We start from the raw sequence: 57,671 nt of genomic DNA, 5'->3' as shown, positions 1-57,671 counted from the left end.
CGCAGCCACCAAGCACATCAATGTTCAACTGGCGCACGACCGTAATTTTATCGGCAACGGCTACCGCTCGCTTATTCTTTCGGATTACAGCAGCCCGTACTTCTTTCTGAAGATTAACACCCGGGTCTGGAAGTTCAACTACCAAAACCTGTTTGCCGAGCTTACGGCGGCGCGGAGGAATGAAGACCAGGTGTACCCTAAGAAGTACCTGGCGATGCACCATCTTAGCTTCGATGTGACGCCCAATTTCAACATCGGCTTGTTTGAGAGCACGGTACTGGGGGGCCGCTACGAAGTTGATAGTCTTGGACAGCGGGTGGCGGGCAGCACCCGCCGGAGCTTCGAGCTGCAATACCTAAACCCGGTTATTTTCTACCGGGCTATTGAGCAACAGGTAGGCTCGGCCGATAACGCCATTTTGGGCTTGGATTTCAAGTGGAACCTGAAACACACGGCCCAAATCTACGGGCAAGTGGTGCTGGACGAGCTTAAGATCAGCGAGGTACGAGGACGCAATGGCTGGTGGGGCAACAAGCAGTCGGCACAGCTCGGCGCCAAGTACGTGGATGTGGCAGGCCTGCGCAACCTCGATTTGCAGATGGAGTTCAACTACATTCGCCCCTTTACTTACCAGCACGAGGATAGTTACACCAATTACCAGCACTACCAGCAGCCCCTCGCCCACCCCATGGGCGCCAACCTCACGGAGGTGCTCGGCGTGCTCAGCTACCAGCCCCTGCCCCGCCTGATGCTGGTGGGCAAAGCTATATATACGGACCAGGGCCTCGACCTGAACAACACGGATGTAAACCTGCAGAACTACGGTAGCAACGTGCTCAAATCATATAACACCCGCGTGAGTGAATATGGCAACCGCACGGGTCAGGGCAATAAAAGCCGTCTGCTTCACACCGATTTCACGGCCACTTACCAGCCACGCCTCAACCTGTTTTTGGATGCCAAGCTGATTGCCCGACGTCAGACCTATTCGCTCACACCAGCTGCTAATGTGAATGAAATATATGCCTCACTGGCTCTGCGCTGGAATATTGCTCAACGCCTGCATGAGTTTTAAGCCTGATGCTGAACAAGTCTTTCCTATCCTGTAAAACCTCTTAGTCAACACTGAATAAGCCTTGGCTAACGCTAGATATGGCTTGGCTAGCGCCAGATAAGTCTTAGCTAACACCAAACAGGCCTTAGCCAAGGCTGAATAAGCCTTAGCTATCTTTAGAAAAGCCTTAGCCAACACTGAATAGGCTTTAGCTAGCGCTGAGAAAGGCTGTTTAGGCCAACCTCTTCTTTTCCTGGTAGCTTCGTGCTTTGATTCATGCCCACCACCCTTCTATACCGCCCCGTCAACCAGCAGGAGTTGGACCTGGTTGCGGCCACCAACTGGCGCAGCTTTCCGCCGCGCTTGCCCGAGCAGCCCTTTTTTTATCCGGTGCTGAACGAAGAATATGCTGCCCAAATCAGCCGCGACTGGAATGTGCCCTATTACGGAGCAGGTTATGTAGTGCGCTTTGCGGTTGATACCGCTTACTTGGGGCAATTTGCGGTGCAGAATGTGGGCGACGCCTTGCACAATGAGCTTTGGGTCCCTGCCGAGCAGTTGGCCGAATTTAACCAGCACATCGACGGGCTGATTGAAGTAATCGCCGAGTTCCGGCGTTCTTAGTTCAGCTTGTTCCCTTCGCCCATGAAAGTTTATTTAAGAATCCTGCAATACGCCCGGCCGTGGGCGTTGTTTCTGCCGCAATACCTGCTCTACACCGTGCTGACCATCGTTTTCAGCATTGCCAACTTCACGCTCATTATTCCGCTGCTGAAGGTATTGTTCGACAAAACCAACACCGTGAAGCTGGACGCCCCGAGTCAGTTGCCGTCGTTCACGCCCACCATTCAGTGGGTTACGGACACGTTCAATTACTTTTTCGCAGATGTGCTGGCGGGCCGGGGCAAGCTGGGCGCGCTGGCTTTTGTGTGCGTAGTAGTAGTGGTGTCGGTACTGTTGAGCAACGTGTTCCGTTACCTGAGCCTGCGGCTGCTGGCCAAGGTGCGGGCGCGCGTCATCCGCAACCTGCGGCGCGATTTGTACCACCGCATCGTGGGCTTGCCGTTGGGTTTTTTCTCGGGCGAGCGGAAGGGTGATTTAATGTCGCGCTTCACCGCCGACGTGCAGGAAGTAGAAACTTCGGTCGTCAATACCATGACGGCGGTTATCAAGGAGCCGCTCACCATTGTGGCCTACTTCGTGGTGCTGTTTCATATTTCGGCGCCTCTCACGCTTTTCACTCTCATTCTGCTGCCGATTTCGGGTGGCATTATTGCGGGTGTAGCCAAGCGCCTGCGCACCCAGGCCAAGCAAAGCCAGAAGACGCTGGGCACCATGCTTTCGGTAATTGATGAAACGCTGGGCGGCATCCGCGTGATTAAGGCATTTAACGCGCAGGAATACATCAAGGGCAAGTTTGAAGAACAGAACGACCAGTATGCCCGTACCTCGCGCACCATTGATAATACCCGTGACCTGGCTTCGCCATTCTCCGAATTTGCCGGGGTTTCGGTGGTGGCAGGCCTACTGTATTTCGGGGGTACACTCATTTTGGGCGGGCAGTCGGACCTGACCGGCGAGACATTCATTGGCTATGTGATTCTGTTTTCGCAGGTACTCACGCCGGCCAAAGCGCTGTCGTCATCGTTTGGCAACATCCAGCGCGGGCTGGTGGCCGGCGAGCGGGTTCTGACCATTATCGACACCGAACCCGCCATTCGCAACCGGCCGGATGCTCAGGTGCTGCCACCCTTCGAGCGCGAAATCGAGTTCCACGACCTGACCTTCAGCTACGGCGAGACGCCCGTGCTCTACGACATTAACTTAACCATCAAAAAAGGCCAGACGGTGGCGCTGGTCGGGAGTAGCGGCGGCGGCAAAAGCACCCTGGCCGACCTACTGCCCCGCTTTTACGACCCTAGCGGCGGCCAGATTCTCATTGATGGCCACGATCTGCGCGCCTGCACCTTACACTCAGTGCGCGACCAAATGGGCATCGTGACGCAGGAAAGCATTCTGTTCAACGACACCATTTTCAATAACATCCGCTTCAACACCGAAGCCAGCGAGGCTGAAGTCATCGAAGCGGCCAAAATTGCCAACGCCCACGACTTCATCCTGGCTAGCCCCGACGGTTACCAGACGGTGATTGGGGACCGGGGCGGGCGCCTTTCGGGCGGGCAGCGGCAGCGGCTGAGCATCGCACGGGCCATTTTGCGCAACCCGCCCATTCTCATTCTCGACGAAGCTACTTCGGCTCTCGATACCGAGAGCGAGAAGCTGGTGCAGGAAGCCTTGCAGCGCCTGATGCAAAATCGCACTTCGCTCGTCATTGCTCACCGTTTGAGCACGGTGCAGCACGCCGATGAAATAGTAGTATTGCAGCACGGCCGTATCGTGGAGCGCGGCACGCACGAGGCGCTGGTGCAGCGCCAGGGCGGCGTGTACCAGCGCCTCAGTTCGATGCAAACCAACGCCGCGCTAGTGTAATCAAATGTCTTAAGCTCTTTCTTCCCACTCCCTGAATCTTATGCTCAGCAGAAAGGCCTCCCTCCTATTCGCAGCGTTCTTCTTGTTGATGCTCGGGCTACGCATTGGCTACAAATATTACCGCAGTCAGCAGAAGCCCACTTCTCAGGCCATGATGGAAAGTGCCGATGCCCGGCGACAAGCCCTTATCAAAGCCATTCAGGCCAACCAGGAGGCCCAGCGGGCCAACGGGGCAGTGGTGGTGCTTGCGGACTCGGCAGGCGCCACGATGGCCACGGCCGACACAGCAGGCCGGACAAATTAGCTAATTTAATAAGCGCTATTTTGCACCCTCTTTCCCGGCAGTCCCGTTTCTAATAGCTGCTTTTTTCACTTTATCCCCGTTTGCCATGCTCGCCCTCAAACGCATTGTTACCGTCGCAGTAATGGTTTACCTGTTGCTGGCATTGCTGTTCATTCTTGTCCCGGCCGTGCGCACCTCCGTTATGGGCATGGGCACCGGCCTATCGGCGCTGGAGCAGGAACGGCAGTTTTATTATACCATGTTCGTAATAGGCGCCGGACTGTTGGCCTTGCACCTCATCACCGAAAATCTCGACAGCGTGATACTGCGCCGTGCCGTCAGCCAGCAAGAAGGCAAAATCAATGAGCTGAAAGCCAAGCTTTACGACCAGCAGCAGCGGGCCGGCACGCCAGTAGCCGTGCCTGGCAGCCGAACCATCGACGGCCGCATTATCCAGACCCCGCCCTCCGAAGGCCGGGCCGCTGGCACCGTGAGTACCACCGAGCACCGCACGGCCGACCATCTGCCCCAGCCCATCTTCCCCCAGAGCGACCCCAGCCTGTCGAATACGCCGCCAGCCCAGCGGCCATCGCTGTAGCCTCTGTTGGGGAGCCCGGCAAGCAATTAATTCATCGGTCTGACTACTAACAACGTAATACTGACAACTTATTTAGTGCCTGATTCTGCTCTGCTCCCCGACCTCATTCGTGCCGAACTGACCGAGGCCCGCACCGTGCTCGACCGATTTTTGGCCGAGCCCGCCAACCTGGCCCGCATTGCCGAAGCCGCCGAGCTAATGGCCCAAAGCCTGCGCAACGGCGGCAAAATCCTTACCTGTGGCAACGGCGGCAGCCTCTGCGACGCCCAGCATTTTGCCGAGGAGCTTAGTGGCCGCTACCGGCAAGACCGCCGCGCCCTGGCCGCCATCGCCCTCACCGAAGCCTCACACATGACCTGCGTGGCCAACGACTACGGCTTCGAGTTCGTGTTCAGCCGCTTTGTCGAAGCCCTGGGCCGGCCCGGCGATGTGCTGCTGGCCATCAGTACCAGCGGCAATTCGCCCAACGTACTCCGCGCCGCTGAGGCTGCCAAAGCCGCTGGCATGCTGGTGGTTTCGCTCACGGGGAAGGATGGCGGGCAGCTGACAGGCCTGAGTGATGTTGAAATCAGGGCTCCACACTCGGGCTATGCCGACCGGATCCAGGAAATCCACATCAAGGTGATTCATATTGTAATTATGCTGATTGAGAAGCTGGCGCTGTAGCTCCAATCCTGCGTTAGAAAGCAATTCGGCGCGAATGAATTAAATTGCTCAGCTTATTCTCAACTCGATTCAATGACCCTTCAACTAAACGTTGGAGTTACTACTATGCTCACCAAAACCTTCGGCTCGGCCGTGCAGGGCGTCAATGCCTACACTATCATCATCGAAGTGGTGGTTTCGGCCGGAACGGGTTTTAACGTGGTGGGCCTGCCCGACAATGCTATCAAGGAGAGCCAGCAGCGCATTGAGGCGGCGCTGAAGTTTCGGGGCTACCGCATGCCCCGCACCAAAACCGTGGTCAACATGGCCCCGGCGGATATCCGCAAGGAAGGCGCGGCCTACGATTTACCCATCGCGCTAGGCATTTTGCATGCCTCTCAGCAGCTCATTACCGAGCGGCTGCCAGAGTATATCATCATGGGTGAAATGTCGCTGGATGGGGAGCTGCGGCCAATAAAAGGCGTGCTGCCCATTGCCATTCAGGCCCGTAAGGAAGGCTTCAAAGGCATCATCCTACCCAGGCAAAACGCAGAGGAAGCCGCCATCGTCAACAACCTCGACGTGATTCCCGTGGGCAGCATGCAAGAGGCCATCGACTTCTTCGAAGGCCGGCTGGAAATCAAGCCGACGGTGGTTGATACCCGCGACTTATTCCAGCACTCGGTAAACAAATACACCGCCGATTTTGCTGATGTACAAGGCCAGGAGAACATCAAGCGCGCTTTGGAAATAGCCGCAGCCGGCGGTCACAATGTCATCATGATTGGGCCGCCTGGCGCGGGCAAAACCATGCTCGCCAAGCGCTTGCCTAGTATCTTGCCCCCACTGAGCATGCAGGAGGCGTTGGAAACCACCAAAATTCACTCCGTGGCGGGCAAGCTAGGCAGGGGTGGATTGCTCAGTACCAGACCCTTTCAGGCACCTCACCACACTATTTCGGACGTGGCGCTCGTAGGTGGGGGCACTAATCCGCAGCCCGGTGAGATTTCCCTGGCGCACAATGGCGTGCTGTTTCTGGATGAGCTGCCCGAATTTAAACGTACGGTGCTGGAAGTAATGCGCCAGCCGCTGGAAGAGCGCCGCGTTACGATTTCGAGGGCCAAAATCAGCATTGAGTTTCCGGCTAATTTCATGCTGATTGCCAGTATGAATCCCTGCCCTTGTGGCTATTACAACCACCCGGAGAAGGAATGCGTGTGTGGCCCCGGCGTAGTGCAAAAATACCTGAACAAGGTATCCGGCCCGCTGCTCGACCGCATTGATTTGCACGTCGAAGTTACGCCCGTGACGTTCGACCAGATGACGGAAACCCGCAAGGCTGAAACCAGCGCGGACATTCAACCGCGCGTGGACAAGGCCCGCCAGATTCAGGAAACGCGGTTTAAGGACTACAGCGACATTCACTCCAACGCCATGATGCCGCCGCAAATGGTAAAAGACCTTTGCCAAATCAGCCAAGCCGGCCGCATGCTGCTGAAAACGGCCATGGAGCGCCTCGGCCTCTCGGCCCGCGCCTACGACCGGATTTTGAAGGTGGCCCGCACCATCGCCGACCTGGCTGGCACCGACGACATCCAGATTCAGCATCTGGCCGAAGCTATTCAATACCGCAGTCTTGACCGTGAGGGCTGGGCCGGATAACTTGTTATGTACAAATCCCTTGTTAAACCTCTTCTCTTTAACCTCGACGCCGAGCGCGCCCACCATCTCGTATTCGATAACCTGCGCCGCGCTGCACGCCTACCCGGCACCAAAGCCCTGCTGCGCGGGCTGTACAATTATCAGCATCCCAGCTTAGAGCGGGAAGTTTTTGGATTAAAATTCCCTAATCCCGTAGGCCTAGCGGCGGGCTTCGATAAAAATGCGGCCCTCACCGATGAGCTGGCGACACTGGGCTTCGGCTTCGTAGAAATTGGAACGGTAACCCCCCGGCCGCAGTCCGGCAATCCGCAGCCCCGTTTGTTCCGGCTGCCGCAAGATGAGGCACTGGTCAACCGCATGGGATTCAACAACGACGGGGCGGCGACTGTGGCGGCGCGGCTGGTGCGGCGACGCAACCGGCAGCTTATTATCGGCGGCAACATCGGCAAGAACAAGGATACGCCCAATGAGCAAGCCGCCGATGACTACGTGGCCTGCTTCGAGGCGCTAGCCGACGTAGTGGACTATTTTGTGGTCAATGTTTCGTCGCCCAACACGCCCAACCTGCGCCAGCTTCAGGAAAAGAAGCCGCTTATTGACCTGCTGCAAAAGGTGCAACAGCGCAACCTCAGCCGTTCCACGCCCCGGCCGCTGCTCCTGAAAATCGCCCCCGACCTGACCGATTCGCAGCTCGATGACATTATTGAAATAGCGCGCGAAACCCAGCTGAGCGGCTTGGTAGCCACCAATACCACGATTAGCCGCGCTAACCTGAGTACCGAATCGGGCTACATAGCCTCCCTCGGCGCGGGCGGCCTGAGTGGGCGGCCGCTGCGGGCGCGGGCCACCGAAGTTATCCGCTACCTGTACCAACGCAGTGGTGGCACCCTACCCATCATTGGCGCGGGCGGCATTCACTCGGCCGCCGATGCGCTGGAAAAGCTGGCCGCTGGGGCGACGCTGGTGCAGCTCTACACCGGCTTTATTTACGAAGGCCCAGCGTTGGTGAGGCGGATAAACCAGCACTTGGTACCTACGCCACCCGCTGCCCCCGCACCTAGCGGTGCTACTACATACTGACCGATAGGCCGAGGGCAGTAGACCATAGAAAGCTGAATCAAAAGAAGCCTAAACAGCAGAAGCACAGGGTGACCCAGCGCCGCAAACAGAGGCGGCGTTTTGCCAGCCTTAGAGCTTTGCTCCTACCTTAAACTCAATTACGTCGGCAGATCCGCGATGAACTTTTAAATCCACGGCCCCGAAAAGCAGGCTGGTGAAATGATATTTCAGGCCCAGCCGCTCGTAGTAAAACGTGCTCGACTTGTAGGGTTCGTACACGTAAAAGCCTAGGTGCGAGACGAAAGCTAGTCGGCCAAACAGCAGCTCGTGGCCCACAAATACTCCTACTTTTTTCACGTCGGGCTGCTTTATACCCGCGCGAGTGGTGTCTTTCAGTTGCGCTTTCAGGCTGCGGTCATAAAAGCCCTCTATGCCCGCCAGCAGGTTGGATTTGTGGCTGACGCGGCGACCCACGGCAAACGTGAGTGAATTGACAAGATACTTCTCAACGTCGCTCTGACTGCGCTGCTTGTAGCCGATGCTCGTGCTCACGTTGAAGAAATTCTGGCCCACTTCGGCCGGTGCGGGGGCGTTGGCGTTGATTTGCGGGGCCGGTCGCTGCTCGTGGTAGTTGAGGCCCAGCACCACGGAGGGCAGATTTATGCCAAAGTTGGGCTTAGTAGTAGCTCCGTTGGAGTAGTGGTTTAGGCCGAGGCCAACCAGCAGGCCCAGGTGCGGCGTGATGGCGTAGTCGTAGTCGAACCGCATCTGCAGCGTGGCATTGATGGCCGAGCTAGCGATGGTGTTTTTATGGTTGGTTTCCAGGTCATAGGGATTGGTGAGGTAGGCCAAGCCCGCCCCCAGGCGAAAGCTAAAATCGTGCTTCGGCCCCCGCGAAAATGACTTGCTGAGGTAGGGACTAACCGCCACCAAGTGCCCCAGAGTGGGGTTGTGGAAGTCGTAATAGGTAAATGCCACCCCCACTTTGGGGTATTTGTACCAACCGTGCCAGGGCGCTGCGCCGGTAGTCTGCCGCTGGAAGTTCAGTTCGAAGCCAGTGGGATGGGAAACAGCCAGGTGCCGGATGGCTTCCGTGTGCGCCATAATGATGCTACCCTGAATATAGGCCCCCACCACCAAGGGCGCCCGCAGGGCCGCTGAGGAAATTTTCAGGGAATCCGTCTGCGCCCGTGCGGTGCCGGGAGCCAGCGTCAACAGCAAAAAAGGTAAGCCACTTATAAACAGCCGCGGTAGCACAGATTGCCCCATAATCAAAGCTCAAGAATAGCATCAAATTTACGACTCAGCAGTTGCCATTACCGTGCTTTATCTGAGATTTATTTTTCGTTTTTCGGTAACCCCACTCCTCAAAAAGCCGCTATAACGCAGGTTTCCAACTACAGCATCCTTCCCACCCACCATTGTGAATCCATTAGATTTTTCGCTCATCATCAATGCTAAAACGGCTACTGCTCCGCTGCTTATTGACGAGTGCCTGCTTTGAACAAAGCTAATCGGATTCTCTCTGCTACCACCTCGATGGTGACCATTCTTACACCGACTCTTTTCCATTTATTTTAAGCATTTCCCCTCTCATGAAAAAGGTTATAGCACTAGCACTAGCTACTCTGAGCATTTCGGCTGCCAAAGCACAAAGCACTGGCGGATTCCGCATTGGCGTAAAAGCGGGTGCCACCTACTCTAATATTTCCGGTGACAACGTCTCGCAAATCACCGGACCCAACTACAATACCGACCTGGGGTCCTACAAGCTGGGCTACAACGCGGGCATCAGCTTTAGCGTGCCCCTGAGCAGCGACGGATTCTTTTCCATTGCCCCCGAGCTGCTTTACAACCGCAAAGGCTACGAGATTGAGTCTACTCAAACCAACAACCTTGCCGCTGGCGTCTCGAAGGTTGAGTTTGAGCAACAACGCGTGCTCCATTACCTTGATGTGCCCATTCTGGCTAGAATCAATGCTGGCGGGCTGTTTTTTGAACTTGGCCCGCAGGTGAGCTACTTATTCGGCTCCAAAAACAAGCAGCAGACCACTACCAAATTTACTAATGGTGATAAGGATAAGGTGGAAACCAGCGGTGGCTTTGTCGACTACACGGGTATATCCCGCGGTTCGTCCAATAAGTCTGACCTAGCCCAGTTCGATATTTCCGGGGTAGCGGGCGTCGGCTTCATGACTGAGAGCGGCTTGAGCCTAGGCTTACGCTACGCTCGTGGATTCAATTCCCTCATTGATACGAAGGGCGTTAACAATGATAACGAGCCAAAGGCCTTTAACAACGCCTTCACCCTGCAGGTGGGTTATCTGCTACCAATTGGTCAATAGACCACATCATTTCCGAGTTGAAACGCTGGCTGCTTCTGAGCGGCCAGCGTTTTTTTATGGGTGAATAAAGCACAGCCTTTGCTCTATCATTTCCACTAATTATGAAAGACGGCAATCAGGCGATAAGCACACAAGAGTATCGCTTCACAGTAGTCCATAGGCTAACGGTTTAGAAATTGAATCACTGTGCACGGGTACATACTAAACCACTCATAAAAAGGCTGCTACAGTACCTGATTAAGGGATTATGAACAAATAATACGGGAGAAATACTTCGCTATTTTTCGCAACCCTGACACTACGCCCATCAGTATAAGGACTATCTGTGGTAATAACTACACGGAATTCCTTCAGAATTTATCTTATCCTTTCCAACCATGAAAAAAACAATTCTATCTCTGGCTATGCTCCTTGGCTTGGCCAGTGCGGCCAGTGCTCAAACCGGTGTTAAATACGGCCTGAAAGGCGGCTTCAATGGTGCTACTTTTTCCGGCACCGACTCCGATGGCTCGGAGTATAAGGCCGGCTTCGCCGCGGGGGGCTTTCTAAATTTTGGCATCTCGGACCTGATTTCTATCCAACCCGAACTGCTCTACTCCCAAAAGGGAGCTTCCGTCGATAACTTTCAAGGCGCCAATGGCAGTACTTTCAAAAGCACGCTGGGCTACCTCGATGTACCCATCATGCTGCGCCTAACTGCTGGCGATGATGGCAAAGGGCCTTTCTTTGAGCTAGGGCCCCAAGGTAGCTTCGTCCTGCACAACCGCGACTTCACCCAGACCGGTGATGACGACACGAGAAGCACCAAAAATACCAGCACCGATGACCTCAACAAGGTTGTGGTCGGTTACGTGGCGGGCATTGGCTACCAAATTACCAGTGGCTTGAGTTTGGGCATTCGCTACACCGGCGACATTTCGCAGGTGTATAAAGATGGGGCTTCCCGCACTTATCCTGTGAAGGCCGGTAGTAACCCGCTCAGTGGTAACAACCCCAACGTACGCAACTCGGTATTCCAGTTCCAGGTAGGCTACGCCTTCGGAGGCAAGTAAATTCCTCATTATCTAAAAAGCACCAAAAGGCCCAGCTTGTGAAGCTGGGCCTTTTTGCTTGTATTACTCAGCCATTCATCGATGTGAAGCAACTTCTTTTAAAGTTCACCGTTAGCTTTGTAGCACATTTAACCTCCTCAATCTCTTTTCAAATGATGAAAAAATTTACTCTATTTCTAGGCTTATTTGTTGGCGCAACTGGTGTATCCAATGCGCAAGAAGCCCGTTTTGGTATCAAGGCGGGCGTTAATCTGGCCAATGTGTCAGGCGATGGCACAGATGACTTCAAGAACTTGATCGGTGCTAATGCCGGTGTAATGGCTGACTTCAGCTTTAGCGACCTTATTTCGTTTCATCCCGAACTACTATATTCACAAAAAGGCCTTAAAGCCGAATCTGGCAGCATTAAGGGTCAAAATCGCTCCACTTATATTGATCTGCCACTGCTATTACGCGTGAAAGCTGATGGGCTATTCTTTGAGGCAGGTCCTCAAGCTGGTTACTTAGTCGCACGGAAAAGCGAATTGAATGGTACCACTATCAGCACCAGTACTGACGGTTCGCGCAAGCTTGACCTTGGGTATATTGCTGGTGTGGGCTACCAACTTGAGCAGGGTCTGGAGTTTGGCGTACGCTATAATGGCGGCATCACTGACCTGAGCGACCCATCGGGAGACTCTAAAACCCGCAACTCAGTGTTCCAATTTCAAGTAGGCTACCTCTTCGGCGGTAAATAAGCTTCCTAAACTGTACATAAAAGCCCGGCTTTGTTCACAAAGCCGGGCTTTTTGCTGTGTGAAAACCCTCAACGCTTGCTAAGCGCTCCACAACTTCAGGACTCTATTGTGTCCGTCACTCGAGTAGGCACGGTAGCTTTGCGGGAAATTTTATTTCAACCTTCTTTTTTTCTCGTGAAAAAACTTCTCCTATCTTTCATTCTGCTTAGCGGTAGTGCTAGCGCAGCTTATGCTCAAGATTCACACTTTGGCATTAAAGCTGGTGGCTCACTCACCTCTTTTGTTGGTAAAGACGTGAACAGCAGTAGCAGCAGTAAACTTGGTTTCCACGGCGGGATACTAGTTAGCTTAGGTGTTACGGACCGACTTTCTATCCAGCCTGAACTACTTTATTCCATGAAGGGAATCCAAGACGAGGCCACGGTCAGCGGCAACACCTTCACAGGCTATCAGACGCTGCATTACGTGGATTTCCCTATTCTAGCGAAAATAAAATTTGACCAACTGTTTTTAGAGGCCGGACCACAATTGGGCGTGTTGCTCAGTGCCAAGGAAACCGTTGAGAGCGGCCCAGCTAGCAACAGTGTCTCCAATAAATCTCAGTTCAAAGACACAGACTTCGGTTACGCCTTTGGGTTGGGCTTTCAGGCTCCGCACAGCCTCATGGTGGGTCTGCGCTACAACGGCGGCTTTACCAATATATCTAAGGCAACGAACTATGGGAACCAGACATTGCAGCCGCAGGGTCGCAATAGTGCATTTCAGTTTTACGTAGGATACTTATTTAGCAGCAAATAACCGAACGACGTTACTGGGCATACTAAGACCGCATAGAAAAGCCTGGCATCCATTTGGGTACCGGGCTTTTCTATGCGCTGGAATTCTACCTTTCTAGCTCATACCTCCCACCCCCAGCTTCATTTGCACAGCGATTCTTAGGAAGGATAAAAGCAGGTGGTTTGGCAGCTACCTTTATTAATACCAAAGCGAAAAACCTGTGGTTCGTATATGAATTCAACGCTGACGTATTTGTTAACCTAGCCCTCGGCCGGTCATTCTCCGTGCAGACAAAGCTGCTTTATTTCATGACAAGCGAATGCACTGCTCTCAGCTACGGATATTAGCAAGCGATACATCAACACCACATGACCTGAATCAAAAAGCTGCGCTTCCGGGCAAAAAGCGCAGCTTTTTCATGGGTAACGCTTGGCGCAGTGGTAAAGTGACGGAACGGGCCTCGTAACTTCGCGGCTGTACTTAATCCGTATTCCATGAAAAAAGCTCTTCTCTCTCTTTTACTATTTGCGGGCCTGCACAGAGCCGCTCACGCCCAACGCAGCGATGTTTCGCTTGGGCTCAAGGCGGGGGCTTCCCTCACCAATTTTGTGGGCAAGGATGCGCCAAACTCCGACTACCGCTTCGGTTTCCACGCCGGTGTATTTGCCAACGTGGGCCTCACCAAACTGGTGGCGTTTCAGCCCGAACTGCTATATTCGCAAAAAGGCGACGTGAGTGAGTTGAACGAGGAATTCAAAACGCGGCTGCACTACATCGATGTACCACTGGCGTTTCACCTGAACAGAGACGGCTTGTTTTTCGAAGCAGGCCCACAGGTTGGGTTTTTGATAGCAGCCCGGTACGAGGCCGGCAGCCTGTCGGCCGATACCAAAGACCTGTACAAAACCGTGGATTTTGGCTATTTGGCGGGCTTGGGCTACCAACTCAAGCAGGGCATCGGCCTTGGCTTGCGCTATAACGGGGAGTTCACCGAATTTCCTAAATCCATCAATATAACGGGCAATTTGAAGCAACAGACGCGGGCTCGCAACAGCGCTTTTCAACTTTACGCTACCTATTCGTTCAACTAGCACCTTATAGCCAACGAAAAGCCCAGCTTTCTACAAAGGAAGGCTGGGCTTTTCGTTGGCTATAAGGCAGTCCCGCTCTTACTGCGCCGCCGCATAGTTGCGGTAGAAATGCGGGATGGTCTCAATTCCCTTCAGAAAGTTGAAAACCCCAAAATGCTCGTTGGGCGAATGGATAGCATCAGAATCGAGCCCAAAGCCGAGCAGGACGGTATCCAGGCCCAGTTCGGACTTGAACATGGCTACAATGGGGATGGAGCCACCGCCGCGGGTGGGCACCGGCCGCTTGCCGAAGGTGGTTTCCATGGCGTCGGCGGCAGCTTTGTAGGCGACGGAGTTGGTAGGAGTCACGACGGGCTCGCCGCCGTGGTGGGGGCGTACTTCCACTGTCACGCCGGCTGGGGCAATGCTGCTGAAATGCTTCTGGAACAGCTCGGTGATTTCGGCCGAGGTCTGGTGGGGCACCAGGCGCATGGAGATTTTGGCATGGGCCTGCGAGGCGATGACGGTTTTGGCGCCCTCACCAGTGTAGCCGCCCCAGATGCCGTTTACGTCGAGCGTGGGGCGGATGCTGGTGCGCTCCATGGTGGAGTAGCCTTTTTCACCGGCCGTGGCGGGCAGCCCAATGCTCTGCTTGAATTCCTCTTCCGAGAACGGAGCTTTGGCCATTTCGGCGCGCTCCTCGGCGCTTAGCTCGTCCACATTGTCATAAAAGCCGGGAATGGTGATGTGGCCATTTTCGTCGTGCAGGCTGGCAATCATTTGGCAGAGCGCGTTGATGGGGTTCATCACGGCGCCACCGTAGAGGCCGGAGTGCAGGTCGCGGTTGGGGCCGGTCACGGTCACTTCGTGGTAGCTGAGGCCGCGCAGACCCACCTCAATGCTGGGCACGTCGTTGGCCAGGATACCGGTGTCGGAGATGAGGATGACGTCGGCCTTCAGTTTCTCCTTGTTGGCTTTCACGAAGATTTCGAGGTTGTTGGAGCCGATTTCCTCCTCGCCCTCGAACATGAACTTGATGTTGCAGGGTACGCCGCCCTGACCGTCGCGCATCATCATTTCGAAGGCTTTGACGTGCATGTAGACCTGGCCTTTATCGTCGCAGGCACCGCGGGCGTAGATGTTGCCGTCCTTAATTACGGGCTCGAACGGCGGCGAAGTCCATAGCTCGTAAGGGTCGGCGGGCTGCACGTCGTAGTGGCCGTACACGAGCACGGTGGGCTTGCTCGGGTCGGTGAGATAGTCGCCGTAAACAATCGGATTGCCGGCCGTGGGACAGATTTCGACGTTCTGCACGCCAGCTTCCTCGAGGCGGGTTTTGAGGTAATCGGCGGCCCGCAGCACATCATCGTGGAACTTGGGGTCGGCCGATACGGAAGGGATGCGAAGCCAGTCAAGCAGCTCTGTGAGAAAGCGGGTTTGGTTATCGGCGAGGTAATTGGCCATGCGGAGCAAATTTGGAGATTGGGAATGCGGAGGTAAAAGTAGCGGGCCAACCCGAAACGATGGCGCGGACCTGTAGCCGGTGCCGATTATTCACTGGCTTCCGGCCGGTCACTGTAGAACAATACAGCTTCCTAATGGTGTGGGCGATGGTGAGCCAGAGACTTACTACCAACTGGCATGGGCCGCCGGCCGCGCCATCGTACCCACAGAGCTAATCAACCGGAGCTTTTACCCCTTTCCAGGTACCTGTTCAGCCTCTTTCACCCGGTACTGTGCCAGCCCCAAAGGATTCCAGAGCAGGCAAACGAGGGTAGGCAAAAATTTATGCTGCACAAAAGCAGCCTTTGCACGTATTCTCCTGTCTCGCGAATGCGGACAATCCATCCACTACCGGCTGCTGCTTGGTTTTGATGTCCGTTAAGCCACACCTCTTCCTTCCCTTCGTTACTACTATGTCAACAATGCGCCCAACTTGGTCACAAGCCTCTCTCCTTTCTATTCATCACTCTTGGGTACTAGCCCCATTGCTGGCCGTGCTGCTGCCCATACTGGTTGAACCGACGGCCTATACGCAAGCTTGGCAAAGGGCCATAATCGAAGTAGTCAGCAGCTCCAGCGTAAAGGTTACGGCCACCGACGCCACCGGCAACGTGTATTAGCCGGTAAATTCCTGAGCAACAGCATCTCGATAACGCGGTGGCTCATGCCGCTAAGGCAAAGCAGGCCCTGAACAGGGCTTGCCAAGTGTAAGCCAGGTCCTGATGGGATTGGTAACGGTATAGCTACGCCTGTGGCAGAAACGGACTACGCGTCTGCTTAGCAAATAATTTTCCCGATAGGACGTTCTCAGGCCGCATGTATTGCCAGTGCCGGGCTGGCTAATGGGCCGGGCACCGGCAATACACCCGTGGTCGGCCATGCAGAAGACAGCACCAGCTAAACATTCATAAATGCCCGAGCAGCCTTGACAGGTCTAGACTTGCCATGCGAACTGCGGATGCTCACTTCCCCTGTCAGACTCAACTAGTAGATTCCATCACTCACACAATCAACACCGCTTTCTTTTTTAACTAGCCCCTTGTTTGCTATGCGCTCAACCTTGTCCCAATTCCTCTTTTCTTCCGGCTACCGGCGAGCACTTGCTCCGCTACTGGCCTTACCCCTGGCTATAGTAGCGGAGCCAGCGGCTCACGCCCAAGCTCCGGCCTGGCAAACGGCCGTGATCAGTGCAGATGGTGCCCCCAACTCCACCGTGAAGGCTACAGCTACCGATGCCGATGGCAACGTTTATATCACTGGCCGGTTCTTGGGTAGTGCCACTTTCGGCAGCACCGTGCTGACCAGTGCGGGTGACTTCGATGCCTTTATAGCTAAGTGGAATTCTGCTACCAATAGCTTCGTGTGGGCCCAGCGCGTTGGCGGAACGGGCAGAGATGAAGCCACCGCTATAGTCGTGAGCGGCACAAACGTCTACCTGGCCGGTAATTCTCCCGCCAGTACATCTTTGGGCTATGCCGTTGACTTTGGTGGCGCCCCCTTGGCCGGTACCAGCACTGGCGACACCTTCGTGGCTCGGCTCACCGATGCGGGCACCTTTAGCTGGGCCCTACGCGGGGCGGGCGAAGCTACTATCAATGCTCTGGCCGTTAATGGAGCTAACCTGTACGTAGCGGGCGAGTTTGGAAGACCGACCACCTTTGGTAGTACTGCTCTGACTAGCGCCGGTGGAAGCGATGTCTTTGTAGCCAAGCTTACCGACACGGGCACGAGCGCCAGCTACACTTGGGCGCAGCGCGCCGGCAGCAGCATCGTCGATCAGGCCTTGGCTTTAGCGGTAAACGGTACGGATGTGTACGTGGGGGGCTTTTTTCAATTGCAGCCCACTTTTGGCGGTAGCGCCCTGACTGGTGCACCCGGCGGGTTTGTGGCTAAGCTCACCGATGCGGGTGCCAGCGGGGCGTTCACTTGGGTGCAAAGCAGTGGTGGCACAGTTTCGGCACTAGCTGTAAATGGGCCAAACATTTATGTAACAGGTTCTTTTTCAGCAAGCAATGGTGTATTTGGCACCATTACGCTGAGCACCGGCGGCGGATTTGTGGCCAAGCTCACCGACGCGGGCGCTGGTTCCAGCTACAACTGGGCCCTAGGCCTCGGTGGGGCAAGCAGCATCGTATCTGCCCAGGCGCTAGCTGTGCGCGGCACCGCCTTGTACATAGCAGGAAGATTCTTCGGCAGGGCCACGCCTTTCGGGACTACCATCCTAGCGACGGCCGGCCGGATAGACATCTTCGTGGCCAAGCTTACGGACACGGGCGCCAGCGCCGACTTTACCTGGGCCCAGCGGGCCGGTGGGGTAAACGACGACCAGGCCACAGCGCTGGCCGTGACAAGCACAAGGGTGTTCGTGGCCGGCGACTTCCAAGCCCCTTCGGCTGACTTCAGTGGCACGTCGCTCACCTCGGCGGCGGCGGTCAACGGCTTCCTGGCCGCGCTGCCCGAGGCCAGCGGTCCGCTGGCCACCTACACGGCTCGGCAAGCTTCCGAGCCCATCACGCTCGCGCCCAACCCAGCCCATGCCGGCACCACGCTGAACCTGCGCGCGGCGACTGAAAACCGCGCGCTGGTCCTGCTCGACGCCACCGGCCGCCAGGTGCGCGCCCAGACTCTGCCAGCGGGCGCGGCCGAGGCGCCGCTCAACGTGGCTGGGCTCGCGCCCGGCCTGTACCACGTCCGTTGCGGCGCGGCCAGCACCCGCCTTGTGGTCGAATAGGCACTAAATAGGAGAGACGGACGCGGGTGATTACCGAGCACTCACGTCCGTCTCATCCTTACCAAATAAGTACAACGCGGGCTCTTGTTTACTGGGAGAAATACGTGCGCGGCGCCCTCTTGCGAACGTGGGTGCCTCTCCGTGCCCTGTGCGGCGCCAACGAAACAGGGGCGTGTGGAAGGTGAGGCTAGCTAACATTTATGGCGCCCGAGCAGCCTTTAAGCGGAGTGGCCTGTCATGCGAACCGTGGATGCTCATTTCCACTACCAGACTCAGCTAGCGAGTTTCACTGCCCGCACAACCAACACCTCTTTCATTTTTAACTGACCCGTACTTGTAATGCGCTCAACCTTGTCCCAATCCCTCTTTTCTTCCGGTCACCGGCGGGCACTAGCCACACTACTGGCCGTACCCCTGGCACTATTAGCAAAACCAGCGGCTCACGCCCAGGCCCCGGCCTGGCAAACGGCTGTGGTTAGCGCAAATGGGGCCCTCAGCTCCACCGTGAATGCCACGGCCACCGACACCGATGGCAACGTGTACATCGCGGGGCGGTTTCTGGGCAGCGCCACCTTCGGCGGCACCGTGCTCACGAGTGCGGGTGACTTCGACGCCTTCGTGGCCAAGTGGAGCCCCGTGACCAACAGCTTCGTGTGGGCCCAGCGGGCCGGCGGCACCGGGGGCGACCTCGCGACGGCCGTGGCTGTGAGCGGCACGAATGTGTACGTAGCTGGTAATTTCCGGGCTAGTACATTCTCCGGCACCGCAATTGACTTTGGCGGCGTGCCTCTGGCCGGCCCCGGCGACGGCTTCGTGGCCCGCCTCACCGACGCGGGCACCCTTACCTGGGCCTCGCGCGGGGCGGGTGAAGCCAGCATCAATGCGCTGGCCGTTAATGGAACCAGCCTCTACGTGGCGGGCGAGTTTCGAGGTACGACCACCTTCGGCACCACTGCTCTAACCAGTGCCGGCGAAATCGATGTCTTCGTGGCTAAGCTTACGGACACGGGTACGAGTGCCAGCTACACTTGGGCGCAACGCGCGGGCGGCAACTTTATCGACCAGACCTCGGCTTTAGCGGTAAATGGTACGGATGTGTACGTGGGCGGCTTTTTCCAATTGCCGGCTACTTTCGGGGGCGGCGCTCTGACCGGTACCCCCGGTGGGTTTATGGCCAAGCTTACCGATGCGGGTGCCAGCGGCACGTTCGTCTGGACCCAGCCCAGCGGGCGTAGGGTAGCAGCAGTGGCCGTGAGCGGAACCAGCGTGTACGCGGTAGGGGATTTCGATCCGGGTACAGCCGTATTCGGCGCCACTACGCTGAGTGCCAGCGGTTCGTTCCTGACCAAGCTCACCGACGCGGGCGCTGGTTCCAGCTACAACTGGGCTCTAAGCACCGGCGGGGCAGGCGGCGGCGTAATCCCCCAGGCACTGGCTGTGCGCGGCACTACTTTGTACATGGCGGGACGGTTCTTCGGTGGCGCCGCTGCTTTTGGGACTACTTCCCTAAGTACTGCTGGCAAGTCAGACATCTTCGTAGCCAAGCTTACGGACACAGGCGCCGGCGCTAATTTCACCTGGGCGCAGCGTGCCGGCGGGGTAAACGATGACCAAGCCATCGCGCTGGCCCTGACGAACACGAACGTATTTGTGGCTGGCGAATTCCAAGGACCCTCGGCTGACTTTAGTGGCACGTCGCTCACTTCAGCGGCAGCGGTCAACAGCTTCCTGGCCGCGCTGCCTGAGGCCAGCGGCCCGCTGGCCACCTACACGGCTCGGCAGCCTTCCGAGTCAATTACGCTCGCGCCCAACCCTGCTCACACCGGGACTACGCTGAACCTGCGCGCCACAGCCACGGCCCGCGCGCTGGTTCTGCTCGACGCTACTGGCCGCCAGGTGCGCGTCCAAATCCTGCCGGCAGGCGCTGCCGTGGCGCCGCTCAATGTGACCGGATTGACTCCCGGCCTGTACCACATCCTTTGCGGCGCGGCTAGCACCCGCTTGGTGGTCGAATAAGGCAAGAGTAGGTGAGACGAAGAGGGATAATTACCTAGCCCCTTCTCTCCTGTTAAGCACAACATGGGCTCTTACTACTGGCATTTTGCTAGTAGATAAGAGCCCATGTTTTTTGGCCATTCCATGTCGCAACAGGCTTTTGCCGTTGCTCATCTTCAGGAAAAAAACTTATCTCCTTCGTGAAGCAGCCACCGCTAGCATGCTAGGCTATCAGGGGTTTAACGGCAAGAATTTCCGGCTGGTCAATGACGGGTGGCTGAGCCAGCAGGTCGTCGGCGTGGGCGAATAGGGCTTTGGCTATTTCGCCGGCAATGTGGGCCTGCCGCCCGGTTTCGTCGGCAAACGTGTCGAAAATGCCAAACTTATTCGGCCCCATCTTGATGGCGTACCAGCTCAGGGTGCCGGCTTCGGCCTGGGCCAGCGGCAACGCCGACTTTAGAAAGTCTTCTACTGCTTGTTCCTTGCCGGGCTTGGCTTCGAGCTGAACGAGGATTGCGACCTTTTCCATGTTTGTGCTTTGTGTAAAGAGGTTGAGATTAGTACCCCACAAAGGTCTTCCGGTCCCGAACCAGGGGCTAGAACAGCAACTACTTTATCCGGTACTATTCGGACATGGTCCCTTCGTAAGCCCAGCCGGTGCTGTGGCGGCTTGCGTGTTTTCTCGTTCAGTGCTGGCGTTCGCGCCCGGGCCCAAACATCTGGCGGTACGTATCCTTGGCTGGGTAAACGAGCTGGATCATGGTGCCATAGTTCGTTTCCAGTAGCATCGGCTGAATCAAGAAGCCCATGGCTTGAATCAGAAAGCCGGCTTTCAGCTTGGGGACGAGCACTGCGTTGTTGTCGCTATTGTGCACGCTGGTGATGTACTGAAATCCTTCCTCAATAATCTGCTCGATGGCGTACTTCAGGAAGGCTGAGTAGATTTTTCGGTTCTGGTACTCGGGCAGAATGCCAGTATTGGCCATGAAATACTCCAGGTCCCCGCGCTGAAAACCAAAATGCCAGCCAATGGGCCGCTCGTTTTCATATATCAGGAAGTAAAAGCTCAGGATACCGGTCAGATTTTGCCGCAGCTTGGTCAGCTTATCTTTTTCAGTGGGGCTGAGCGCGGCATCGAGCGGCAGGGAGACTTCGTTGGGGAAAACCCGGGCTTCGTGCTCACTGAAGAATTCTTCCCACTCTTCGGGGCTGACTTTAGCGACGTAATAGTCGCCGAACAATATTGTTTTGCTCATGGGTGCGCTGCGGCTGGCAGTAAAATTTGGGCGGGCAGACGGCCGACTTTAGCAGACCTTACAACGACGCCCCCATGAGCCGCAACCTTTAGGAACGATACTTCTCGGCCATTGCCCGCTGGTAGGCAGCCGGGCTCAGGCCGGTTTCGGCGCGAAAAACCCGAGCGAAGTACGACGGGTCTAGGAACTGCAGGTGTGCCGCTACCTCGGCCACCGGCAGGTCGGTGAAGGCCAGTAGGCGCTTGGCTTCGAGCACCAGCCGCGAGCGGATAAGCCCGCTGGCGGTGCGGCCCGTGACGGCTTTGCACACCACATTGAGGTGGTGCGGGGTGATGTGCAAGCGGGCGGCGTAGTCGGCGGCCGATAGGTTGTCGGCGTAGTGCTGATCGAGCAGGGCCTTGAGCTGCTTGTAGCGCACCACGTAACGCCGGGCGGGCACCGCCCCTGGCCCGGCCCGCTGGTCGATGCAGCGCTGAATCTGGGCCAGCAGCACGTGCAGCAGCCCTTGGCACACCTCGGCCGAACGGTCGGGACGGGTGGCTTCGCGCTCCAGGGTGGCTATTGTCTGGCGTAGCTCGGCAAAGTCGGCCGGGCCCAGCGGCAATAGCGGATTGCCGTGGCAATTGTCCAGGAAGCTGAGCTCAAACAGCCGGTTGCGGTCGGTGCGGCCGAGCAGAAAAAAGGCTTCGGTGAATAACACGCTGCCGCCGCGCAAGTGGGCATATTCTTCAAACAAGTGCAGCTGGCCGGGCGAGATAAAAAACAGCGACCCGGCTTGCAGCTCGTATTCCGTTCCATCAATGGCCTGGCGGCTGTGGCCGGCATCAATCCAGAGTACCTCGTAGAAAGCGTGGCGGTGCGGGTCCTCAATTTCCGGTTCAAGCATGTGCTCGAACCGGGTAACCTCAAACTCCGTCGGGTTAGTAGGCTCGTTGAGGAAGTGACCGATGCGGTAGGCTGGGAACAGGTCTTTCATAGCAAACCCAAAGTACGTACGGCCGCCGGTGGTACTTCTGACCAGCCCAATCACGACGCTACAGCAATGGTATGTCCCGCAAGCGGGTTGCGGCAGTGGCTGTTCGATTCCCCCTGCTACTGCCGCGAATCCAGCACCAGCTCTTTCACCATCACCTGGCATAGCTTCCAGGCTTCGGCCCATTCTTGCTCGGGGCTTTCGAAGGTGAGCAGGTAGAGCGTATCAGTCTTGGCGTTGGCCAGGGCCAGTTGGTATACAATGCGCGGCTCAGCATCGGGCGGGGCGTCGCGGTAGCGCACCATCCGCTTGTGAAGCTGGCCATCCACGGTAGCCGCCTTCTCCAGTTGCCGCTGGCCGGGGCCGAAGCCGGTACGTAGCATCAGAAACTCGGCGTATTCGGGGGCGCGGCGCTTGGTTTTGGCAGCCACCTTGCGCACCACTTGCAGCGAAAGCCCCGTCTGAAACTCACCGCTTTCGCCAATGGCTTCCTGCGTGAGGTAGTAGGTGGGGGCGCCTTTCGGCCCTTCGGCCCGGTAGTACCAGCCTTCCGGCAGAGGCATGGCCGCCTTGCTCCCGGGTAGGGCCTGCCAAGTGAAGCCGGCCGGCGCGGCGCCGAGGGAAATATCAACTTTCTGGGCTCCTACCTTCGGAGTGAGCAGTAGGCAGACGAACAGGACGAGCAGAAACCGCGACATAGGCGAAAGATAGCATGGCGCTCCAGCATCAGGGCTGGGCCGGCAGGTTGGCCACTGCCGCGGCCAGCAGGCCCGTCTCGTGCTCCAGGCCAGCAATGCGTGCTTCGAGCAACAGCTGCTGGCCGGCACCGCAGTCGTCGCGCAAGCCGTCCACGGCTTCTTCCTCGAACAGGGCTAGCCAGCCGGCTTCGCGGGCGGGGTTCCTGACTGGGCCAGTCCAGGCCCGCAGCGCCGGCACGGCCCGCAAGCGCGCTTCGAACTGCGCCGCCCGCTTGCGCATGCTCTTTAGCTCCCGTTGCAGGCGCAATATCTGGTAGCGGGTTTCGACCAGGCGGTGGTCCAGCGGCAACCGTTGCACCGGCGGAGTAGGCACCGGCGGCGGGGCGGGCATCGTCTCCCCACCAGGATTGAAGACCAACTCCAGCGCCGCCAGCTCGATGCGGGCATCCAGCAGCCACCGACTCGTGGGCTGATTGCGCCGGCCGCTTTCGGCCATCGCGACGGTGGTCCGGTTCACGCCCAGCCAGGAAGCCAGGCGTTCTTGGGTCAGCCCAAATTGGTCACGCAGCGAAGACGGCATCGTTAAGAGAGGAATAGAAGATGTGACAAAAACGAAGCTACAACAAATTGTGTCACCTAGTGTATGTTACAATTTGTGTACAATGCTAAATTTTGTCACACAATGAGCTGGCCGGCGCTGGTGGACATTTTTTCTCAACGCTTAAATAGCTCGAACATCTGAGCCACACTATACAAGGCTCTCCTATTTGTTTAGCAATACATTCAACACAAGCAAGCTAGGGCTTGAAGAGCCGATTACTGAAGCACTTTATATCGTTCGAAATCAGAAGGGATTTTCAGGATAAAGCTACTTACCTTCGCTCCCACCCTGCTTTCGCGACACGCGCCCGGAAACTTCAGGGCTCAGGAAATTCGGGAGCTAAAAACAAGACGGTTCTGGCCATTTGTCGTTTCCGCTGCCGCCCAGGTGCTTCACTTTAATCCCTAACACCAAGTAAAACACTTTCTACTAAGGCTTATGAATACAACGACGCACCGATTACTCTTCTGTTGTTTGCTGGCTGGTCTGACCTCTTCGAGGTGTGCGGTTGCTCAAACGGCCAACGCATTATCTCCCAAAGAGTCGAAAAACGGCTGGGTACTGCTATTCGATGGAAAGAGCACGACCGGCTGGACGACGCCCGATGGCCAACCGGTACCCGCCGGCTGGGTGGTGAAAGATGGCACGCTTACCACGGAGAAGGGGGCTAAAGGCGGCGACATCGTCAGCACAAATCAGTACGCCAACTTCGAGTTGCAGCTGGACTACAACCTTGAAGCGGGCGGCAATAGCGGGGTCAAATATTTCTACACGAAGTACGAAACGGGCGGCAGGCTGGGCATGGAATATCAACTGCTCGACGACAAGCTGGCGGAGGACAACAAGAAGGAAAACCATCTGACCGGCTCCTTCTACGATGTGATGCCGCCAAACACCACCCTGAAAAAGGCTGGGGAGGCGGGGCAATGGAACACGATACGCATCGTAGCCAAAGGCCAGCAGGTGGAGCATTGGCTCAACGGGGTTAAAATTCTGGAATTTACCCGTGGTAGCGCGCCCTTCACGGCGGCAGTCGCGCAGAGTAAATTCAGTCAGGCCGTACCTGCCTTCGGCACGGTCGAGAAGGGCCATATTCTCTTGCAGGAGCACGGCAGCACCATTTCGTTTCGGAACATCAAAATCAAAACTCTCTAAAATAGCCCCATGCAGAAAAGACGCGATTTTATCAAAACTGCCGCTCTTGCTTCGGTTGGGGTGGCACTAGGCGGGTCTGCTTACGGATTCGGCACCTCCCGATTCAGTGCCAAGAGCTACAACCGAATCATCGGGGCTAATGAGCTGATTCGGGTGGCTACGATTGGCGTCAACAACCGGGGCGACACGATGGGCGGCACGTTTGCCGGTCAGAAAAATGCCGAGGTGGGGACCATCTGCGACGTGGATGAGCGGGCCATTCCGAAGGCCATTCAGACGGTCCTTAAAACTAAGCAAACTCTCACGCCCAAGTCTGAAAAAGATTGTCGCCGGGTGCTGGAGGATAAGTCAATCGATGCCATCTACATCGCCACGCCCGACCACTGGCACGCCCCACTCACGATTATGGGGTGCCAGGCCGGCAAGCACGTCTACGTCGAAAAACCCTTGAGCCATAATCCCAGGGAAGGCGAACTGGCCATTGCCGCCGCCCGCAAGTACAACCGAGTGGTTCAGATGGGCGCCCAGCGGCGCTCGGCCCCCGTTCTGACGCAGGGCATCGAGCAGCTGCACAGCGGTATTATCGGGCGGGTGTACCTGGCCAAAACCTGGTACACCAACAAGCGCAAAGCGACTACCCTGAAGCCGGGGACGGTGCCGGCGTGGCTGGATTACGAGCTGTGGCAGGGGCCGGCGCCCCGGATGGCCTACAAGGAGGGCCTGATTCACTACGACTGGCATTGGTTCTGGCACTGGGGCACCGGCGAGGCCCTGAACAACGGCACCCACGAGGTCGACGTGGCCCGGTGGGGCCTGGGCGTCGACTTTCCGACGCGGGTTAGCTCCGTGGGCGGGCGCTATGAGTTTAAAGACGACTGGGAAACCCCGGATACGCAGCTGATTACGATGGACTATCCGGGCCGAGTGTCGCTGCTGTGGGAGTGCCGAAGTTCCAACGGGCGGAAAATCGAGGGCCTGGACCGGGGCGTCATTTTCTACGGCGAGAACGGCAGCCTGGACACCGGCGGCGACAGTTACCGGGTGTATGACCTGGACGGCAAGCTGATAAAAGAGGTATCCTCCACCGTCGCAACCGACGCGACCGTGCAAGGCACTAACACCGCAAGCCCCAGCCTGGGCATGGACAACCTGCACGTAATGGACTTTCTGGACGCAGTCAAAAACAACCGCCGCCCCAATTGCGATGTCGAGTTGGGCTACAAGAGCGTGGTGGCCATGCAGCTGGGAAATATTGCCTGGCGGGTGGGCCGCGACCTGAGAATTGACCCCAAGAACGGCCATATTCTGGACGACAGAAACGCCCAAAAGCTGTGGGGCCGCGACTACGAAAAAGGGTGGGAGCCTAAAGTTTAAGATGAGCAGTGGAGCCATCTCCTCAGGAGCGGAGCACCGGACAACCTCGACAGGAATTTTGAATCCGCTCCAGAACCGTTTCAGGTTCTGGGTACCGCCACGCTATAGCGCGGACTTTTAGTCCGCGAGTCCGCCGGACCATCTCACGCGCGGACTCGCGGACTAAAAGTCCGCGCTACGCTACAACGACTCCGAGACCATTCTAAGCCAACCGAAGACAAGCTGTGCTGACTGGATTTGAGGACCAGCACAGAGACAAAAAGAACGGCAGCGCGCCGATGACGCGCTGCCGTTCTTTTTGCACTCAGAAGCACACTATTAAATTACCCGGCGTATTCGTGGCGGGTGAGCCGGTATTGAATCAGGTCGTGGTAGTGGCCGTCGCGCTTCACGTGCTGCACCAGCTCGGCCTCCTTTACCATGCCGTTCTTCTGCATTACGGCCACCGAGCCCAGGTTGTGGCGGAAGTGGGTGGCGAGGATTTTGTTCAGCCCAAGCTCAGCGAAGCCGAAGCGGAGCACGGCCGCCAGTGCCTCGCTCATCAAGCCCTGGTTCCAGTAGGGCACGCCCAGCCAGTAGCCGGCCTCGGCGCGGTCGAAACGGCGCTGTACTGTCAGGCTGATGGCCCCGATAAAATCCCCAGTGCTCTTCAGTTCAATAGCAAACGTGACGCCTTCGCCGGCCTGGTACGCAGCGGCGGAGAGCTCCACCCACCAGCGGGCATCGGCGGGGTGATAGGGGTGCGGAATGTTGGAAGTGTTGGAGGCTACGGCCCTATCGCCGGCCAGCGTCACAATATGGGGAGCGTCGGCGGCGGTCAACTGGCGCAATACCAAGCGGGTAATTTCTAAACGCGGGTGTTCTACCTGGGTCATGTTGAATCAAGGTTGTTGAAAGGCCGTAGCGCGACCTGGCTCTAAGATAGTTAGTAGGCTGATGTTGCTTGCTCTCGAGGACCTATGAGATAAAAAAGCGGGCCGCGTGTCTGTGACGCAAGGCCCGCTTTTCATGTAGCAGTGGAGATGAGTAGCAAGGATTTTATTCAACCCGAACTTAGCGCTTGGAGGTTGTGTGCCGACAACAGCCCCGTCCCAGGCACAAGCAAAGCGGGAGCTGCTGCCGGGCTACGCTAGACTAACTCGCCCCACACTTCGAGTAGATTTTCTTTGGCGCTGAGTATACCCTCCAGCCGGGCGTGCAGGCTCGTGCGAGTGCCAGGGGACTCCTTGCCCGATTCGCCGCCCATCTGGAACTCTCCTTTCACTACTTTTTCTGCACCGATCGTGCCGCCCACCGTCGTGCTCTCTTTCACTACGACGCCCTCACCAAAGAGCGCGTCCATACTCAACCAAAACCTGCAGACTGAGAATTTAGGCTCGAATCGCAAGGTGTGATGGCGAAAGTTGAGTTGCGCGTCACTAGGGCCGTCAGGCTGAAAAATAAGCTTTGGTTCAGGCGGGGAAATGATGTATTTCTTCGCGTCCAGCCGAAATTGCATCGTGAGCAATATATCTGGTATGCGACAGCCGTAACGCTGGCCCAGACTTGACATCTTGGTTTGCAGCAAATGGGTGAAAGGGTTCTCTCTGCGAGTGGCGTCCTCGTAGTGGTGCAGGAGTTCAAGTCCCATGGATAGAGGGTGTTAGTGAGGTGTTAGTGGAATGTGTTCAAGAACTTTAAGCGAGTCAATTTTTCGATGGATGTCGGCCAATAGTTCCGCACGGTTGGCGAAGCCACGGACGGGGTTGCCCTCTCCCATCTGCTCATAAATCGAATCATTTGGCATTTTAATTTTAGGCATTGGTACGATTTTACCATTCCTGCGAACAGGATTAGTCTCATTTTCCAAACGGGTTAACTGCTGGGAAATAGCTAGTTGCCGTTTCGTGCGCTCGCTCTGAGGATACATTTCGATCGAGTCATAGTAGCGCATATCGAAATGCAGCTCATTGTCTTTAGCCTGCGGGGGCGGCGGAGGTGGGGTAGGCTCCTGAGTAGGGCAACCCGTGAGCAGCAACAAGCTGAGTAAGCCCATACCCCAACCGTAGTGAGGCATGCGCAGGAGACGAGAAACCTGATGGAAGAGAGACATGGGCAAGAGGAAAAATATCGTTGTCTGGATTTACGCGGACGGAACTGATAGGAAGCTAGTGAGGAGTAAGAGGAATGTGTTCAAGAACCTTGAGCGAGTCAATTTTGCGGTGAATGTCGGCCAACAGTTCCGCTTTGTTGGCAAAGCCACGCACGGGGCCGCCGGCTGCGTGCTCATAAATGGAATCGGTTGGGTCAGGCATTTTTATCCGCACATGCTTAGGAGGAGGTTTAGTCATGTCCAAACGTGCTAATTGATCGAAAATAGCCCGCTCCCGTTTGGTGCGCTCGCTCTGAAGAGTCATTTCGATGGAGTCGTAGTAGCGCATATCAAAATGCAACTCATTGCCTTTAGCCTGCGGAGGTGGTGGGGGCGAGGCAGGCTCGTGAGTAGGGCAGCCCGTGAGCAGTAACAGGCCGAGCAAGCCCATACCCCACCTGTAGTGAGGCGTGCGCGCGAGACGAGGAACCTGGAGGCAGAAAGGCATGGCAAGCGGTAGAAAGGGTATTTTCTGGGCTGCGCGGGCGGACCCTATGGAAAGATAGCGGGTATTGCCGGCGCCAAAGGCACTCAAATAAGGCGCTTTGAGTACCTTCTGAATATATTCCTTCTATTAAACATTCTATTAGTGCAAGAGAGCAGCCGTTTTACCACCTACCCATCTACTTCCGCCCAAATAGCGGCACGCGGCTCTCGGTCCCGGCCCGCAGCCGGCCAATATTAGCCCGGTGGGTATAGATGAGCAGGCCGGCCAGCACGAAACCAACGTACACCATGAAGGGTTGCGCCGGCCTAAACTGCGGCAGCAGTTGCAATAGCGCGAAGACGACACCACCCGTCATGGAAGCCAGGGAAACATAGCGGAACACGAGCAGCATCACAACGAATACCAGCAGGCAGACGCCTACCGTGGCCGGAGCCACGCCCAGCATCATGCCCAACACGGTGGCCACGCCCTTGCCACCCCGAAATTGGGCAAAGACGGGATAGATGTGGCCCACAATAGCCAGCACCCCGCAAGCCAGCTTGTAGTACAGTTCGTGCTCGGGAGAAATGGCCCCCTGCGCCACTAACCAGGCGGGCAGGAAATAGGCCGCCACGAAACCCTTCAGCGCGTCGATGAGCAGCACCATGGAGCCGGCCTTGGGACCCAGCACCCGGAAAGTATTGGTGGCGCCAGCATTGCCGGAGCCGTGCTCGCGAATGTCAGTCAGGCCGAAAAAGCGGCGGCCCACCCAAAGCGCCGTGGGAATTGAGCCAAGCACATAGGCCCCGAGTAGGGCCAGCAAAATCAGTATCATAAAGCGATAAGAAGGGTAAACAAAACTCCCCTCCTTGCAAAGGAGGGGATATTTTGCTGAAAGCAAAATTGGGGTGGTAAACTCATTGAACGATGAGTGCACGATTTCTGCACTGCTGGTGCGGATGTCGTGCGGGTATCGTTCAACGAGTTTACCACCCCAATTTCAGCGTTGCTGAAATGTCCCCTCCTTGGTAAGGAGGGGAGTTTTGTTCAGTTTTCGCGTGATTTTAGCTTTCGCCGAATGGGTCATCGGCGGCCTTCTTTTTCTTCTTTTCTTCTTCCTTCTTCTTTTTCTCCTCCTCCTTTTTCAGCTTTTCAGCTTCCTTGGCCTGGCGCTCGGCTTCCTTCTTGGCTTGGGCGGGGTCGGGCGCAGGTTCGGTGGCGGGGACATCTGCGGCTGGGGCGGGGTCAGCCGCTTTGGCTTTCTCCTTTTTGGGCGCGGGCACGGCGGGGGGAGCAGTACCGTCGGCTGGCGCATCGGCCGCTTTGTCTTTCGCCTTTTCCTTCTTTTTGGCAGGTTCGGGGGCGGGCGCCGCGGGGTCATCCATCACGCCATCACTGAAGGGGTCGTTGGCCTTGAGCTTTTTCTTCTTCTTGGGGGGCTCGGGCGCTGCATCAGCCGTCGGGTCGGCGCTGGGGTCGGCCTCGTTGTCCTTGCCCTTTTTCTTCTTGCCCTTCTTATCCGTTGACTCCGTATCGTCGGTGGACGTAACCAAGGCAGCGGGGCGAGCGGCCAGCGGGCCTTTTTTACCCAAGTATTCCTTCCGGAAGCGGGAGCGGAAGCCATCGACTTCATCAATGCCACCCAGGAAGGTGCCGTAGGTGGTGGCCGTCTCGTAGTCGTACTTGGCCTTGCTGCTGATTTCGTAGTCGAAATTCTCACTGCTGGACTTCACCAGCAGTAAGTTGTTGGCATACTTGAAGTAGTACCAGGTCGAGGCATCGACTTCGAGGTACATCTCCACGGCGTCGGTGGCGTTTTCACGCTTGATTTCCACGTAGCCGTCTATCAGGGCGTTGAGGGGCTGCTTGCCCGCGCCGCTCAGGCCAATGGGGCCAACCGAGTACCAGGCGTGCTTTTGCTCGTTCCAGCGCAGGTTCACCTTGCCCAGCAGCAGCGTGTGGGCCAGCTTGGGCGAGAGCTTCATCAACGATTCGGCGGCCCCCTTACGGGCGGCGTACGACTCCACGCCCTTGTCGCCGATGAACTGGGCCAGCTTATACAGCTCGTTCGCGGAGCCATCTTGGGCTTCGGGCGAGTGCTTGGTGGCGCGGGCCAGCTCGGTACCCAGCACCTCGATGGACTTGGGCGGCATGTTGATGTCGAAGCCCAGCAGGGCATCCACGGCGTAGCGGGCACTGTCGGGAGTAGCAGTACCCACGCCGCTACCCGTCATCTTGAAGTCCTTGGTCGAGGTGATGAACGTCATTGGCCCCCGAAAGGTGAGCCGGTTGGTCGAGTCGGCATACGTGAGCGCCGAGCCCTCGTAGGCGTTGGCATTGGTCGGGTCACTGCGCATGATGCTGTACACGCGCTTCTTGTCGTTATAGCGCAGCTTGCCATCCACGCTAAAAATGGGGACGTCGGTGGCTTCAGGCGCGGGGGAAGCATAGAGCGGGTATATAGTATTGCGCTGGTCCGACAGGAACAAGCCCGTAACGAGCGGGGTGCCGTCGGCGGCCTTCACGCCCTCCAGGTTCACGCTGATATTTTTGGGGTCGATGGAGTCCTTGATGGCAATCCAAGAAGTAGATGGCTCCTTGCCGAACAGCAGCTGTACTTCGCCGCTGTAGGCGAAGTCGCGGCGGCGCGAGTGCAGCTGCACCTTACCACGGTAGCGGATGCGAGGTGCGAGCTGAAACTTGTTGTTGGGCTCGACGGTAGCCGTGGCGATGGTGGGCGGACCAGTGGCATCGCTGAAGTCGAACCCTTCTTTAGAAGGCTCTTTATCATCCTTGTTGCGCCGCAGCAGGCTCTTCGAGCCACGGCCCTTGCCCGCCAACACGCCAGCCGGGTCGGGCTCGAAGTTGGTGAAGTGCAGGGCTACCGAGTCCTTCCCGGTTTTGAAGACGTAGTCGGCAGTGCCAGCAAAAGCTATTCTCGATAGTACCTCCACGCTGCCGTGGTTGAGGTTGTGGAACTTGGCCAGCGAGTCGAGCACAACGTGCGCGTTGCGGAAGCGTTGAATCCGGCCGTTGGCCAGAATGCTGACTTTGCCCGAATCGGGGAGAATCCAGGCATCGGCAGAGGCGATATAGGGAACGCCACCCACCTGCATGCGGTATTTGGCCAAGTCATACACACCGGAAGAGGCTTTGAACCGCAGGCCATACTGTTCGGGGTTGCTGGAGTAGAAGTACGATTTGGTAGAGTCGGCGCTAGCCGCTACGCGCAGCTTCACCTGCTTCTTCTTGAAGTCCCAGTGCCCACCACTGAGTGTAGTCCGGAACTTCGAGTACGGCAAGTCGATGCTGGCTTTGCTGCCTTCCTCACGGCGGAAGTCGGCGTAGCCCTTCGCTAAATCATAAGTAAATGCCACTTCGTTGGCCGTGAGCGCGGGCTTATTCGCCTCGCCCGACTTGATGCTGAGGGTGGCGCGCTTGCCCGAGTAGCTGTCCGACTTGAATGTAAACTCCGGCGACTTAATGAAAGACTGCGGCCCGTCGAGGCGGCCGTCGCCGCCCGTACCCTTGGGCGTGAGCAGCGCCGTGCCCGTAAAGCCGTAGGCCGTGACCGATTTAGCTTTCTTATCGGCTCCCGCTTTCTTGTCAGCCGTGGCGTACAGTCGGATGGCTTCGCCGGAGCGCGGCGTGCTCAGGAACATCGAGTCCTGTCGCACTTTCCAGTTCATGACGTAGTTGGTGGGCAGGCTCATGCGGGGCACGTCCACGCCATCGGCCTTCTTCGCGGCGATGATACCGGTTCGGCCCACGGCCACCACCGAGTCGCGGTAGAATACGAAACCATCGGATGTGAACGTACCCGACTGGTAGGTGATGGTGCCATCGGCCTGCAAACCTTTACCACTCATTTTCACCTTATTATACACCCGGCCCCGGCCCTTGTAGAGCGGGAAGCCGTCCTTCGGCACGTCGTAGATGAAGCCCAGCGAGCCATCTTCCTGCACAGTGAGCTTAGTTTTGATGTCGGGAATGATGCCGCCGCTGCGGAACGTACCATCGAAACCCGATGTGGACTTACTGATGCCGTTGAGGGAGTCGAGCTTAAACGGCGGGATGTCGAATACCAGCGTGGAATCGTAGGCGCCGCCCAGCACGTCCTGTTTGCGGAAGTACACGTTGGCCCCGCTCTTAGAATCGAAGGACGGGTACTGGCCCTTCTTCTTGCGGCCCGACTTGTTTTTGGGGTCGTTCAGAAAGAGGCGGCCGGTCGAGACATTGCCCTTGTTGGTAAGGGCGAAATCGGCGGTTTTGCCGGTGGGCTTGCCTTTCGAATCTCGGGCTTCGCTGCGAATAACGATGGAGTCGATTTTGGCCATGTCGACGTAAAAGCCATCGTAGTCAAACTTAAACTGCCGCCCCCGGAAGCGCATGGCCGAGGCCACCACCGTACCGCTGAAATCAATGTTTCGGTTTTTCTGGATGCGGATAATGGCGCTGTCCGGCTTCACGAATACCGCTGCCGAGTCGTCGGTAAAATCGAACCGTTGCACGCCACGAACCACTAGTTCATTGGTGTTCAGGTTGAGCGTAGCATTACGCCCCGAGCCCGACAAGGACTTGATGGCTAAGTGGTCATAGTCTTTTCTATCGCGGGCCGAGGCCACATAGTGCGTGCCCTTGGGCAAAATGGTTACCTCCCCGGTCAGGGGGTTCCAGGCCACGTAGCCATCACGGGCCAGGCCGGCCATGTCGCTGCGCATGTTGGCCACGGAAGTATGCAAGTCGGTGGCCAGAGTGTTCACGTTCAGCACTTTGACATTGCCGTGGCTCTGGCTGTAGCCCACTAGCATCTGCAGCGGGTGCAGCCGGTTGATGCTCTTGAGCTGCTGGTAGCGGTTGTTGGTGAAGAACTCCTTGCTCTCAAAATCAGCCGTCTGCTGGTTTTTCGACGAAAGCACCGCGAAGTCGATGGTCGGCTGGGTCAGATTCCAGGTCAGTGCCTCGGTGCGGATGTCCATCTGGTGGTAGGAGTCGCTGTAGGGCGTGGTTTTGTACAGGCCTTCCTCACGGGCCAGCTTGAGCTGCTGCTTGGCTTTGGAGTACTTGAGCTGCGCGCCGGGGTGCGTCACAGAATCCTTGGTGCCCTCGTAGATGGTCACGCCGGCCCGGCTGGCCGTGATGAGCGAATCGCTGAGCACGTATGCCCGCGACAGGGCTTTGAACTTGGGCTTGCTGTCGAGGCTCACCGTGAGGGTGGACTGAGAGCCATCGAGGGCGGCGCTGAGCACCTTGCTACCCGACATCGAGATGCCCCCCCGGTACTGAATATTGTCGCCAAGGTTCTTGATGCGGGCATCGTTGGTGAGCGAGATAAAGCGCGGATAGCCAGTCTCGGTTGCACCGGGCTTGCGCCGTACGCTCTTGTAGCTGATGGCACCTTTCACGGGGGCTTCCAGGACAGCCGGGTAGCTCAGCGTCACGGGTTGGGCCGTGAACTCCGGCTTGCTCAGGTCAAAGTCGAACCCCGCCAGGTCGGCCGTTACCGGGTTGGTTTTGACGGTCCAGGCCAGCTGACCACTCGTAGCGATGAAGCGGCTGGACGAGGGCACGGCCGTTCCGCTCACCTTTTTCAGCACCACCGAGTCGCCCACGGTAGCCATCAGCAGGTCGGCGTCTTTCACTACCAGCACCGGACCGCGCGCGGGCGGCGGCGTGTATTCGTCATAGGGCAGGGCTGAGGGCGTGAATGCCGCCGGCGTATCGAAGTCCGACGACTTAACTACCGGTGCGGCTTCCTTAGCCGGAGCTGCAGCTGGTGTAGCTTTGGTGGAGCTGGTCTTGGCTACGGGCTTTTTAGCGGGCGATTTCTTCTTTACCGGGGCTCCCCAGCCGTCGTCGGTGTCGCCCCAGCCACCCCCGGAGGGCGACGACCACAGGTCGGCAGTATCCCAGCCGTCGTTGCTGGCTTTCTTCTTTTTGGGTGCAGGCTTAGGCGCAGCTTTCACCGGCGTCTTGGTTGCCACGGGCTTCTTCGCCACAGGCTGGGCCGCCGGCAGTTCCTCTTCTTTCGGCGCGGGCGCGGGCGCCCCAAACTCCAGGTTGGAAACCGGCGCCGCGATGGGCGAATAAGCAAACGAAACCGTGCCGCCGATGGCTCGCAGGGAGTTGAAGCCCGAGCGGTAGAGGTAGCCCCCATTCAGGAAGCGGTTGGTGCTAGAAAGAAATTTTTCGGTTTCGGCGGGGGCCTCCTTCTCCAGAGTCTGGCCCACTACGTCGAGGTATTGGTCCATCTGCTGGTCGGTGAGCTTGGCGATGGTAGCACCACCCACTATCGCTCCAAAAAACGACTCAAACTGCGGCCGGGGCCGAAACCGCTTGCTCAGCATCGTTTGCGACAGGGCAATGATGCGCGCCTGCTGCGAGGCAGTCAGCCGATTGGAGCCCCACAATTCCTTCAGGCGGGCAGCCACAACGCGGGCGCCGGCGTTGTTGGTGGTAGCCATCATGCTTTGCACGTCAGTCATGTACTGAACCGGGTCCGTCGACAGCTTGCCCACTTGGTAACGGGGCGCGGCGGGAGGCGCCGCCGGGTTGGTACCCGGGGCCTTCGCCGGGGCTTGAGCCGACGCATAGCTGCCTATGAGTAGACTCAGCCAGGTAGTAAGAATAAGTAATTGCTTCATAAATGCTAGTTGAACTGGAACTGTCACTCGCTTAGCAAGCCGCCCCGGTTTTGTAAATATCTCCTTCACCCACCCCTGCCCCATCCGCACGTTGAGGCAACGACGCGGCCACGACCTGGCGGGCTGCTTTTCCAACGCAAACGCCTGACACGAAGTATAGTGCCAAATGTTGTGCTAAAATTGCGCTAAAAACCCGCTACAAGTTAGGCACAATCAAAAAAGCAATTCCCTAACCGTATGAGTTATGGGATAATACCTGGCGATTATCAACAATTTTCCCGCTTACATCCTTTTTATGGGTTGCTGGTAGTTCAGCTATTCGTCGCAGCAAGTGGCTGCAATTTTTACCAGGCCGACCTTGGCCACGTATTGGCTCCAAAGCGCTTTACTTTGAGCCATGACTATTGCTCCCATTCGCACCGCGCTGCTGGCTTACGGCATGTCGGGCAAGCTTTTTCAGGCCCCATTTCTGGCCGCGCACTCTGGGTTTGACTTGCACGGCGTAGTTGAGCGCACCGAGCAGCGCATGCACCACGATTATCCCGGCATTCGCAGCTACCCGAGCATAGCCGAACTCCTGGCCGACCCCACCATTGAGCTGGTGGTGGTGAACACGCCCAGCACCACCCACTTTGAGCTGGCCAGCCAGGCGCTGCGCACTGGCAAGCATGTGCTGCTGGAAAAGCCCGTGGCCACGTCCGTCGCCCAACTACAGGAGCTATTCACCCTTGCCCGGCAAGCCGACCGCCACCTACTGGCCTACCACAACCGGCGCTGGGACAGCGACTTCGGCGCTGTGCGCCGCGTGGTGGCCGACGGACAGCTGGGCCAGCTCATCGAAGTGCACATCCGCTACGACCGGTATAAGCCGGTGCTGAGCCCCAAGAAGTTTAAAGAAGAACCCCTGCCCGGCAGCGGCCTGCTCTACGACCTGGGCCCGCACATCATCGACCAGGCCATCAGCCTGTTTGGTCAGCCGCTGAGCAGCCACAAAACCGTGGGCCACTACCGCCCCGGCACCCAGGTCGACGACTTTTTCTCGCTGCACCTGCGCTATCCGGCGGGCCTCAACGTGTGGCTCACCTCGGGCCTGCTGGTGGCCGCCCCCGGCCCGGCGTACGTGCTGCACGGCACCCTCGGCAGCTACCAAAAAGGCCGCACCGATGTGCAGGAAGCCCAACTACTGCAAGGCGTACGGCCCCTGGCACCCGAGTACGGCCACGAACAGCCCGGCCAGGAGGGCTGCCTCACCCTGGCCGCACCCGAGGGCACCCTGACCACCACACCTGACCACGCTGCGCCCGGCAATTATATGGCTCTATTTGAAGCAGCCTTCCAAACGATTCGCCAGGGCGTCCCCTACCCCATCCGCGAGGAGCAGCTGCTTTGGCAAAATGAGCTGCTGGCTGCGGAAGCGGTGTAGACTGTCTTGCTGTGAGCACCTTTTTCTAGCTGAGCAGGGCCCCAATTGATTATAAACTCGGCTAACGGGACCTCACCTCGGGCATACAACGGCTGAGAGGGCCTGCTATTGATAATACAGCCGAGAACTTGTTTGACCTTGGCCAGACCCAAACCGGTCAATTTTTCGTACTTGCCTCCAGCACGGGCAAACCGCGCCCTTTTGTCTATAACCTACTGACTAATTGTACCCGTGTTTCGCTCCTACGCTGTCTTGCTGTTGCTGCTCAACTACCTGCTGGTAGTTGGGGCTGGCCTGGTGGAGCGGCCCGCGCGGGTAATTGACCGGCCTTTTGCCTACGTGCACAGCCACCATTGCCAACAGCTCAACGCCCTGCGCATTGGCTGCTTTGATGACTGCAACGGCGTGCAATATACCGTGCAGAAGAACGGCGGCCGCCCCCCGATAACTCAGCTGCTGACCAGCCTCAAAGGCCTGGATACGCATTACCTGCCCGATGTGCGGGTGGTATTCACCACGCCGATATTCTGGCAGGCGGGGCCCCGGTTGGCGGCGCGGGAGTTAGCCGTGCCCCCAGGTTTTGGGGAGTTAATTGAGCTACCGCCCCAGCGGGGATGAGTCGTGCGCGGTCCAATCCGGGCCGTTTCGTCTTATTTATTTTGACGCCACTGGCGGAGCCGTAGGGTTTGGCCGCGCGTCTCTTTCCCCATATCCATGAATTTTCTGGCATCTCCTCTCCAACCCGCAGCGGGCGCTGTGGGCATTTCTTCCCGTGTGCAGCTACCGGCGACTGGCCGCGTAGCGTTGCTATTTCCCGAGCTGGGCGGCAAAACCCTTCCGGCTCCATCGGCGGGAAACTCGCCGGCCCACCAGCCCGGCGGCATGACTCGGCACCGCTCGCAGCACCGCGCCCAATGCCGGGCCGCCTGCATGAGCAAGGCTAATTTCTAATTCCAGGGCATTCTAAACCCTTGCTTTTGCACATTAGGCAGCCCCGCCGCAGTTGGTGGGGCTGCCTTTCATTTTATACCATCCACAAAACCAGCCCTTCACCATTCAGCCCGTTATTATGGGAGCATGTGGTGCTGGACAGGGTTACGCCGCGGCCACCGCTTGCAGCTCTTTCACCAAGTCGGCGGAGCCGACGAAGAGAGGCGCCCGCTGATGCAAATCGGTTGTGGGGGGCACGTCGAGCACCACATCGGCCCCGGTTACGGCCAGGCCGCCGGCCTGCTCGATAAGGAAAGCCAGCGGATAGCACTCGTAGAGCAGGCGCAGCTTGCCGCCGGGCTTATCCGCGGTGGGTGGGTAGAGGTAGATGCCGCCCGTGAACAGGTTGCGGTGATAATCAGCAACCAATGAGCCGACGTAGCGGGCCGAAAGGCGGCGCTCCTTGCAGGTGGTGAGGAAGGTGCGCACGAACTCCGGGTAGTCGAACCAGTGGCCTTCGTTGCAGGAAAATACCGGCCCGTTGAGCGGAATTTTAATATCGGGGTGCGAGAGGAAGAATTCACCCAACGAGTTTTCGTAGGTGAAGCCCGTCACACCGTGCCCGGTGGTGTACACCAGCATGGTGCTGGAGCCGTAGAGCACATAGCCGGCGGCCACCTGGGCCCGGCCACCTTGCAGGAAATCCTCGTTTCGGGCTGGCCCACCAATGCGCGACACGCGGCGGTAGATGCCGAAAATGGTACCGATGCTCACATTCACATCGATATTTGAGGAGCCGTCGAGCGGGTCGATGGCCACCACGTACTTACCGTTTTGGTTGCCGGTCTGAATGATTTGCTCGTTCTCCTCCGACAGCACGGCACAGGCCTCGCCCCCATTGGTGAGGGCCCGGATGAAGCGAATATTCGCTTCTACGTCGAGCTTTTGCTGCGCTTCTCCCTGCACGTTTTGCTCGCCCATGGCCCCCGTGATGCGTGAGAGGCCGGCCCGGTTCACCTCCCGGTTCACGATTTTACCCGCCAATGCAATGTCACGCAGCAACTGCGACAGCTCGCCGGTGGCGTACGGAAACTCGGCCTGCTTCCGCATGATGTAGCGCTCCAGAGTAGTGCCAACGGGCGTGGCCAGGGCGTTTTCATTTACCATTATAGGAAGGAGCGTTTAACAGTGAGCGGTTGGTAGAGAGAGGTATCCATAGTGGGCGAGTGGAGTGATGCTACGCACCACTACGCGGAGTCCAATGGCCCCAGCCCGGAGGAGTCCAGCACAAAGAAAGACATCGGCTTCAACTTTTAATCGTTTCCTCGCTAGGATTTATCGGACTCGTCGAACCGCACCATTTTCATGTGGGGAGCGAAGAACTGCATCAGCAGCCAGGCCAGCAGGTAGGCACTGCCGCAAATGAGGAACATAATGAAATAGGCCTTGTTGAGCTGCCCAATGCTTTCGTAGTACTTGAACATGCCCTTCTGCACCAGGGCCGTGAGCAGAATGCCGCCCAGCCCGCCGGCCATGCCGCCCAAGCCCGTGACGGAAGCCACCGCCCGCTTGGGAAACATGTCGGAGGCGGTGGTGAAGATGTTGGCGCTCCAGGCCTGGTGCGCCGCCGCCGCGAGGCCGATGACCAGCACCGCCAGCCACATATTAATCTGCCCGAGGTACTGCACGAACACGATGGGCAGCACGCACAAAGCAATGAGCAACATGGCGAGCTTGCGGGCCCGGAATGCCGGCATGCCACCCTTCATAAAGCGCAGCGGAATCCAGCCGCCGCTCACGCTGCCTATGCTCGATAGGATGTAGACGAGGGCTACCGGCAGGGAAATCTGGGTGCCTTTCAGCCCGTATTGCTTGTTGAGAAAATCAGGCAGCCAGAACAGGTAAAACCACCAGATCGGGTCGGTGAGGAACTTGCCGAACACGAAGGCGTAGGTCTGGCGCACCTTCAGCAGCTGAAACCAGGAAATTTTGGGCTGCGTCTCGATGGCCACGGCGGCCATGTCGTCCACGTCGCTGTGGATGTAGTCGAACTCAGCTTTGGTGAGCTTGGCATGCCGGGCGGGCACTTCGTAGAATGCAAACCACAAAACCAGCCACACGAAACCCAGCGCGCCGGTGATGATGAAGGCCCATTTCCACCCGATGGTTTCGGCGATGAGCGGCACGGTTATCGGCGCGAGGATGGCACCCACGTTCGAACCCGAGTTGAAGATGCCGGTGGCCAGCGCCCGCTCCCGCTGCGGAAACCACTCAGCTGTGGTTTTGATGGCCGCCGGGAAGTTGCCCGCTTCCGACACCCCCAGGAAAGCCCGCGCCACGCTAAAGCCCACCGTGCTGCTGACCAGCGCGTGGCCCATGGCCGCCAGGCTCCACAGAAACGTGGACAGCGCGTAGCCCGTTTTGGTCCCCAGCTTGTCGATGATGCGGCCGACTCCCATCATCCCCAAGGCGTAGGCCACTTTGAAAGCCAGCTCAATGTTGGCGTAGTCGCCGGAATTCCACTTGAACTCGGTTTCCAGGTAGGGCTTCAGCAGCGAGATAACTGCCCGGTCGAGGTAGTTAATCGTGGTGGCGAAGAATACCAGGCTGCAGATGGTCCAGCGGTATTTGCCAACGGCAGCATTGGCGGTATCCAGCGGCGAGGCGGGGCGGCTTTGGGTGGGAGAAGGCGTCATCGGGTTGGGAAATTAGGACCAGGGGCAACACTCAGGGCGGAAGCCATCGGTGCGCGGCGCACCGGTGGGCTACTACTTTTTCAACGTCTCGACAAACTGCATCAGCTCGCCGATGCGGGCGGCCAGGGCGGTGGTATCATCGGCATTTTTGAAGAGCTGCGAACCCATGCCCACCGCATTCACGCCCGCGCCAAACCAAGCGCTGACGCTTTCTTGAGTAGGCTCCACGCCGCCCGTCACCATGAGCTTGATGTGGGGCATGGGCCCTCGCAGGGTCTTCACATAATCGGGCCCCACGGCATTGCCGGGGAATATTTTGACTACTGCCGCGCCCAGCTGGCTGGCCTGGTAAATCTCGGTGGGCGTGAGGGCGCCGGGCAGCCACGGAATGTCGTGGGTGCGGCACACGGCCGCTACTTCGGCCGTGGCGCAGGGCTGCACCACGAAGGCGGCACCAGCGGCAATAAATTGCTCGGCCTGCTCCGCCGTGAACAGCGTGCCGATGCCCAGCACCATATCCGGGCAGCTGGCTTGCGCAAAGGCACGCAGCTCGGTGAATACCGCCAAGGCGTTTTCGCCCCGGTTGGTGAACTCAAACACCCGGATGCCGCCCGCGTAGCAGGCCTGTAGCATGCGCTGGGCATAAGCCGCATCGGCGTGGTAGAACACCGGCACTACCGGGTAGCGCAGCAAGGTGGCAAGCGTGTCAGAAGCAATGTACTGGGGCATCTTTTGTTATGTAGGAACTGGAAATTTCTAGAAGAACGTCATGCTGAGCGGAGCCGAAGCATCTCGCCCGGGGTCATCCTCGCGATTGAGCTTAGTGGTGGCACGCGAGATGCTTCGGCTTCGCTCAGCATGACCGCCTGTTTAATGCTCTTCCGCACTATTTAATGTGCTTGACAGGTTAATGTGCTTGGCAGGATGTTCTCTTGGAAATTGGTTGATTTATCGCTGTAGGCGGCCGCTGGTGTTGCCGCGCATGATTTCTTCCACCTCGGGCACGGTTACGAGGTTGATGTCGCCGTGAATGGTGTGCTTGAGGGCCGAGGCCGCTACTCCGAACGTGAGGGCCTGCTGCGGATTATTGTAAGCGAGCGAACCGTAGATGAAGCCGGCCATGAAGGCATCGCCCCCGCCAATGCGGTCTACAATGGGGTTGATGTCGTAGGTGATGGTTTCGAGGAACTGCTGGCCGTCGTAGTACAAGCCTTTCAGGCCGTTGTGTGAGGCGCTGTGGGTTTTGCGGCGGGTGGTGATGACTTGCTTGATTTGCGGAAACCGCGCCATCACCTGCTGGGCCACGGAGACGAACTTGCTGTCGGTGCCGGGCAGCGGCCGGATGCCGAACAGGTCGTCGGCGTCGTTTTCGGAGCAAACCACCACGTCGCAGCCAGCCACCAGCTCGGGCATTACGGCTTGGGCCGTCTGGCCGTACTGCCACAGGTTGCGGCGGTAGTTCACATCGGCCGAAACGGTGATGCCGAGGCGGCGCGCGGCGGCAATGGCCTGGCGCGTTGCCTCGGCCGATGCGGCCGAGACGGCGGGCGTGATGCCGGTCCAGTGCAGCCAACCGGCATCTTTCAGAATTTCATCCCAGTTGAAAGCGGCCGGGTCGAGGTAGGAAAAGGCCGAGTTGGCGCGGTCGTAGACCACCTTGCTGGGGCGCATCCCCGCCCCTACTTCCAGAAAATAAAGCCCGAGCCGGTCGCCTCGATATACGGTGGCGTCCATGTTCACGCCCAGAGCGCGGAAGTGGTGGGTGGCCGCGTGGCCCAAATCGTTGGCGGGAAAGCAGGTGACGTGCGCGGTGGGTACGCCCAACCCGGCCAGGGAGGCGCCCACATTGGCTTCGCCACCGCCGTAGACAATTTCCAGGCTCGCGGTTTGGGCGAACCGGTAGTTCAACGGCGGCGAGAGCCGCATCATGATTTCGCCGAACGTGACAACTTGCTTCATCTATGTAGGGAACTTGGAATCTTAATAAACAGGGACGCTTCTTACAACGCAGCGCACAATACGCTATCGGCAAAACTACTTACTGGGCCGCGACGGCCGCCGGGGCGGCTACTCCTTTTTCGAAACCAAAGTATTGCCTGGCGTTGCCGTAGCAGATGTCTTGCACCATGCCGCCCAGCAGTTGCATATCGGCGGGCAGGTCGCCGTTTTCCACATCGGTGCCGAGCAAGTTGCAGAGCACGCGGCGGAAATACTCGTGGCGCGGGTAGGAAAGGAAGCTGCGCGAATCGGTGAGCATGCCCACGAAACGGCTCAGCAGGCCCATGTTGGAGAGGGCGTTGAGCTGCTTCTCCATGCCGTCTTTCTGGTCGAGGAACCACCAGCCGGCGCCGAACTGCATTTTGCCCACCACCGAGCCGTCGTTGAAGTTGCCAATCATTGTTCCGATCAGCTCATTATCGGCGGGGTTGAGGTTGTAGATAATGGTTTTGGCCAGCTTGTCCTGCCCATCGAGGCGGTCGAGGAAGGCGGACAGGGCGCGGGCTTGCGCAAAGTCGCCGATGGAATCCCAGCCCGTATCGGGGCCGAGCCGGCGGAGCATGCGCGAGTTGTTGTTGCGCAGCGCGCCGAGGTGGAATTGCTGGGTCCAACCCTTTGCCCAGTCCAGCTCGGCCAGCAACACCAGCAGGGCCGATTTGAGCTGGCCGCTCTCGGCCCCGGTCAGCTCGTGGCCGCCCCTGATTTTGCGGAAGCTGGCCGCGATTTCCGCCTCGGTATACTCGGCCACGTACAGGTGCTCGAGGCCGTGGTCCGACAAGCGGCAGCCCACGCTGGCGAAGAAGTCGTGGCGGCGACGCAGGGCCGTTTCCAGGTCGGCAAACGTGCGGATTTCCACTTCCGCCACCGCGCCCAGCCGGTCGAGGTAGGCGTTGTAGCTGGCCACATCGTCCACCGCCATGGCCTTGTCGGCGCGGAAAGTGGGCAGCACGCGCACCTCGAAGCCGGAGGCGGCAATGGCCTGGTGATGCGCCAGCGAATCGGCGGGGTCGTCGGTGGTGCAGAGGGTTTCGACGTTCATTTTGCGCAGCAGGCCGCGCACGCTGTAGGCGGGCGTTTGCAGCCTGGCGTTGCACTCGTCGTAGATACGGCGGGCGCTGTCCTTATTCAGCAGCGCGCTGATGCCGAAGTAGCGCTGCAATTCCAAGTGCGTCCAGTGGTAGAGTGGGTTGCGCAGGGTATAGGGCACGGTTTCGGCCCACTTTTCAAACTTCTCCCAGTCGGAAGCATCGCCGGTGATGTAGCGCTCGGGCACGCCGTTGGCCCGCATGGCGCGCCACTTATAATGGTCGCCGGAGAGCCAGAGCTGGGTGATGTTTTCGAACTGCTTATCCTCCGCAATCTGGTCGGGCAATAGGTGATTGTGGTAGTCGATGATGGGCATCGGCTTGGCAAACCGGTGGTAGAGCGTGCTCGCCGTGGCGGTCTGGAGCAGAAAATCATCGGAGAGAAAAGGCTTCATAATCAACTGGGCATGCAGACCCCGCGCCTGCTAGGTGACAATGTTTCAAGAGCCGAAGGTAGCCCGCTAAGCGCCTCATTTCCGCCATTTAGACGCCCGATTCTATTTTTTTATTACTGTAAACGTTTACAAAAAATGGGAACGTCATGCGGCGCGCAACGCCGCTGCCGGCCGGGGTCAGGATAGTGCCAGTAGCATTGCATATTACTACGGAATAAAATCGGTCAGGCGTGGCGTATGGCGGAGCAAATCCTGCGGGTATGACTCGTTTTTAATGGCTATTCGAGCGGTTTTGGAGTCGGTGTCCCGTAACGCAGCCTTTTAATTCGCCCGTCAGCTGGTCGGGTGGGCTCGCAGACTAAAAGGCCACGCTACAGCGGGGCGGTACACCGACCCCGAAACTGTTAGTAAGACGCCAGTAAAACCCTGTCATCCCAAGTTTGGATGGCAAGGTTTGGCCTTAAATCCTTCGTCCCAAACTTGGGGTGACGAAATTTGGCTCCAAACCCTTCGCCCCAGACTTGGGGTGAAGGATTTAAGGCCAAACCCTCCTTCCCAAACTTGGGGTGACAGGATTTAACGCCAAACCCTCCTTCCCAAGTTTGGGAAGGAGGGTTTAAGCACGAAACCCGGCCTTCCCGAAGTTGGGAGGCCGGGTTTCGAGTGGCAGCGGGCATTCTTTCGAAGTAGCCGCCTGCCTTACCGGAACAGGTACGAGGCAATGGCCAGCGTGATGAAGATATTGAAGGTCTGGGCCAGCAGGAAGGCGAAGAGCGGCTTTTTGTTTTCCTGCTTGAACAGGTCGCTGAAATTGGTTTCGAGCCCGATGCTGGTAAAGGCCAGGGCAAACCAGAGGCCTTGCACGCTTTTCAGGCCCCCCTTCAGGGCCTCGGTGGTGGCCGGCGCCAGAAAGAACGAGAAAAGAAGCGACGCCCCCACGAAGGCCAGCACGAACTTCGGAAACCGCTCCCAAATGACAGCCAGCGTGGGCTTGGTGCCGGGCTCGCCAGCAGCCGGGTGGTTGGTGTAGGTCCAGTACAGCGAAATGACGAACGCGGCCCCGCCCAGCAGCACGTTTTGCGAGAACTTGACAATGGTGCTGATTTTAAGGGCCGTTTCGCCCACCAGCGTGCCCGATGCCACCACGGCCCCCGTCGTGTCGATGCTGCCGCCGAGCCAGGCGCCGGTTACTTCCTGCGACAGGCCCAGCCAGCGGGCGGCGTAGGGCATCAGTATCATCATCGGGATGGCCGTGATGAGCACCAGCGAAATCACGTAGGACAGCTTCTTGGGGTCGCCCTTGATGGCGCCGGCCGTGGCAATGGCCGCCGAAACCCCACAAATAGACACGCTGCTGGCAATCATCATCGTCAACTCGTCGTCAATCTTCAGCTTGCGGCACAGCCAGAAAGCGAAGTACCACACCGACAGCACCACCACCAGCGCCTGCACCAGGCCCAGCGAGCCGGCCTTGAGAATATCGGCGAAGATGACGCTGGTGCCCAGCAGCACCAGCCCGATTTTCACGAACAGCTCGGTGGTGAGCGTGGCGCGCAGCCAGTCGGGCAGGCCAAAAAAATTGCTCACCAACAAGCCCGCCAGCAGGCTAAAAATCACGGCTTCCAGGCCCAGCCCCCGCGCCTGGGCGCTGCCCGCCACCAGCAGCGCCAGCACCGTGAGCCCATACACCAGCGGAAATCCCAGCGCAAAATGCCGCACCGACCTGCCCGTAAGCCGGGCCCCAATGCCCGCCGCCGCCCCCAAATACACGAACTGCGCCAGCACGAGCTGCAAATTGGCCGGGCTGAAAACCTTGCCCGTCAAATCGGCCCAGCTGCCCCAGCTATACACCGGCACGGCAAACGGCAGCCCCAGTAGCGACAGGACAATCAGCAGCCCTCCCAGCACGACGACCACCCAGTCTTCATGCAACGTGAAAGCGCGTTTAACAACAATAGGCGAAACCGGAGACATGCTTGAAATATGGGGGAGATGGGAAATTGGGGGATGGGTTTGAGGCAGCCATCAATTGGCAAAAAGCGGCGCGGCGGGCAGGTCAAACACGTCGCGCAGGGCGCGGCGGGCGGCGTGGTAGCCACACATGCCGTGCACGCCGCCACCCGGTGGCGTGGCCGAAGAACACAGGTAGAGCCCCAGCTGCGAGGTGCGGTAGGGCGAAGCGCGCAGGGCCGGCCGGGTAAACAGCTGGCGGATGTCGAGCCGGCCGCCGTTGATGTCGCCGCCCACGTAGTTGGGGTTGTAAAGCTCCATACCGGCCGTATCGAACGTATGGCGGCCAATAATCCGGTCGCGGAAGCCGGGGGCAAAGCGTTCCACCTGGCGCTCGATGGCCTCCGTCATATCCACCCGCGAGCCGTTGGGCACGTGGCAGTAGGCCCAGGCCGTGTGCTGGCCGGCCGGGGCGCGGGTGGCATCGAACCGGCTGGGCTGGGCCAGCAGCACAAACGGCCGCGCCGGGTGCTGCCCCCGCGCCGTGGCCGCCTCATTGGTCACTATTTCCTTCGCGGTATTGCCCAGATGCACCGTCCCCGCCTGGGCGCACTCGGGGGCCGTAAACGGAATGGGCGCATCCAGGGCCCAGTCTATCTTAAACACGCCCATGCCGTAGCGGTAGCGCCGCAGCTGCCACTGATAGATGCGCGACAAATGGTGCCCCGCAATCCGAAGCAGCTGCGCCGGCGTCACATCAAAAAGGGCCGCCCGGGTCTTGGGCAGCTGCGCCAGCGAATGCACGAACGTGCCGCTCTCCACCTTGCCGCCTAGGGCCACGAAGTGGGCCGTCAGCGCATCGGCAATGGCCTGCGAGCCGCCTTGGGGCAAGGGCCAGCCGCCCCGGTGCGCCGCAATGAGGAGCACCAGGCCAATGGCCGACGTAGTCAGGTTGCTGAGCGGCTGAATGGCATGGGCCGCCACGCCGGCAAAGAGGCCTCGCGCGTGCTCGCCCCGAAAGCGGCGGCCGAGCACCGTTGCCGGCAGCAGAGCCGGCAGGCCAAAGCGGGCCATGTTCAGCGGGTGCTGGGGCAGGCTCAGGGGGGCCAGCACGTCGTTGGCAATGCTGGGCCAGCGGGCCACCAGCGGGGTAAATAGCCGGCGGTACGTGTCGGCATCGGGGCCGAGGCCCTGGGCCGTTTCGGCCAGGGAAGCCACCGCCGCCGCCGCGGTGCCGTCATCAAAGGGGTGCGCCACGGCCACGGGCGGCGTAATGTATTCGAGGCCGTATTGGGCCAGCGGCAGAGTCTGGAAGAAAGGCGAAGCCGCCGCCAGCGGATGAATGGCCGAGCAGATGTCGTGGTGAAAGCCCGGCAAGGTTAGCTCGGCGGTGCGCAGGCCGCCGCCCAGCTCCTTTTTCCCTTCGAGCAGCAGCACCGACAACCCAGCCTGCCGCAGCACAATGGCCGCCGCCAACCCGTTGGGCCCAGAACCTACTACCACGGCATCATATTCGGTATTACTCATGCAAAATCTGTATGGAATATTTTGTGGACTGCCCGACCGGGGGAACCTCACGAGACCCCTGCGGGGCGGGCCCCGGTTCGCTTGATGCGCGAAGCCAAAAGAGAGAGGAGCCTGACGCCTGGTACGGACAATCACTTTCTACCGGCGGGTGAGACGCAACGCAAGAACAGAACCGCACTGTAGTTCTGTTCTTGCGCCATGGGCTAGTACTGGCCGGCAACGAGCGTAGATGGTGATAAAGTATACTTACGGTCAACCCGGTCGAGGACGACGTAGAGCGAATCCTTTTTCTCATTGATGCCGCGCAGTACGACGTGCTTGCCGCCATCGGTAGCCTGGTAGGCCAGTACCAGATGGTCGCGCTTTTCGGGGCGCTGCTCGGCCCGGATGCCGCGCTCGCGGCGCGTGCTGTAGGCACTGGGGTTGATTTTGGTGGTTTCATCGCCGATGCGGGCCAGGGCGGCGGGGCTGATCCACTGGGCCAGCGAGGCCTGGTACTTGGCCTGCTGGGCGGCGGCATCGGTGCCTACGTAGCTGCCGCCAGAGTCGCCGCCGTAGCCGTTATCATGAGCCGCGGGAATGCTGCTGCCGCGCGGCGCCCCGGCTTGGGCAATGGCCTGGCTAGCCGGCTTGGCCTCCCGCTTACGGCCGTCGCCGGTGCGGATTTTACTTTGCAGATACAGTGTGTGGTCGACGGTGTCGGCATCGTAGTAAAACACGCGCTGCCCGCCGGCCAGCCCGGTCGTCTCGAAGGTGCGGTTGATGTCGCGCATGGCCGCGCCGCCGCCGTTCGACAAGTCCAGCTTGAGCGGGCGGTTTACCTTGTAGGTAAGCGTCGTCCACTTCTCAAACGTGGCCTGCTGCCAGCGCACGCTGTCGAGGGGCGAGTAGGGCAAGGTCTGGCCATTGAGGCGAAACTCCGTCACGTTGTAGAGGCCGCGCAGGGCGGGCACTCCTTGCTGGGCCGGCTGCTTGTAGGGGTCGTAGCGGAAGTTCAGGTATTCGAGGTAGGTCAGGTACACCAGGAAAATGCCGATGGTGGCCGCCTTCAGCCCCAGCCGGGTAAAGCGCAGCCACGCCGCCCGAAACTGCGGGTAATAGTGGCGCGGCACGGTGTAGCGCTCCCGCACCAGCAGATTATACACATTGGGAATATCCTGCACCAGCAGAAAAACTCCCAGCAGCACGAAATAGGAGCTGTACACGTGTACCCCGCCGTCGTAGGCGAAGTTGACGAACACAATATCACCCAGCGCGCCCACCAGCAAAGCCGCGCCCAGAAACGTGGTGCGCCGGAAAAACAGCAGCACCCCAGCCAGCGTCTCCACCACGCCCGCAAACACCTGGTACCACGGCACGATGCCGACTTGTAGCCAGAATATCTTCTGGGCCGTCATGTCGCCAAAGTCGCTATTGAGTAAGCCAATGGAGGGGTAAGGCATCTGGGTCGGAAACACTTTGGTGAAGCCGAAACCGATAATACCGATGCCCGCCCGGAAGCGCACGATGACCCGCAGCCAGTAGTAGAGCACCTCGTACTCGGCCCGCTTGCGGTCGAGCAGCGTCCAGATTATTCCGATGACGAGGGCAATGCCCAGGGCAATAAACCACTTGTCGTAGCCCAGCAGCACCGGGGCCGCCCCCTCTCCCCCGCCCTTCAGAAAGAAGCTGGGCGAGAACCGGGCCAGGTCGTACACGTCGCGGTAATGCCCGTGCAGCCAGTCGATGCTGACCAGGTTCTTGTACCAGCCCACGTCGCTGGGCAGGCTCAGCAGAATGAAAAACGGAAAGGCAATGCGAAACAAGACGCGCTGGTAAGGCTGCCAGGGCTGGCGCCCGGCGGCATCGGCCGGGGCCACGGCCGGAGCCGTTTGCGGGTCGCTGAGGGTGGTGGTTGCCATTAGGGATGCGGAGGATAAACGGTGAGGTTACAGCTTCAGACCGCCCCGGCGGCCGGTTTTGCCGGCTTCTTCGAGCAGGTATTTCTTGGCGCGCTTCTCCAGCACCACGTACAGCTCGCGGCCCTGCTCGTCGGGCCCGGCCAGCACGATGGTGTTGGCGTTGGGGCGGGTCAGGCGCAGTACCAGCGGCTTGGTACTTTCCTGCTTGTTGCGGTTTTGCAGAGTCAGGTGCTGGCCATCCGGATGCAGGGTGTAGCCGTAGTAATGGCGGCCCGCCGCGCCGGCAAACTCGTAGTTGCGGTCGGGGTCGCGGGCCGGGATGTTTTCCGTATTGCTGTTGTCCAGCACCACCGGCCGGGGCGAGCGGACACTGAGCGTGGCCCATTTCTCAAACACCACATCCTGCCAGCGCTCGGGGTCGGTGGCCGAGTAGGGATGCACCTGGCCATTGAGCCGAAACTCGCGCACGTTGTAGAGGCCGGCCGCGTTGGGCAGCCCCGGCGCGGTGGTGTAATGGTAGCCCCCGGCCTGATACGCTGCGTACGATTTCGCCCCGTACACCCCCACAAATAGCAGCACGAAGGCAACCTTCGCCGCCCGCTTGGCAATGCGCGGCCAGCCCTCGGGCAGGTTCAGACGGAAGCGGTTGGGCCGGGTCGGGCGCTCCAAGGTGAGCAGGCTATTCAGGCGGCCCAAATCGTACCACAGCACCAGCAGCCCCAGGGTAATCAGATAGAAGCTGTACACGTACTCTCCTCCTTCGTAGGCTAGGTTCGAGAGAAACACGTTGCCCAAAAAAGAGAGCAGCACGAAAGCCCCAGTGCTGGCCGTGCGCCGGCTCAGCAGCAGCAGGGCACTCAGCACTTCTACCAGCCCCAGAAACGACTGGTACGAAGGCACGATGCCCAGGCTCAGCGAGAAGATTTTCCAGTCGCTCAAGTCGCCGTAGTGAGTGTTGAGGTGACTGAGCGAGGGCAGCGGCGCCTGCATGGGGAAGAGCTTGATGAAGCCGTAGCCGAGCAGGGCTGCCGCTAGGCGGTAGCGCACCAGCACCCGCAGCCAGTAGTGGAGCGTGCGGTACTCGCGGCGGGTGCGGTCGAGCTGGCCCCATACCACGGCCACTACCGCCGCAATGCCCGCCACCACGGTCCAGTTGGCGAAAGTATCCGGCCCGTCGAAGAAGCGCGGCGTGTAGTGCGCCAGCCGGAAAATATCCCCAACCGACAGCCCCGACCATCCACTGACTATATCGCGGTAATACTTCCAATCGAGCGGCACTACCTGCAATAGGAAATACACGAACACAAACCGAAACAAGGCTCTCTCATAGCCAGGCCACCCAGCATCGTCCTGGTTTGCGGGCGCCGAAACCGGGACCGGCGGCGCCAGATGCTCCTGCACCGGCGCGCCATTGAAGGATAAGGTATTGCTCATCGGGGCGAAGGAAAAAGGGGAAAGAAAACCGGACTCGTCGTGCTGCTCGCGCGCTGACGCCGCGGATTGATGATGGTCGGAGCTAGACATGGCGGTAGGATTAGGAGTGTGTGTAGTTGGCGAGTAACCTCACCTAAATCCAGCGGGCACGCTCCCGGCTCGTCGGAAGCACGAAGCCCAGAGGGAGGAAAGCCGGATAGCGGAAGAACCTTTTCAGGCTGGGCCGGCTACTGCGCCCGGCCACCCGGCCACGACCAGCTCATCTTAATACCCAGGGTTCTGCTTCAGCGCGGCATCGACTTGCAGTTGGCTGATGGGCACCGGCAGCAGCAGGCGAAACGCGGGCAGCGGGGCAGCATTATTGAGCGGGTCCTTGAAGACGGCGGTAGCCCGGCCCGTGCGGGCGAGGTCGAACCAGCGGTGGGGTTCGAGGGCAAACTCCAGGCGACGCTCGTTCTCGATGGCCAGCAAAATGTCGGGCTGCGTAGTGGCCGGACTATTGGCCAAGCCGGCGCGGGTGCGGACGGCGTTCAGGTCGGCCAGGGCACCAGCCAGATTGTTCTGCTGGGCCCGGGCCTCGGCCCGAATCAGGTACAGCTCGGCAATGCGGAACACGTAGCTCGGGTCGGAGCCGGGGTTGCGGTAGTAGAGATTGCCGTACCAAGTGGTACCGCCCACAGCGGCAATGAGCGTGCTCCGGCCGTTGGGCGTGTTGTTGGGTGCGGTGGTCAGCACACTCACCAGCCCAGCGTTGGGTGCCCATTGCCGGGTGCCGCCGTTGGAAGTAGGCTGCCAGTTGCCCCGGTGGGTGTTGGGCTCGGTGGTGCCGTTATAAAAAATCTCGAAGACCGATTCAGCCGTGCCCCGGACATTATTGGCGAAGAAGCTATTGAAGGGCGCTAGCAACTGGTAGTTGGCATTATCGGCCACGAGGCGCGTGGCGTAGCTTTCGGCCTGGGCCCAATTGCCCTGGTACAGGTATAGCCGGGCTTTCAGCGCCCACACCGTTTTGCGGGTGGCGCGGTAGCGGTCGGTGGGTTGCACCGTGGCGGGGTTGGGCAGCAGCGGCTCGGCGGCGTCTAGGTCGCGCAGTACCTGGGCGTAGGTTTCGGCCTGCGTGGCACGGGCAATGCCCTGGTTATCGGTGGCCTTGAGCGTGGGCTGCGTGATGAGCGGCACCCCGCCAAAGGTGCGGGCCAAGTCGAAATAAGCCAGTGCCCGCAGGAAATATGCTTCTCCCAGGTACTGGTCGCGCCGGGCCTGGGTTAAGAGTGGGTCGGCTACGCCCGGCACTTTGGCCAGCACGTGGTTGGCCCGGTTGATGGTCACGTAGATGCTCGACCACACCGTGCTGATGGTCGCGTTATCAGCCCGCACGTTGTGCGTAATGAACTCCTGCACCTGCGACTGCGTGCCCGTCCACTGAATGTCGCCGCTGCCCAGGTAGCCAATCGACTGGAAGCTGGTGCCGTAGTAGCCACTGTTACTCAGCGCGCTATACACTCCGTTCACGGCTGTGGAGGCCGATTTCTGGTCCACAATGGTCTGATTGTCGGCAATGGACTCAGTCGGGGACACGTCCAGGTAGCTGGTGCATGCGCTCAGGCCCATTATCAGCGCCATCACGAGGAAGGGCGCAATGCTCCTCAGGTAAGCCCGTGAAAAGAAGGAAACCGGTGCGGGCCGGCGCAGGAGCAGCGCCCGCTGGCGGAAAGGCATCCGCTGACGAAGATAAGTAGCTGACATAATGCTTGATGATTAAAAAGTAGCGTTGACGCCCACCTGGAAGCTGCGGGGCTGCGGCGGCGTGCCCAGGTCGATGCCCTGCTGGTTGGCGTCGCTGCTGGCCGCCGACTCGGGGTCGAGGCCGGTGTATTTGGTGAGCAGCACCAGGTTGCTGCCCTGCGCGTATACCCGCACCGTGCCGCCGAGCACGCGCCGCGTGAGGGTTTCGGGCAGCGTGTAGCCCAGGCTCACATTGCGCAGGCGCACAAACGAGCCATCCTCCAGCCAGCGGCTGCCCCCGTCGAGGTAGTTGTTCACGTTGATGCCATCGGGCCGGGGCACGTCGGTCACGTCGCCCGGCTTCTGCCAGCGCGCTAGGTTGCTGGCAAAAATCACCCGCGCCTCATCCCGTGCTCCGCCCCCTTCGCCGAAGAAGCGGTTGTGGTTATACACCTTGTTGCCGTACTGAAAGGCAATCAGCACGCTGGCATCGAAGCCTTTGTAGGTGATGGTGTTGGTGAGCCCACCGAAAAACTTGGGCCAGATGCTATCCACAATCTGCCGGTCGGCCGCCGTGATTTTGCCGTCCTTGTCCACGTCGTCGTACACGGCGTTGCCAGTCTGTGGGTCCACGTACAGCTGCTTGTACAACCAGAAGGAATACAGCGGGTGCCCCTGCTGCTGCAAAATGAGGTTGCGACTGCCAAACTGGGCCGGCGTATTCAGCTTCTCAATATTGTTGACGTTGGTAGCCACGTTAAAGCCGCTGTTCCAGCTAAAGTCCGGCCGGCGAATGTTAACCGTATTCAGCGCAAATTCCAGTCCCTTGTTGCTGATTTCAACCCCATTGGCCCAGTAGCTACTGAAACCCGTGGTGGCCGGCTGCGTCAGCTGAATCAGCCCGTTCTTGGTGTACTTCGAGTAGGCGTTGAATTCCACCCCAAGGCGGTTGTCGAAAAAGGCTAGGTCCAGGCCCACGTTAGCTTGGCTGGTTTGCTCCCACTTCAGGTTGTCGTTGGCCAGCTGCTGGGGTGCGATGCCCGCGTTGTCTTGGTAGTTGGCTCCGCCGTTCCACAGCCCGCGGGCAGCAAAGTTGCCAATGCCGTTCTGATTGCCTGTCACCCCATAGCTGGCGCGCAGCTTCAGCTCACTCAGCACCGTCACGTCCCGCAAAAAGCCCTCCTCCTTGAGGCGCCACGCGGCGCCCACGCTGGGAAAATAGCCCCACTGATTGGCCCGCCCAAAACGCGAGGAGCCATCGGTACGAAAGCTCACGTTGAAGAGGTAGCGCCCGTCGAAGTTGTAGTCGGCTCGCCCAAAAAAGGAGGCCAGCCGGTAGGCCGACCGGTTTCCGATGCTGCTGGCGTTTCCAGTAGTGCCGGCGTTTCCAATGCTGCTGGTAACTGATGCCGCGGAAATCTCTTTGAATGAATTATTGGGGAAACCGGTGCCCTGGGCATACGTGCGGTAGAAGGTATCGCCCTGCAAGCCATTGCCCACGATAACGCCCACCGTGTGCCGGCCAAACTGCTGGCGGTAAGTGAGCGTGTTCTCATTGAGCAGCGACGCGTACTGCGACGCGCTCGACGTGGCCAGCCCGCCCACGCCAGCTCCCGCAATGAGCAGCGTGTTCCAATACTCCTTCTCGTCGTAACTGTTGTAATCGACGCCGAAGCTGGTGCGAAACTTCAGCGTGGGCAGCAACTGAATATCGCCGTACAGGTTGCCGATATAGCGCAAGCTGGTCGAGTTTACGTCGTAATTTTTCAGCAGCAGCTCCACGTTATCGAAGCTGGCGCGGCCCACCAGCTGCCCATTGGCATCGTAGGGCGAGAGCAGCGTAGGGGTGTGCAAAGCCGCCTGGAGCAGCCCTCCCGCCGGGCCATCCCCGGCCCGGCCTTCGTTGCGGTAGGTGCGCGAGAAGCTGTTGCTGACCCCGATTTGCACCTTATCAGAAAGCTGCTGGTCCAGGTTAACCTTGAAACTGGCCCGCTGGAAATCAATGGGCTGCAAAATAGACTCCTGCTTGGTAAAGCCGCCGCCGATGTAGTAGCGCGACGCGCTGTTGCCGCCCGCCACCGACACGTCGTAGTTCTGCAGCCGCGCGGTGCGAAACACCTGGCTCAATCGGTCGAAGGTAGGCTGCTGCTCCGGCAGGCCGCGCCCGCCTTCCGACACCGGCCGGTACGGGCGGTTCTCGAAAGTACGCGGGGTTGGGCCGGTGGTATTGAGCCAGTTTTCATTCACCAGCGTGGCGTGCTCGGGCCCGGTAGCCAGCTCCCAAAGCTCAGCCGCCTTAGCCCAGCCCTGCGACACATTCAGGCTTATTTTGGGCTTCTGATTGAAGTTGCCCCGCCGGGTGGTTACGATTATCACGCCGTTGGCCCCGCGCGAGCCGTAGAGCGCCGTCGCATCAGCATCTTTCAGCACCTCCACGCTCTCGATATCCGACGGATTGAGGTCGGCGATGGGCGACGTGGCCTTGCCCCCGGTGCTGATGGTTTGCAGGCTATTGTTGTTGATAAAAACGCCGTCCACCACGTAAAGCGGCGTATTAGAGCCGTTGATGGTGGTGGCCCCGCGCACCCGCACGTTCACAGCAGAGCCGGGCACCCCCGTATTCGACGAAATCTGCACGCCCGACACTTTGCCTTGCAACTGCGCATCGAAGCTGCCCACTGGGAGTTCCTTGGTATCGGTGGGGTCCACTTTCACTACCGAGCCAATCAGGTTTCTACGCTGCTGCGTGCCGTAACCCACCACTACCACCTCGTTCAGTTCACCGCGGTCGGGCACGAGGCGAACCGTGATGCTGCCCGTCCGGTCGGCCCTCACTTCCTGCGCCTTATAGCCTACGTAGGAAATGAGTAGCGTGGCGCTGGTCGGTACATCGGGCAGGCTAAAAGCGCCTTGGTTGTCGGTAACCGTGCCAGTGGTCCCACCCTTCACCCGGACGGTAACGCCGGGGAGGCCTGCCCCGTTTTCATCGAGTACTTTACCGGCGAGCGGGGCGTCCGCTACGGCATGTGCGCCAGGCAGCACCACGCCGAAGGCTGCCTGCGTAGTCGCGGCTAACCCCAGCGTGAGCAAAAGAATGGGTACAGGGGACTTCATGGGTATGCGGATGACGGAATAGCAAAAAATCGAATGAGGGGGAGCGCTGGGCTGCGGCAGCGAAAGAACTGGCCGGCGCAATACCAGGCCTGGGGCAGTATAAAGCCCGTTGGGTCTCGAAAAGAGGCGAAACGAGCGAATTGTGGCAGGAAAACCTGCCGAGGCGGGCCCGAAAGCAGTGCCTGATGAGCCAAACCCGCTACCAAGAGGACACGCCCCAACAAGGCGTTTTTGACCAGGCAACAAAGGCTGTTACCTCAGAATCTTTCCATTTTCATTCCGCAGACCCAGTGGCTGGGTTCTTGGCCGCACGCCTCCCCAGAGCCCTGTGTGCGTAGCGAATGACATGGATTCGCCGAACAAAGAGCCCTACACCGTTTCAATTTTTCATAACTCATGAAAAACGCACGGCCAAACAGTTGAGGTGGCTTTTACCACGCGCAACTGCTGGGAGAAACCACGAAAAATGGGGAACCCCGCTTGATAGCTGGAGCAGCTACGGCACTATTTCGTGCAAACTGCTACGGCCGCCGATGCACAGCAACAACAGCACTGGATAGTGTTGCTGGTGGTGAATGGTGCGGGGAAATTGCCGTAGTGGTACACGAGCGGTTGTTTTTATAGTAATCAGGTAAAATCACGCTGACCTTCAGTTGGCACCTTGCCCGCGGTTGCGGATGGTTGCCGGCGTATCATAGAGTCTGTCTCTCCACGCCTCTGTATAAAAACCAGCCTGGTGCTAGCAGGTTTTGGTAGTTCAAAGGTAAAGTAGGAAAACTGGGATTTGCAATTATTTTTTTGTGATGTCAAACACTTTGTTCCTCAAAAGCTCCTCAATACGCCCTGCGCTGACCACTCCTTTATCAGCATTAAACACCTTGATTTTCAACAAAATTTACCCATTATCAAGATAGTTACACTATCAAATTATCCGTATTCATACAACAGCCCCAAAGTGAATTCACATTTGATGCCTGTATCATCAACCGCAGCAATTGTGATATTATCCCGAAGCAGAAATGAAAAAGTAATTTGATTTTTCGAAAAACGGGCCCTTACCTTTGCCTCACCAATACCTGCTGACGACAGGCTGGTTTTTATACAGAGGCGTGGAGAGACAGGCTCTATGATACGCCGGCAACCATCCGTAACTACGGGCAAGGTGCCAAGTCCTGACCATATAAAAAAGCTACCGTGGCCTTTTCACGTATCCTCTGCTTTTCTACCGCCCCCTGTGCAACGCTGCGCCCGTGTTGTGCGCCCAGCGTTGCCGTCTGTATGCGTCGGGCCGGCCAGGGGTGTTGAGTGTCGTCTACGTCCTTTCTCTCTAGTGGCCCAAGGCTTGAGCTAGCATCGCTGCTACGGGCACACAAAACCGATTTAAGCTATTTGTATTAGCCCAAAGTGAGGGCGAAGCGGCCTACCACTCTCAAATCAGGGTGATGCTTCCGAAGCGGTTTTTGTGCACCAACAGCCGCTGAACACAAGCCACATTTATCTTCGCTTTCCAGGTTAGCTCCAATTGCAGCACGGCTGGCTAATGGCCACTCTCACGCCTCTGCTTACTTACAGTTGAATAGCTAAACTCCGAATTCAGCCGGGCCGAAATTCATCAATTGCTGCTCGGCGTGACCAGCCCACCAAGTAGGCTTCCCAATCTTTTCTTATACAGAATCTCAAGACAGCTTTCTGCCTGTAAAGAAAACTCAACATAGCAACCGGACCAAAATCAAAAAGGACGTCGTACTGGGCAAAGCCTACGCGGCTTACCTCGCTTTATGGGTGGGACTTGACGGCGGGCAAGTCGCAGCAGCAGCGCTCGGTATGACGGACTTTTTGTTGGAATCGGCCTCTTATCTCCAACAACTTCTACCCTCCTTCCTCTCCCATTATGATAGAAACTCAAGCCCTCGCACCCACCAGCTTATTTGGCCAAATTGCCGAGTACCAGCACGAGCAAGTCGTGTTTTGCCACGACCACGAGACGGGCCTGAAGGCCATTATCGGCATTCACAACACCGTGCTCGGGCCAGCACTCGGCGGTACCCGCATGTGGCACTATGCCAGCGACATGGAAGCACTCAATGACGTGCTGCGCCTCTCGCGGGGGATGACCTACAAGGCCGCCATCTCCGGCCTGAACCTGGGTGGCGGCAAGGCCGTCATTATTGGCGACCCGCACTTAAAAACGGAAGCGCTGCTGCGCAAGTTTGGTCGGTTCGTGAAGAACCTC

Annotated in this window: 46 protein-coding genes and 2 riboswitches (1 of these 48 running past the window's edge); of the genes, 22 read left to right on the top strand and 24 right to left on the bottom strand. The window is 58.5% G+C overall.

Annotated features, from left to right (window positions below; translation table 11 throughout):
- The 8 genes from WX88_RS19925 to WX88_RS19890 all read left to right on the top strand — a co-directional run.
- Positions 1-1,075, top strand: the 3' portion of a protein-coding gene (locus WX88_RS19925; RefSeq protein ID WP_156176293.1) for a capsule assembly Wzi family protein. It extends 809 nt beyond the left edge of the window; the window shows 1,075 of its 1,884 coding nt (coding positions 810-1,884); its start codon lies off the left edge, out of view; its stop codon occupies positions 1,073-1,075.
- A gap of 255 nt (positions 1,076-1,330) precedes the next feature.
- Complete coding sequence (locus tag WX88_RS19920) at positions 1,331-1,678, top strand: hypothetical protein (protein WP_046246173.1); 348 nt, start codon at positions 1,331-1,333, stop codon at positions 1,676-1,678.
- A 21-nt stretch (positions 1,679-1,699) separates the two neighbouring features.
- On the top strand, positions 1,700-3,544 hold the full coding sequence (locus tag WX88_RS19915; protein WP_046246172.1) for an ABC transporter ATP-binding protein: 1,845 nt from the start codon (positions 1,700-1,702) through the stop codon (positions 3,542-3,544).
- Between the two features lie 40 nt (positions 3,545-3,584).
- Complete coding sequence (locus WX88_RS19910) at positions 3,585-3,848, top strand: hypothetical protein (protein WP_156176292.1); 264 nt, start codon at positions 3,585-3,587, stop codon at positions 3,846-3,848.
- Between the two features lie 85 nt (positions 3,849-3,933).
- On the top strand, positions 3,934-4,425 hold the full coding sequence (locus WX88_RS19905) for a hypothetical protein (RefSeq protein WP_046246170.1): 492 nt from the start codon (positions 3,934-3,936) through the stop codon (positions 4,423-4,425).
- Between the two features lie 75 nt (positions 4,426-4,500).
- Positions 4,501-5,091: a D-sedoheptulose 7-phosphate isomerase gene (gene lpcA, locus WX88_RS19900; RefSeq protein ID WP_231590752.1), complete on the top strand. Its 591-nt coding sequence runs from the start codon at positions 4,501-4,503 to the stop codon at positions 5,089-5,091.
- Positions 5,092-5,196: 105 nt separating this feature from the next.
- Positions 5,197-6,732, top strand: a complete 1,536-nt coding sequence (locus tag WX88_RS19895; protein ID WP_046246169.1) for a YifB family Mg chelatase-like AAA ATPase — start codon at positions 5,197-5,199, stop codon at positions 6,730-6,732.
- Positions 6,733-6,738: 6 nt separating this feature from the next.
- On the top strand, positions 6,739-7,812 hold the full coding sequence (locus tag WX88_RS19890) for a quinone-dependent dihydroorotate dehydrogenase (protein WP_046246168.1): 1,074 nt from the start codon (positions 6,739-6,741) through the stop codon (positions 7,810-7,812).
- Positions 7,813-7,920: 108 nt separating this feature from the next.
- On the opposite strand, the gene WX88_RS19885 is transcribed toward WX88_RS19890, so the two are convergent.
- Positions 7,921-9,006, bottom strand: coding sequence for an acyloxyacyl hydrolase (locus WX88_RS19885; RefSeq protein ID WP_197076866.1), 1,086 nt, complete (start codon positions 9,004-9,006; stop codon positions 7,921-7,923).
- A gap of 380 nt (positions 9,007-9,386) precedes the next feature.
- Between WX88_RS19885 and WX88_RS19880 the strand changes: the two genes are divergently transcribed.
- The 5 genes from WX88_RS19880 (at position 9,387) to WX88_RS19860 (ending at position 13,793) form a co-directional block, all read left to right on the top strand.
- Positions 9,387-10,136, top strand: coding sequence for a porin family protein (locus WX88_RS19880; protein WP_046246166.1), 750 nt, complete (start codon positions 9,387-9,389; stop codon positions 10,134-10,136).
- Between the two features lie 377 nt (positions 10,137-10,513).
- Positions 10,514-11,188: a porin family protein gene (locus tag WX88_RS19875; RefSeq protein WP_046246165.1), complete on the top strand. Its 675-nt coding sequence runs from the start codon at positions 10,514-10,516 to the stop codon at positions 11,186-11,188.
- A 38-nt stretch (positions 11,189-11,226) separates the two neighbouring features.
- Positions 11,227-11,925 carry a porin family protein gene (locus WX88_RS19870; RefSeq protein WP_197076865.1) on the top strand — a complete coding sequence of 233 codons (699 nt, stop codon included), beginning with the start codon at positions 11,227-11,229 and terminating at the stop codon, positions 11,923-11,925.
- Between the two features lie 174 nt (positions 11,926-12,099).
- Complete coding sequence (locus tag WX88_RS28945) at positions 12,100-12,723, top strand: porin family protein (RefSeq protein ID WP_072053057.1); 624 nt, start codon at positions 12,100-12,102, stop codon at positions 12,721-12,723.
- 473 nt (positions 12,724-13,196) lie between these two features.
- The gene (locus WX88_RS19860; RefSeq protein WP_052732882.1) at positions 13,197-13,793 is read left to right on the top strand and encodes a porin family protein; all 597 of its coding nucleotides are present in this window, start codon (positions 13,197-13,199) and stop codon (positions 13,791-13,793) included.
- Between the two features lie 78 nt (positions 13,794-13,871).
- Here the strand turns inward: WX88_RS19860 and WX88_RS19855 are convergent, their stop codons facing one another.
- Entirely contained in the window at positions 13,872-15,236 is a 1,365-nt protein-coding gene (locus WX88_RS19855; protein ID WP_046246163.1) for a dipeptidase, read from the bottom strand.
- 452 nt (positions 15,237-15,688) lie between these two features.
- Here WX88_RS19855 and WX88_RS30955 point away from each other — a divergent pair, with 452 nt between their 5' ends.
- The 3 genes from WX88_RS30955 to WX88_RS19845 all read left to right on the top strand — a co-directional run bounded on the left by WX88_RS30955 (position 15,689) and on the right by WX88_RS19845 (position 20,022).
- The gene (locus WX88_RS30955) at positions 15,689-15,895 is read left to right on the top strand and encodes a hypothetical protein (protein ID WP_197076864.1); all 207 of its coding nucleotides are present in this window, start codon (positions 15,689-15,691) and stop codon (positions 15,893-15,895) included.
- Positions 15,896-16,335: 440 nt separating this feature from the next.
- Complete coding sequence (locus WX88_RS19850; protein WP_156176290.1) at positions 16,336-18,006, top strand: T9SS type A sorting domain-containing protein; 1,671 nt, start codon at positions 16,336-16,338, stop codon at positions 18,004-18,006.
- A 351-nt stretch (positions 18,007-18,357) separates the two neighbouring features.
- A complete protein-coding gene (locus WX88_RS19845) occupies positions 18,358-20,022 on the top strand; it encodes a T9SS type A sorting domain-containing protein (protein ID WP_156176289.1) in 1,665 nt (554 codons plus the stop codon).
- 202 nt (positions 20,023-20,224) lie between these two features.
- Here the strand turns inward: WX88_RS19845 and WX88_RS19840 are convergent, their stop codons facing one another.
- From WX88_RS19840 to WX88_RS19820, 5 genes are all read right to left on the bottom strand, one after another.
- Entirely contained in the window at positions 20,225-20,530 is a 306-nt protein-coding gene (locus tag WX88_RS19840; RefSeq protein ID WP_046246160.1) for a putative quinol monooxygenase, read from the bottom strand.
- Between the two features lie 157 nt (positions 20,531-20,687).
- Positions 20,688-21,257 (bottom strand): GNAT family N-acetyltransferase, encoded by a 570-nt coding sequence (locus WX88_RS19835; protein WP_046246159.1) that lies wholly within the window; start codon positions 21,255-21,257, stop codon positions 20,688-20,690.
- A gap of 88 nt (positions 21,258-21,345) precedes the next feature.
- On the bottom strand, positions 21,346-22,233 hold the full coding sequence (locus WX88_RS19830) for a helix-turn-helix transcriptional regulator (RefSeq protein WP_046246158.1): 888 nt from the start codon (positions 22,231-22,233) through the stop codon (positions 21,346-21,348).
- Positions 22,234-22,349: 116 nt separating this feature from the next.
- The gene (locus tag WX88_RS19825) at positions 22,350-22,928 is read right to left on the bottom strand and encodes a hypothetical protein (protein ID WP_046246157.1); all 579 of its coding nucleotides are present in this window, start codon (positions 22,926-22,928) and stop codon (positions 22,350-22,352) included.
- 28 nt (positions 22,929-22,956) lie between these two features.
- Positions 22,957-23,508 carry a helix-turn-helix domain-containing protein gene (locus tag WX88_RS19820; RefSeq protein WP_046246156.1) on the bottom strand — a complete coding sequence of 184 codons (552 nt, stop codon included), beginning with the start codon at positions 23,506-23,508 and terminating at the stop codon, positions 22,957-22,959.
- Between the two features lie 459 nt (positions 23,509-23,967).
- Between WX88_RS19820 and WX88_RS19815 the strand changes: the two genes are divergently transcribed.
- Together WX88_RS19815 and WX88_RS19810 are read left to right on the top strand one after the other, a co-directional pair.
- Entirely contained in the window at positions 23,968-24,684 is a 717-nt protein-coding gene (locus WX88_RS19815) for a 3-keto-disaccharide hydrolase (protein ID WP_046246155.1), read from the top strand.
- Positions 24,685-24,693: 9 nt separating this feature from the next.
- The gene (locus tag WX88_RS19810; RefSeq protein ID WP_046246154.1) at positions 24,694-26,058 is read left to right on the top strand and encodes a Gfo/Idh/MocA family oxidoreductase; all 1,365 of its coding nucleotides are present in this window, start codon (positions 24,694-24,696) and stop codon (positions 26,056-26,058) included.
- 323 nt (positions 26,059-26,381) lie between these two features.
- Here WX88_RS19810 and WX88_RS19805 read toward each other — a convergent pair whose 3' ends face one another.
- From WX88_RS19805 to WX88_RS19780, 6 genes are all read right to left on the bottom strand, one after another.
- Positions 26,382-26,933 (bottom strand): GNAT family N-acetyltransferase, encoded by a 552-nt coding sequence (locus WX88_RS19805; protein ID WP_046246153.1) that lies wholly within the window; start codon positions 26,931-26,933, stop codon positions 26,382-26,384.
- A gap of 254 nt (positions 26,934-27,187) precedes the next feature.
- Positions 27,188-27,688, bottom strand: a complete 501-nt coding sequence (locus WX88_RS19800; RefSeq protein WP_046246152.1) for a hypothetical protein — start codon at positions 27,686-27,688, stop codon at positions 27,188-27,190.
- Positions 27,689-27,700: 12 nt separating this feature from the next.
- Positions 27,701-28,150 (bottom strand): hypothetical protein, encoded by a 450-nt coding sequence (locus WX88_RS19795; RefSeq protein ID WP_046246151.1) that lies wholly within the window; start codon positions 28,148-28,150, stop codon positions 27,701-27,703.
- Between the two features lie 55 nt (positions 28,151-28,205).
- On the bottom strand, positions 28,206-28,637 hold the full coding sequence (locus WX88_RS19790; protein WP_156176288.1) for a hypothetical protein: 432 nt from the start codon (positions 28,635-28,637) through the stop codon (positions 28,206-28,208).
- 175 nt (positions 28,638-28,812) lie between these two features.
- Positions 28,813-29,451, bottom strand: coding sequence for a glycerol-3-phosphate 1-O-acyltransferase PlsY (plsY, locus tag WX88_RS19785; RefSeq protein ID WP_046246149.1), 639 nt, complete (start codon positions 29,449-29,451; stop codon positions 28,813-28,815).
- Positions 29,452-29,680: 229 nt separating this feature from the next.
- Positions 29,681-35,260: a hypothetical protein gene (locus tag WX88_RS19780; RefSeq protein ID WP_046246148.1), complete on the bottom strand. Its 5,580-nt coding sequence runs from the start codon at positions 35,258-35,260 to the stop codon at positions 29,681-29,683.
- Positions 35,261-35,657: 397 nt separating this feature from the next.
- On the opposite strand from WX88_RS19780, the gene WX88_RS19775 reads away from it, so the two are divergent.
- The 3 genes from WX88_RS19775 (at position 35,658) to WX88_RS19765 (ending at position 37,634) form a co-directional block, all read left to right on the top strand.
- Complete coding sequence (locus tag WX88_RS19775) at positions 35,658-36,683, top strand: Gfo/Idh/MocA family oxidoreductase (protein ID WP_046246147.1); 1,026 nt, start codon at positions 35,658-35,660, stop codon at positions 36,681-36,683.
- Between the two features lie 231 nt (positions 36,684-36,914).
- Complete coding sequence (locus WX88_RS19770; protein ID WP_046246146.1) at positions 36,915-37,301, top strand: hypothetical protein; 387 nt, start codon at positions 36,915-36,917, stop codon at positions 37,299-37,301.
- Between the two features lie 96 nt (positions 37,302-37,397).
- Positions 37,398-37,634, top strand: a complete 237-nt coding sequence (locus WX88_RS19765) for a hypothetical protein (protein WP_046246145.1) — start codon at positions 37,398-37,400, stop codon at positions 37,632-37,634.
- A 144-nt stretch (positions 37,635-37,778) separates the two neighbouring features.
- Here WX88_RS19765 and fbp read toward each other — a convergent pair whose 3' ends face one another.
- From fbp to WX88_RS19710, 11 genes are all read right to left on the bottom strand, one after another.
- Entirely contained in the window at positions 37,779-38,780 is a 1,002-nt protein-coding gene (fbp, locus tag WX88_RS19760; RefSeq protein ID WP_046246144.1) for a class 1 fructose-bisphosphatase, read from the bottom strand.
- A gap of 161 nt (positions 38,781-38,941) precedes the next feature.
- Positions 38,942-40,309 carry an MFS transporter gene (locus WX88_RS19755; protein WP_046246143.1) on the bottom strand — a complete coding sequence of 456 codons (1,368 nt, stop codon included), beginning with the start codon at positions 40,307-40,309 and terminating at the stop codon, positions 38,942-38,944.
- Between the two features lie 72 nt (positions 40,310-40,381).
- Complete coding sequence (locus tag WX88_RS19750) at positions 40,382-41,038, bottom strand: beta/alpha barrel domain-containing protein (protein WP_046246142.1); 657 nt, start codon at positions 41,036-41,038, stop codon at positions 40,382-40,384.
- Between the two features lie 219 nt (positions 41,039-41,257).
- Positions 41,258-42,268, bottom strand: coding sequence for a sugar kinase (locus tag WX88_RS19745; RefSeq protein WP_046246141.1), 1,011 nt, complete (start codon positions 42,266-42,268; stop codon positions 41,258-41,260).
- 79 nt (positions 42,269-42,347) lie between these two features.
- Positions 42,348-43,787 (bottom strand): glucuronate isomerase, encoded by a 1,440-nt coding sequence (gene uxaC / locus WX88_RS19740; protein ID WP_046246191.1) that lies wholly within the window; start codon positions 43,785-43,787, stop codon positions 42,348-42,350.
- Positions 43,788-44,486: 699 nt separating this feature from the next.
- Positions 44,487-45,761, bottom strand: a complete 1,275-nt coding sequence (locus WX88_RS19735) for a YeiH family protein (protein ID WP_046246140.1) — start codon at positions 45,759-45,761, stop codon at positions 44,487-44,489.
- Between the two features lie 51 nt (positions 45,762-45,812).
- On the bottom strand, positions 45,813-47,264 hold the full coding sequence (locus WX88_RS19730; RefSeq protein ID WP_046246139.1) for a phytoene desaturase family protein: 1,452 nt from the start codon (positions 47,262-47,264) through the stop codon (positions 45,813-45,815).
- Between the two features lie 203 nt (positions 47,265-47,467).
- On the bottom strand, positions 47,468-49,165 hold the full coding sequence (locus WX88_RS19725) for a hypothetical protein (protein ID WP_046246138.1): 1,698 nt from the start codon (positions 49,163-49,165) through the stop codon (positions 47,468-47,470).
- A 27-nt stretch (positions 49,166-49,192) separates the two neighbouring features.
- Positions 49,193-50,689: a DoxX family protein gene (locus tag WX88_RS19720; RefSeq protein WP_231590751.1), complete on the bottom strand. Its 1,497-nt coding sequence runs from the start codon at positions 50,687-50,689 to the stop codon at positions 49,193-49,195.
- 174 nt (positions 50,690-50,863) lie between these two features.
- A complete protein-coding gene (locus WX88_RS19715) occupies positions 50,864-52,345 on the bottom strand; it encodes a RagB/SusD family nutrient uptake outer membrane protein (RefSeq protein ID WP_449404335.1) in 1,482 nt (493 codons plus the stop codon).
- Positions 52,346-52,357: 12 nt separating this feature from the next.
- Positions 52,358-55,438 carry a SusC/RagA family TonB-linked outer membrane protein gene (locus WX88_RS19710; protein WP_052732880.1) on the bottom strand — a complete coding sequence of 1,027 codons (3,081 nt, stop codon included), beginning with the start codon at positions 55,436-55,438 and terminating at the stop codon, positions 52,358-52,360.
- Between the two features lie 615 nt (positions 55,439-56,053).
- Positions 56,054-56,166, bottom strand: a riboswitch (SAM riboswitch).
- 366 nt (positions 56,167-56,532) lie between these two features.
- Positions 56,533-56,625: riboswitch (SAM riboswitch) on the top strand.
- A gap of 704 nt (positions 56,626-57,329) precedes the next feature.
- On the opposite strand from WX88_RS19710, the gene WX88_RS19705 reads away from it, so the two are divergent.
- The coding region (locus WX88_RS19705; protein ID WP_046246137.1) for a Glu/Leu/Phe/Val dehydrogenase dimerization domain-containing protein at positions 57,330-57,671 on the top strand (342 nt) is incomplete at its 3' end.

The organism is Hymenobacter terrenus (assembly GCF_000972495.1).
Taxonomy (GTDB): Bacteria; Bacteroidota; Bacteroidia; order Cytophagales; family Hymenobacteraceae; genus Hymenobacter; species Hymenobacter terrenus.
Note: the sequence above shows the minus strand (reverse complement) of the source record. Positions and strands in the feature narration are given on the sequence as shown.

Bases quoted from the DNA above. Each gene is read 5' to 3' on its own strand.
- WX88_RS19910 (WP_156176292.1), top strand. From the start codon at position 3,585: ATGCTCAGCAGAAAGGCCTCCCTCCTATTCGCAGCGTTCTTCTTGTTG.
- WX88_RS19905 (WP_046246170.1), top strand. From the start codon at position 3,934: ATGCTCGCCCTCAAACGCATTGTTACCGTCGCAGTAATGGTTTACCTG.
- WX88_RS19730 (WP_046246139.1), bottom strand. From the start codon at position 47,264: ATGAGTAATACCGAATATGATGCCGTGGTAGTAGGTTCTGGGCCCAAC.
- WX88_RS19825 (WP_046246157.1), bottom strand. From the start codon at position 22,928: ATGTCGCGGTTTCTGCTCGTCCTGTTCGTCTGCCTACTGCTCACTCCG.
- WX88_RS19715 (WP_449404335.1), bottom strand. From the start codon at position 52,345: ATGTCAGCTACTTATCTTCGTCAGCGGATGCCTTTCCGCCAGCGGGCG.
- WX88_RS19720 (WP_231590751.1), bottom strand. From the start codon at position 50,689: ATGTCTAGCTCCGACCATCATCAATCCGCGGCGTCAGCGCGCGAGCAG.
- WX88_RS19755 (WP_046246143.1), bottom strand. From the start codon at position 40,309: ATGACGCCTTCTCCCACCCAAAGCCGCCCCGCCTCGCCGCTGGATACC.
- WX88_RS19710 (WP_052732880.1), bottom strand. From the start codon at position 55,438: ATGAAGTCCCCTGTACCCATTCTTTTGCTCACGCTGGGGTTAGCCGCG.
- WX88_RS19735 (WP_046246140.1), bottom strand. From the start codon at position 45,761: ATGTCTCCGGTTTCGCCTATTGTTGTTAAACGCGCTTTCACGTTGCAT.
- uxaC (WP_046246191.1), bottom strand. From the start codon at position 43,787: ATGAAGCCTTTTCTCTCCGATGATTTTCTGCTCCAGACCGCCACGGCG.
- WX88_RS19810 (WP_046246154.1), top strand. From the start codon at position 24,694: ATGCAGAAAAGACGCGATTTTATCAAAACTGCCGCTCTTGCTTCGGTT.
- WX88_RS19775 (WP_046246147.1), top strand. From the start codon at position 35,658: ATGACTATTGCTCCCATTCGCACCGCGCTGCTGGCTTACGGCATGTCG.
- WX88_RS19815 (WP_046246155.1), top strand. From the start codon at position 23,968: ATGAATACAACGACGCACCGATTACTCTTCTGTTGTTTGCTGGCTGGT.
- WX88_RS19830 (WP_046246158.1), bottom strand. From the start codon at position 22,233: ATGAAAGACCTGTTCCCAGCCTACCGCATCGGTCACTTCCTCAACGAG.
- WX88_RS19795 (WP_046246151.1), bottom strand. From the start codon at position 28,150: ATGTCTCTCTTCCATCAGGTTTCTCGTCTCCTGCGCATGCCTCACTAC.
- WX88_RS19855 (WP_046246163.1), bottom strand. From the start codon at position 15,236: ATGGCCAATTACCTCGCCGATAACCAAACCCGCTTTCTCACAGAGCTG.
- WX88_RS19805 (WP_046246153.1), bottom strand. From the start codon at position 26,933: ATGACCCAGGTAGAACACCCGCGTTTAGAAATTACCCGCTTGGTATTG.
- plsY (WP_046246149.1), bottom strand. From the start codon at position 29,451: ATGATACTGATTTTGCTGGCCCTACTCGGGGCCTATGTGCTTGGCTCA.
- WX88_RS19895 (WP_046246169.1), top strand. From the start codon at position 5,197: ATGCTCACCAAAACCTTCGGCTCGGCCGTGCAGGGCGTCAATGCCTAC.
- WX88_RS19725 (WP_046246138.1), bottom strand. From the start codon at position 49,165: ATGGCAACCACCACCCTCAGCGACCCGCAAACGGCTCCGGCCGTGGCC.
- WX88_RS19800 (WP_046246152.1), bottom strand. From the start codon at position 27,688: ATGGGACTTGAACTCCTGCACCACTACGAGGACGCCACTCGCAGAGAG.
- WX88_RS30955 (WP_197076864.1), top strand. From the start codon at position 15,689: ATGTCAACAATGCGCCCAACTTGGTCACAAGCCTCTCTCCTTTCTATT.
- WX88_RS19750 (WP_046246142.1), bottom strand. From the start codon at position 41,038: ATGCCCCAGTACATTGCTTCTGACACGCTTGCCACCTTGCTGCGCTAC.
- WX88_RS19920 (WP_046246173.1), top strand. From the start codon at position 1,331: ATGCCCACCACCCTTCTATACCGCCCCGTCAACCAGCAGGAGTTGGAC.
- WX88_RS19880 (WP_046246166.1), top strand. From the start codon at position 9,387: ATGAAAAAGGTTATAGCACTAGCACTAGCTACTCTGAGCATTTCGGCT.
- WX88_RS19765 (WP_046246145.1), top strand. From the start codon at position 37,398: ATGAATTTTCTGGCATCTCCTCTCCAACCCGCAGCGGGCGCTGTGGGC.
- WX88_RS19915 (WP_046246172.1), top strand. From the start codon at position 1,700: ATGAAAGTTTATTTAAGAATCCTGCAATACGCCCGGCCGTGGGCGTTG.
- WX88_RS19875 (WP_046246165.1), top strand. From the start codon at position 10,514: ATGAAAAAAACAATTCTATCTCTGGCTATGCTCCTTGGCTTGGCCAGT.
- WX88_RS19890 (WP_046246168.1), top strand. From the start codon at position 6,739: ATGTACAAATCCCTTGTTAAACCTCTTCTCTTTAACCTCGACGCCGAG.
- fbp (WP_046246144.1), bottom strand. From the start codon at position 38,780: ATGGTAAATGAAAACGCCCTGGCCACGCCCGTTGGCACTACTCTGGAG.
- WX88_RS19790 (WP_156176288.1), bottom strand. From the start codon at position 28,637: ATGCCTTTCTGCCTCCAGGTTCCTCGTCTCGCGCGCACGCCTCACTAC.
- WX88_RS19860 (WP_052732882.1), top strand. From the start codon at position 13,197: ATGAAAAAAGCTCTTCTCTCTCTTTTACTATTTGCGGGCCTGCACAGA.
- WX88_RS19780 (WP_046246148.1), bottom strand. From the start codon at position 35,260: ATGAAGCAATTACTTATTCTTACTACCTGGCTGAGTCTACTCATAGGC.
- WX88_RS19745 (WP_046246141.1), bottom strand. From the start codon at position 42,268: ATGAAGCAAGTTGTCACGTTCGGCGAAATCATGATGCGGCTCTCGCCG.
- WX88_RS19820 (WP_046246156.1), bottom strand. From the start codon at position 23,508: ATGCCGTCTTCGCTGCGTGACCAATTTGGGCTGACCCAAGAACGCCTG.
- WX88_RS19840 (WP_046246160.1), bottom strand. From the start codon at position 20,530: ATGGAAAAGGTCGCAATCCTCGTTCAGCTCGAAGCCAAGCCCGGCAAG.
- WX88_RS19835 (WP_046246159.1), bottom strand. From the start codon at position 21,257: ATGAGCAAAACAATATTGTTCGGCGACTATTACGTCGCTAAAGTCAGC.